The organism is Guyparkeria halopsychrophila (assembly GCF_044582135.1).
Lineage (GTDB): Bacteria > Pseudomonadota > Gammaproteobacteria > Halothiobacillales > Halothiobacillaceae > Guyparkeria.
Genome location: NZ_JBDODP010000003.1, coordinates 114,067 through 171,737, shown reverse-complemented (window position 1 = coordinate 171,737; position 57,671 = coordinate 114,067). Strand labels below are relative to the sequence as shown.

Here is a 57,671-nt window from a genome sequence, read left to right as displayed (position 1 = left end):
AAGCAACCCGCGTAGCCTTTCGCACCTTCCACTTCGCGGGGGAAGAAGGCTTCCACTTCCTCTTTGGTGCTCTTGGGATCAAACACCAGCATGGATGCCTGGTAGGCATTGAACCCGTAGGCCATCTCGATCAACTCGAACGCCTTGAAACCGGGTGGACGGTAGGCAACCTCGCCGAAGTACATTTCGCCGTCCGCCGTCACGAAGTACTCGGGGTGAATCAAGCCAAACTGGATATCGAAGGTCTTGATCAGCTTTTCAATCTGCTTGGTAATCGCGTTGCGCCAGCTCTCGAGTTCCTTGGTGGCCGGCACGAATACCGAGTAACCCAGCGTCACGTACTCGGAGATGTTGAGAAACTGGATCTTGCCATCGTGGATCCACGCCTCGACCGCAAACTCCCAGCCATCCAGGTGGCTCTCCATCAGCAGCGGATATTCTTCGGCCGGAATATTGTCAATTTCGTCCAACGAACGGATCATCCGATGGCCCAGGCAACCGGCCTTATCGAATGCCTTGACGTGGATCGGGTCGTCCGGGTCACCATCAAGCTTGAGCAGCGTCTGGTTAACGCGCTTCATGAAGCGCACGACATCCTCTTTCTCGTGCGCTTCCTCGAAGATACCGACACGGATGCCGCCAAGCTGGGCACGGCGCTTCATCAGCGCTTTGTCGCGGAACAGGATCGACTGCCCGAACATGCGGGGGTTGTTGAGAAGCACCGAGTTAATCGCCCCGGACCACTCAACGGTTTCCTCGAACAAAGGGATGGCGACATCGACGCCTTCCGCTTTCAACTTTTCGGCAATTTCCATCGAGCGGTCATTTAACCGAATAAAATCCCACGGGATATAGGGGATGTTGTTTGCGGTACAGAAATCCTCGGCCCATTCCGGGGCAACAACGACATAACGGCGATCGAACTTTTGCGCCGCCTTGATCGCGTTGACACTCCACCCAAGCAGGGCGATGTAACCCTTGTTCGGGTCCTTGGGGGTTTCGGTGCCCTTGACCGAGTCCATCTCCGGATCGCGCCAAGCCAATACTTCTTGAGACATTTTGGATTTTTGAGTAACCGACATTAAGTACTCTCCTTTAGTATTCGTGCAGGAAAACCCTAGCGGGGTTTGGTAAAAACATTCAAATCAAAGCCCTTGGGCCCCTCGGCGCAACCACCCGTGTACGAAGGCAAGCTTGCGACGGGTCGCCTCCGAAAGGACGAAGGGATAGAGGTCCGGCAGTCCCATGGAGCGGTTCACGTGGTTGATGCGCGTTGCGAGTGTGGCAGCGACATGAATCAACGCATGGGTATCTGGCTCCGAGTAGGGGTCCCAGTTGTACCTAGGCATTTCCGGCGAGGTCATGCCCGCTGCCACGAAGCTATCGGTGATATCCACCAAGTGCAGTAGATGCGCCGCTGTTTCGGCCCAGTCTTCGTGGGGGTGCGACGAGGCGTATGACGTCAGGTGAAACAGCTCCCAGTCCTGGGAGGGACCCTGCTCGTAATGCTGCCTGAGAGCCGCCGTGTAGTCGGCTCGCTCATCTCCGAACATTTCACGAAAGGCAAGCAAAAAATCCTCACGCAAGCTGAGCCGCCACCAGAGCATATGCGCAATCTCATGGCGCATGTGCCCGATCATGGTGCGGTAAGGTTCGCTCAGGGCCTCTCTACGGGTTTCCCGCACCACGGGGTCGGCCTCGGAGACGCTGATCGTGACAATGCCACCGCCATGCCCCATGGCAGCCAACTGATGGCCGTCCGCGAGCATGTGGAACGTGGGCCTTGTGCCGGGATCTTCCGGTCTGAACCAGTGCCAACGGCCCAGATTATCAAGCACCCAACGTTTGGCGGCCTCCGTTTCTGCCCAGTTGGGGATCGCGTTGGGAATGTCTGGATCCGGTGCCAGCGCGGTCATCGCGCAGGATCGGCAGAAGGCTCCTTCCTCGGGCGCAATCCAGTTGCAACCAATAATGTCGCGATTTGCACAGAATGGCGGCATCGGCAAAAAGGCCCGCGCCTGCGGATCGTAGGCCACGGGGGTGCCGTCTGCGGTGGACAGATTGTGAAACCACAAGGTGCCGGGACCAACCGGATTCGTAAAGGCCTTCATTTGTGGCGCGAACTCCTGTCGCTTTTCCGAATGCAGATAATAATCTTAACTCCAATTAAATATTAATTTTCTATCGAGTGTAGCATATATTGTATTCTTTGCACGATCGGCTACGCGCTTTCAAGAAAGGAGTGCATTTTTTCTATTATGCAAAAAGCCATTAAAGCCATTATTAAAAAAGCGAGTCCGATCGCCCTCCCGCTGATAAAGCACCACTCCTAAGTGTTTTATTGTCTTTCGGCGTGGAATTTCGCCTGGTCAACCACGAGACCGTTGAGAGAGACTTTGGCTTGACCAGGGTATCTAGGGTCAAGGCGGCGGGGTGTCCTTGCCTTTTGTGCCTTCCATTGGGCAAGCAATAGCAAGTGCCTCGAGCGTTGGCAACATGATCGACGCGTCGTTGCCAGCCATTCCAGCCGTCCGAAACCCATACCGGTTGGAGGAAAAGCCGCCCTGCTCCGCTTGTTCGCTAAGCCGAGATCGGCGCACGTGCCGACACCGCGACTCGCTTGCAGACCAGCTCCCACAGGGATTTGCAGCGCGTAGCGTGGGATCGATGAAATCAAGCCCGATATCGACGCACCACCAGCCTCTTGGTTGTCGGGCTTTTCAGCTCGACCGACGAGTTGAATGCCTGATCGGGGAAAGGCGTCAGAACGATTTATAGCGAGCCTGTTTATAGCGAGCCTGGGATTTCGCACGTATCCGACAGCGGTGATCTCATCCGTTGAACGTTACCGGGCCCACGAGACACCCCTCTTGCCTGACCAAGCCGGCCGTGCAAAAAAGAACGACACCCGCCTCGGGCCTACGGGCTTCTCTCCCGGCCGGGGCGATGAAAAATTGGCCAGCTGATGATTCGTTGCCAATGGGCTTTCACGCCTGAAGGCACGCCTGCGGTTTGGAAGGAACGATAGGAGCGCCTTCGGGCGCGATTGCCTGATGGCAATATTTGTAGGAAGCGCGCCGTTGGCGCGTTTCGCATGCGAGGCAAGTTTTTAAGGGAGTGCAGGTGCGATCGGACGTTACCGTCGTCGTGCAAACCGTGGCAATGAGCGTCAAGAACGATCACAACCCGTCCCAGTTTGAACCACCTGCCAGATAAACGGGCAAATTGGAGTGAGCGATCTACACTTTTGATGGCGGTAGACCGCTGGGTCTGCTACTGGGACATTCCTAAAGGACGGGAGAAACACCATGCTCTATACCATTGCAGTTATTCTGGTCATCCTCTGGCTGCTGGGCCTTGTCACCTCCTACACCATGGGGGGATTCGTCCACATCCTTCTGGTCATCGCGGTCATCGTGATCGTGATCCGTCTCCTTCAAGGACGGCGCTTATGACGATGCCGATGTAGCTCCATTTAGGGGCGCGGGTGGAGTGAACTGCCGGCGCCCCTCGCATTTGTACGATCACTCCTGCGCGGCCTAGGCCCGCGGGCTCAGGTTGGCGTGTGGCAGTTCCAACCAACCAACGAGCTATCTCACCACCAGACCCTCCGAATCTGGCACGCCAAGGTCCCCCGCCCCGGCCTATCAACCGGCCAAAGCGGGACTCGCGCCGACGGCGCGATCCGCCTTGGGGGGCAAGCTCCCTCAATCTGTCTGGTGAGCGTGAGCAGCGGCACTGGGTTTCGCCCCTTAAAAGCACTCCTACGATTGGCTTTCAAGTGCTGCGGTCATACGATTTAATCGCGGCAGTTCGTTGTGTCGATTGGCGAGGCCGCTCTGCTCCAACCGCCAAAATCCGCTAAGGTGACGAGCAGTCTCCACGAATCCATCAGCCGTCACGGACCGACTTCATGAACAAACTCCAGCTTCTCTACGGTCGCCTGCTGGGCGACGTCGGCGCGGTCTTCTATTTCTCGGTGGTGATCATCGCCGCGTTCGTCACGGTCGCCGCCCTTTACCCGACCGACGTCGAGCGAATCGCAAACCAGGTACTGGATTACACCGCCAACCGAATGGGCTGGATGTACCTGCTGGCGACCAGCGGGTTCGTGATCTTCATCCTGTTCCTGGGGTTCTCGAAGTTCGGTAACGTCCGGCTGGGGCCAGACGACGAGCCACCGGAGTTCAGCTACAAGAGCTGGCTTGCCATGATCTTCTCCGGCGGCATGGGCGTGGGCCTGGTCTTCTGGGGCGTGGCCGAGCCGATGATGCACTTCAACGAGCCACCGCTGGGGATCGCCGAGCCACGTTCGGTGGAAGCGGCTCAGACGGGCATGCGCTACGCCTTCTTCCACTGGGGGTTGCACCAGTGGGCGAACTTCGCACTGGTGGGGCTGGCGATTGCCTATATCCGCTTTCGCCACAATGCGCGCGGCCTGATCAGCGAAACCTTCCGCCCCATCCTGGGCAGCCGCGTCGACGGCGGCTGGGGCGTGGGGATCGATACCCTCGCGGTGGTCTCGACCATCTTCGGCGTAGCCACCACGCTCGGCCTGGGTGCCCTGCAAATCAACAGCGGCATCGCGCGCTTCGAGGGCGTGGAGTACGGCACCAACACGCAGATGATGATCATCGCCGGGCTGGGCGTGCTGTTCACGCTCTCGGCGATGACGCCGCTCAAATACGGCATCCGCTATCTCTCGAACCTGAACATGCTCCTGGCGATCGGCCTGTTCGCCTATGTGATCCTGTTCGGGCCGACGGCGTTCATCTTCCAGGAGTTCACCCAGACGATGGGCGAGTACCTGGGCAATATCGTGCAGATGAGTCTGGTAACCACCCCCTACTCCAGCGAGCACTGGGTGGAGCAATGGACGATGTTCTACTGGGCCTGGGGGCTCTCGTGGGCGCCGTTCGTCGGCTCGTTCATTGCGCGGATCTCGCGCGGGCGAACCATCCGCGAGTTCGTGCTGGGCGTGATGGTCGTGCCGGTGGGCCTGAGCATGCTGTGGTTTGCCGCCTTCGGCGGCAGCGCGATTTACATGGAGCTCTATGAAGCCGCCGGCATTGCCGATGCGGTCGCCCGCGAGGTGCCCGCCGGGCTTTACACCACGCTCGAGCAACTGCCCTGGGGCACTTACGCGGGGCTGCTGGCCATCACGCTGGTCAGCGTGTTCGTGATCACCTCGGCGGATTCGGCGACCTTCGTGCTGGGCATGTTTACCTCCAAGGGCATTCTCAACCCGACGCGCTTCGTGCGCGTGCTCTGGGGGATGCTGCAACTCTCGATGGCGGTGGTGCTGCTGTTGAGCGGCGGGCTGGAGGGTCTGCGGACGGTCTCGATCGTCGCCGCCTTCCCGTTCATGCTCCTGATGATATTGATGGCCTTCGCCCTGCACCGCGATCTGAACCAGGAGTTCTGGCAACACGAGGAGAAGGAGCGGCTGATTCGCCAACGGATCGAGGCCATGCTGATGCGCGACTCCGAACGCGAGGCCGAACGGGCCGCGGCCGAGGAGGTCCACCCGACGGCCCCCGACATGGTGCTCGAACCCGAAGCGCCCCGCAGTGCGGTCGTCGGCCAACGCATCGAGCCGCCCCAAGCCGAGGAACCCACCCAACCGAAGGCCGAGTGATACGGCCAGTCGCATCCATGGCGGATCGACACTAAAAAGCGGCCCGCGGGCCGCTTTTCCGGTTGGCGACCTCAGCCCCCACACAGGGCGCACAGTTCGATCCGCGCCCCCACCCACTCGCCCGGTTCCGCCCCGACCTCGTCTGCCCGGCTCACGGCGGTCTCCGCCTGCTCGAACCATACCCCCTTGCCACGCTCGCACTCGACCAAGCCAAACCCCGATACGCCTGGTTGCCCGGCCGCTCAACGATCCTCGTTGGCGGGCAACCAATTCTCGCGCCCCAGGTTTTTCAACATCTCGCTTGCGGGCATGGGCCGGGCCAGCAGGAACCCCTGGCCGAACTCGCATCCCTCCTGGGTAAGAAACGCCAGCTGTTCACGCGTCTCGATGCCCTCGGCGATGACCAGGAGATTCATGGAGTGGGCCAGCGAGATGATGGTTCTCACCACGTTGATCGCCGTCTCGTCACGCCCCAGGGCAGCGACGAACGATTGATCGATCTTGATCCCCAGGTCAGCGACGAACGACCGATCGATCTTGAGCACGTCCACCGGCAACCGGGCGAGTTGCGACATCGAGGAATAACCGGTGCCGAAGTCGTCGATCGCCAGGTTTACCCCCATTCCCCGGAGCGCGGCGAGATTCCGCCGCTCGAGCTCCGAATCCTGCATGGCCGCCGTCTCCGTAACCTCGATCTCCAGATCGGACGGCGCGCTCCCGGTCCGCTCCAGCAGCGCCGCCAACTGCTCCGGCAGCGCCGGATCTGCCATGCGCGCCCCGGAGAGGTTGATCGCCAGCATCCAGGTCGAGCCTTGGCCTTGATGAAGGCGACGCCACTCCGCCTGCATGCCCAGCGCGTGCTCAAGCACCCAGTTGTCGATGGCACGGATGAGCCCCACTTGCTCGGCCAGGGGAATGAATTCCTCCGGTGAGATGCGTCCGAGCTCCGGGTCGTCCCAGCGCAACAGGGCCTCCATGCTCCGCAGACGCCCGGTCGCCAATTCGATCTGCGGCTGGAAATAAAGCTCAAAGGCATCCTGCGCCAGTGCCTTGCGCAAGGCCCCCTCGAGCGAGATCTGGCGCATGGCTCGATCGCCGTAATCCGGGGCGTAGTAACGCAGGTTGCTCACCGGATCGCGCTTGGCGGCATCCAGCGCCGCATGGGCACAGGACAGGAGGTGATCGGCGCCGTGGGCGTCCGACGGGGCCCGGGCGACACCGATGTAATGCTGGACGACGATGGATTCGCCCGTTTCGAGCGTATAAGGCGCCTCGGTTGCGCTTTCCAGTTTTTCGATGACCCACGGCAGGTCCGATTCCCCCGCCATATCCGCAAACAGGACGGCGAAGGTATCTCCGCCCAGACGGGCGACCAGGTCCCCCTCGCGCACCACGCCCGGAAGACGGTCCGCCAGCGCCCTGAGTATCACGTCCCCCTGCTCCCGGCCCAGGGCCTCGTTGAGATGCGAAAACCCCCGCAAATCGACCAGGGCAAGCGCCACGGTTCTGTGCCCCCAGTCGATTCGCTCGAGACGATCGGCCAAGCCCTTGCGAAAGCCCAGGTCATTGGCCAGCCCGGTGAGCGGATCTTCCCGGGTGGCCCGGAAGAGTGCCTCCTCGGCATCGCGTTGCACGGTGATGTCGCGTGCGGTGACCACCACGTTCAACAACTCACCGGACGCGTCCATCAGGGGACTCAGCGTCTTGTCCCAGTAGAACATTTTGCCGTCGCGTCGGCGATTGACCTTCACGGTGCGGACCCTTTCCCCCCGGCGCAACTGCTTCCAGAGATCCAGGTAGAACTCACCGGACTGCCGTCCGGCGTCGAGTAGATCTTCAAGTGATTCACCGAGCGCCGCTTCGACCGAATAGCCGGTGATCTCGACAAACGCGGGGTTGGCATACTCTATCCGGCCGCCCGCATCCAGCACCAGAACGGCTTCGCCTGCCGCCTCGACAGCCTCCGAGAGCCGGCGCATACGTGCTTGCACGGCCCTCTCGGCGGTAATGTCCTGGGTCAGTTCCACGGCGCCCCAGCATTGCCCTTCATGGACGATCGGGACCGCCGAGATATTGAGGGTGTGTGCCTCGCCTGCCACGTTCTCGATCTCGAAGACCTGGTCGATGGAGGGATCGGACGGAGCCCCTCGGGCATGAGTTACCGGCCATTCGTTCTCCATCACCGGCTTCCCGGAGTCGGCCCAGCGAGCCCACTGGTAATATTCGCGGGCCTTCTGGCCCAACCGCGACGCGCCCCAGATGCGGCTATCCGCCGGGTTGCTGAGAACGATTTCCCCCTGCTCGTCGGCATAGGACACGCCGGCCGGCAGATTCTCGAGGATCAGCGAGAGCAATGCCTCGTTTCGTTCCAGCAAGCGTTGCATGGCCTTCTGCTCGGTGATGTCCTGGGCGACCACCACCGCCCCCTTCACGGGACCGCCCTTGTGCCGGATCGGCGCAGCCGATTGCAGGATGACCCGGCGCTGGCCGTCCAACGCGGCGATCTCGATCTCCTGGGGCTCGACCTCCTCACCCCGCAGGGCGCGCACCGCGCCCCAATCCTCGCCGGCCAGGGGACGTCCGCTTTCCAGATGCCAGCCTCGAAAGCTTTGGAGCCGCTTGTTGATATCCAGCTGCGACCAGTCCTCGACACCCCAGATCCGATTGCTCGCCGGGTTGTGAAGGGTAAACCGGCCCTGCCTGTCCAGCACCCAGACCCCGACCGGCAGGGTGTCGAGCACCGTTCGCAGCAACCGGCGTTCCCGGTCATGGGCCTGACGTTCCCGGTACTCGGGGGTGATGTCGGTCAACAGGGCCATCCGGCCCTCGTATTCGCCCCGCGGCCCGATCAGCGGCGAGGCGGAAATCCGCAATCGCACCTCCTCGTCGTCCCGGCGCAGGGTGTGCTCGTAGCGTCCGGTCTCGCCCGCTTCCCTGTCCGCTTTCACCTGCGCGATGAAGCGCCCCAGATCCGGGGGAATAAAATCATGGACGCTCTGCCCGATCACCACCTCGGCGGAGACACCGAAGATCTCGGCAGCCTTGGCGTTGACGATCTGGATGTGATCGTCGGCATCGAGCACGACAACCGCCTCGATGGACTGTTCGAGGAGCTGCGCATAGCGTGCCTCGCTGCGGCGCAGCCGATTGATCAGCGGATCGGTGGCCCGCCGGAACAGCAGCCCGCCGATCAGGATCAGCACCCCGCCGACCAGGGCGGCGATGGCAGCACTGCGAATGAAGGGGGCGCGAATCTCGGCGAGGTCCTTCTTGGCCACCAGCCCCCAGCCGAGGCTCTCCAGCGGCTGGTAGGCGGCCAGCACGGTCTTGTTGAGATAATCCTTGGCAATGACCGTCCCGGACCGCCCGGCGAGTGCCCGGCGCATCGGCTCACCGGCGATGTCGGTTTCGTTGATGTCGGTTTCGTTGATGTCGTGAGAGTAGATGTCCTGAGCGTGCTCCCATTGCGCGAATGCGGGGATACCGCTTTCCGGCAGGTCTTCGACCGGCATGGACTGGTGGTCATGCATCTCGGCACGCTGATGGAGAAAGATGACGACATCGCCATCCTTCTTCCGCCCCATCACCACATCGCCGGTCTCTCCCAGTCCGGGGGACGAAGCGAAGGCCACCTTGATCTGGCTGAGGGTGGCAGCTTGGGCACCGCGGGCGACGGCATCGGGATTATCGCCTCGCCACTCCGGGCTCGTCGTCCGATCGAAGGCGGCGACCGCCTCGATCAGAGCCGCTTGGGTAACAAGGGTGTCCCTAAGTGCCTTGCGCTCGGCCTCGAATGCCTGCTGGTAGAGCATAAAAGCGCCGAACACGATCGCGATCAGGGTCAGCGTCGTCAGCACTATCCCCCATTGAATCAGGCGTCTGATCTCGGACATGCCTCGCCTCCTTGCAAGCGAGCGGAGCCAGCATGCCCCGCGCCGCCTCGCTGGTAACCCGACCACCCTCCAACCCCGTGATGTTGGGGCGTATGCACGACCGCAATACCCTGCGGCTGATCAAGGGCCTCGGCAACACCCAACTTACACCTTTCGGGCAGTTCTTGGTCGAGTACTTGCCGAGGATGATCGATTGTCTTTAGCGAGCGAACCGTGTACTGGGCGGTAAAAGTTCTCATGAGATAGCGATCCTTGCTACTAATTCATGCCCTTTTCTAAAGGAGAGTCGTTGTCTTCTTGCGGTCTGCCCACTCGTGAGTGGCCGTTTTACCGCCCGCACGGCGACCAGCGAGGGCCCTGAGTCAGGTCTGTTGAGCCCACGCCCGAGGACGCCGAGCCGGGCATGCGCCCAGTGGCTTACTGGTAGCGCCAGGCGCGGTTACGACCACTCGCCTTGGCCTCGTACATGGCGCTGTCCGCCTGCTTGAGCAGCGTCTCATCGTCGACCTCGGCGTCCTGCGGGCAGAAGGTGTAGCCGATGCTCGCCGTGACCTGCAACGTTGCCCCATCGATATGTCGTTCACGAGCGGCGGCCTGGACGACTCGGGCAATGATCGGTTCGGCGTCCGATTCCTGTTCCAATCCGCCCAGGATGATTACGAACTCGTCACCACTGATGCGCGCCAGGGTGTCGGTTTCGCGTAGCTGGGCACCCAAGTCCGTTGCCACGTCGGCCAGCAGCTTGTCACCCATGTCATGGCCGTGTTGGTCGTTGACCGCCTTGAAGCCATCGAGATCGAGAAAGGCCAGCACCACCGTGCCGTGGTTGCGACGTACCGCCGCCATTGCCTGGCGCAATCGGTCGGCCATCAATACGCGGTTGGGCAGCCCCGTCAATGCGTCGTGGTTCGCGCGGTGCTCGAGTTCTTTCTGGTAATTCTTGACGTCGGTAATGTCCGAGGCCAGCGCAATGTAGTTGCCGGGCTGGCCCTCGGCATCGTGAACCAGGCTGATGGTCAGGCGCTCGGCGAACAGCTCGCCGTTCTTGTGCCGATTCCACAACTCGCCGCTCCAGTAGCCGGCCGAGCGCAGCCGCTCTCGCATCTGGCGATAGAACTCGCCGTCCTGGATGCCCGAATGCAGGAATTTGGGCGTATGCCCGATCACCTCGTCGCGCCGCCAGCCGGTCATCTCGGTGAAGGCGGCATTCACGTCGATGATGCGCGCGTCGAGATCGGTGATCAGGATTGCCTCGCGGGCATGCACGAACACCGAGGCGGCAAGCTGAAGGTCCTGTTCCATCTGCTTGCGGGCCGATATGTCCTGGTGCGTGCCCCACATGCGCAGGGGCTCCCCCTCCGCGTCCCACTCCAGGATTCGGCCGCGATCGAGCACCCAGATCCAGTGCCCATCACGATGCCGCATGCGCACCTCGACCTCTAAATAGTCTCGCTCTCGATTGAAGCAAGCCCGGAGCGCTTTCTCCGCCTGAGCCAGGTCCTTCGGATGCGCAAAACGCTTCCATGTCTCGATCGTGGTGGGTTCGAGTTCCGACAACTCGTAACCGAGGATCTCCGCCCATCGCCCGTTGAAGACGGTCTCGCCGGACTGGATGTTCCACTCCCAGGTACCGACGTTGGTGCCCTCGATCACGTTGCGCAACCGCTCGCGTTGGCGTTGCAGCGCCTTTTCGGCTTGGTCCCGCTCGGTAATGTCATGGACGATCACGAACATCCGCCCGGCCTGGCGATGATCGTCCATCGGCGTGACGTGCACCTCGACGCGTCGCGCCTCGCCCGAACGCAAGCGGTGGGTGTGCATATGGCAATGACCGCCCACCACCCCACTGCCGCAGAACTCGTCGGACTGCTCGCAACGATGTGCCCAGATCCGGTCGACCGGTTGATCGATCAATTCCTCACGCGACCAGCCGTAGAAACCCGCCGCGGCCTGGTTGGCATCGAGGATTTTGTGCGTATTGAAATCGATCAGCAGCAATACCGAGGCGTTGTCTTCGAAGAAATGTCGAAAACGCTCCTCGCTGCGGCGCACGGCCAGGTGACGAAACAGCAGCGCCAGCGACAGCAGGGCAATAAGCAACACGGAGACCCCCGCCACGATCGCGGCCGCCCGATACTGCTCCCAGATGTCGAGCATGGTGATTTCGGGGGGCGCATCGAAGGGTGGCAAACCGAGACGACGGCTCAACTCCTCGACCGGCGCATAATCACCCGGCGGGCCGAAACCGGCGACCTCCGAGAGCATCGCGGCCGGGTCGCTGGTGTCGAGCGAGAACAATGCCGCGCCGATGCGGCGTTCCAGATCGGCGCCCATGTGCTGCATGGTCACCATCGGCCACTCCGGGTACAGGCGCGTGGAGACCATGAACGGGTAGCTCCCCACCGACTGCGGGTTAACCAGGCGCAGGGCCTCGATATGCCGCGCACCGAGACTCTGCAGGGTCTCGAGCACGCCGGTGCGAATGAAGCCAACGTCAACCTTGCCGGTCAGCACCGCCTCGATCACCGCGTCATGCGTGCCCACGAACTTGAACGTCGCCTCCTCCCGGAGATCGACCCCGGCGTCGAAGGCCTCGTAGAGCGGCGCCCGGTAACCGCCCAGAAACGTGGTGCCCGGCGCGGCGATGGTCTTGCCGGCAAGATCCTGCAAGGTCTGGATGCGGGTCTCAGCCTTGCGGGTGATGATCACGCCGCCGAGGCTGCGCGTGGTGGCACCCTCGTGACGGGCCACCAACGTGGCCAGCACGCCCGAAAGGGTATTCTCCGAGCGCACCATGACGTAATGCGTCGGGTTCGTCAGCAGCAGGTCGACATGCTTGCGGCGAATGGCATCATCGAGTTGATCGGACGGCAGTATCTGGAGACGAAAGGTCACGCCCTCGACCGAGTCGTTGAGGTAGTCGACCAGGGGCTGGAAACGCTGCTCCATGATCGCGGCGGGGCGCATGCCGAATACGCCCACCAGCACCTCGTCGTCGTGAGTCACCGCCGGGGCCCCGCCAGTCCAGAGAAGCAGCGCAATCAGTGACGAGACCAGTGGGATGCGCCGCCTCACAGGCGCTCCTCCCGTGGCAGGTAGTCGGCCGAGACCCAGTCCTCGATGGCCGCGATCGAGGGAGGCTCTCCGCCGTTGGATAGTCGTGGGTAGAGGGCTCGGATGGCATCGAATAACCGCGAGTCGGGCGTCAGATAGCCGCGATTGGCCTCGAGTCGCGGCAACAGGACACCGGCGATCGACCGGGTCACCGCTTGTTCGTCGATCTGCTGGGCATCCGCTATGCGGTATAGGGAATCCTGTCGGTTCGTACGCAGGTGATGGAGCCCCCGGAAATGAGCACGGATGACGTCGGTGAGCACGCGGTTGACGCCATCGAGCCGATCGCGGCGGACGGCGAGCACGTCGAAGATCAGGTCGGGGAAGTCGCGGCTGTCGATCAACCGTTTGGCACCCGCGGCTCGCAACCGCGAAGCGATCGGCTCGTAGGTCACCACCACGTCCACCTCACCATCCTGCCAGGCGCTCAGGTGCTGATTGGCGGAACGGTCGACGATAGTGACGTCGTCCCAGCCCAGGCCGGCCCGGTCGAGCACGCGCTCGAGCAGCAGCTCGCCGACCCCGGTACGTTCGACACCGATGCGTTTGCCGGCCAAGTCATCGAGCGAGTCGATGCCCTCATCCACCAGCAGCGCGTCGCCACCCGAGGAAACGTTGAACACCATCACCACGACCAGATCCAGACCCCCGCGGCGCGCCCGGATCACCTCGTCCAGGGTCTGGGCGACAGCATCCACCTCGCCGCGCTGCAAGGCATCCAGCGAGAGGCTGGCCGAGCCCAGCCGGGACAGCGAGACCGTCGGCGGCAGCCAGTCGAACTGCGAGGCGAGCATCAGCGTCTCGTAGCCGATCCAGGGGTGGTAGGCAACGCGGATGGTCTGTTCGCGGGCGACACACCCGCCCAGGAGCGTGGCACCAGCCAGCGGGGCGAACATCAGAAAGCGGCGTCGTTGCATGCGCGTCGTGTACTTGCCATTCCGTTGAGGGTGACCCGGGGGGTGACCCGGGGTCGCCTTTATCCATCGTCAAGCACGCCGCATTTCTCGGCGTCGTCACTTGTCATGACCGTCAGGCCTAAGCTATCCAAAATCGGAGCAAAAGACCACACACAATGCAGGTTTTATCATGCTATGCGCCGAATTTTCGCTATGGGCTCTGGAAACAAAAACGACCGGCACAAGGCCGGTCGTCACTCGTCAATCATTGATGGCGAAAGCGGGGTCAGGAAGGATCGACCGTGGTCAGACCCAGTGTGTGCCACATCTGCATGCCGCCGCGGTACCAGTAGATCTTGTCGGCCGGATAACCCATGCTTACCAGCGCCTTGATGTTGGTCGGTGATTGACCGCACCAGGGGCCATTGCAGAACAGCACCAGCTTCTTGGCCTGGCGAAAATCGAACAGACCGTCCTCCTTTTTTACGCCGAATTCGTCGAGCAGCAGTGTCTCAACGACGAACGGATCGTAGGTGGAGGATCCCCCGTAGAGCTTGGTCCACGCGATGTTGACCGCGCTGGGAATGGTGCCCTTGTTGAACCAGTCGGGGGTACGCGAATCGATCAGCAGGAACTGATCCTCGCCCATCGCCCGATCGGCAAGCATTTCCAGCAGTTCGATCTCACCGATCGTATGCACCCCCGGCAGCAATTGCATGGGCTGGACACAGAACGGCGGGCACTCCCGGCTGGTCTTGGCGTAATCCTCGTGGATGCGGCTATCGGGATCCTGGTCGCGCTTGATCACGACCTCTTCGCCCTCGTGCATCACGGTGACCGATTCCAGATCCGTGGTGACCTTGACCTTCATTTCCTGCGCGCCCGCCACGCCGGCGGCAGCCAGCAGTGTCGCGCCGATCAACCAGACTGGTTGTTTCATGGCCTGCCTCCCTTTCGTTTGAACCTAGAGGGAGTCTAGGCCGCGTTTCCCGACCCTGCATGGCAGCAGCGCACCGTCTCGCCGCGACCAATGCCGTAATAGAGCCAGCCCGCGGCCTTCAGTCGCTCGGGATCGTAGAGATTGCGGCCATCGACGATCAGCGGTTCGGCGAGCGAGTCGCGCATCAGGTCGAAGTCCGGCGCACGGAAGGCCTTCCACTCGGTGCAGATCACCAGCGCATCCGCGCCCTTGAGCGCGGCATCGCGCGTGCCCACCAGGGACAGGTCGTCACGGTGGCCATAGATACGCTGGGTCTCTTCCATGGCTTCGGGATCGAAGGCCTGCACGCGCGCGCCGGCGGCCCACAGGGCCTCCATCAGGGTGCGCGACGGCGCCTCGCGCATGTCGTCGGTATTGGGCTTGAAGGCGAGCCCCCACAGGGCGAAGGTCTTGCCGGCAAGCGCCTCGACACTGCCGTAGTGCGCAACCAGCATCTCGAACGGACGATGCTTCTGTCGGCGATTGACCGCCTCGACGGCATCCAGCAGCAGCGGCTCGTGATCGACCGAATGGGCAATCCGCGAGAGTGCCTGCACGTCCTTGGGGAAACACGAGCCGCCGTACCCGCAGCCGGGATAGATGAAGTGATAACCGATACGCGGGTCCGAACCGATCCCGAGGCGCACGTTCTCGATGTCGGCCCCGAGTCGTTCGGCCAGGCTGGCCAGCTCGTTCATGAAGCTGATCTTGGTCGCCAGCATGGCGTTGGCGGCATACTTGGTCAGCTCGGCCGAGCGCAGGTCCATCACGATCACGCGGTCGTGGTTACGGTTGAACGGCGCGTAGAGCTCGCGCATCACCGCCTCGCTGTGCGGGTCACTGGTGCCGACGATGATGCGATCGGGCTTCATGAAGTCGTTGACCGCCGCCCCTTCCTTGAGGAATTCGGGGTTGGAGACCACGTCGAAGTCGAGCGATACGCCGCGTTGGGCGAGCGTCGCGGCGAGCACGTCGCGCACCTGGTCACCGGTGCCCACCGGCACGGTCGACTTGTTGATGACGATCTTGGCCGCGTCCATGTGCTCGGCGATGGTCGCCGCCACAGCCCGCACGTACTGGAGATCCGCCGAACCATCCTCGTCGGGCGGCGTGCCGACGGCGATGAACTGCAACTCGCCAAAGGCGACCCCCCGGGCCGCGTCGGTGGTGAAGTGCAGGCGACCCTGCTCGTGGTTCTCGCGCACGATCGGTTCGAGACCCGGCTCGTAGATCGGGATCACGCCGTCGTTGAGCCGCGCGATCTTGTCGGGATCGACGTCCACGCAGGTCACTTCGTGACCCACCTCGGCAAGACAGGCGCCCGTGACCAGGCCGACGTAGCCGGTACCGAAAATCGTGACCTTCATATGTTGCTCGTTCCTTCTTCGTTGATCTCGCCGACCGCCTCGATCACCGAACGCACCTCGAGGAACAAGGCGCGACTGGCCTTGCCGTACTCCTCACGCGCGGCTTCCGTACGCGCCCCGCGCTGGAGTTGCCGCAGGTGTTGCACGTCCACGGCCGCATAGGAGTCGATAAAGCGCGTGATCGCCTCGAGGTCCTCGATCAGCGCATCCCGCCAGGCCTCGGCCTGCATCTGCAGACGCTGGTTTTCCGGCGAGTGGGGGTCAAGGCGTTTGAGGGCGGCATCGATGGCCTCGACGTCCTCTTCGCGCATCAGGCGGCCAATGTACTGGCGCTGTCGTTTGGCCGCCCCCCGTGAACGCGTCGCCTTGAGCTGCTCGACGCCATCGCGCAGCCGGTCACTGATCGGCAGGTGATCCAGGGTATCGGCATCCAGTTCGGCCAGGCCCACGCCCAACGCCTGGGCGGCATGCGCCTCGCGCTTGACCTGGGACTTGCTCGGGCCGAACTCTTCCTCGTCGTGCGCCTCGGACGAATCGGGCGGCAAGTGGTGCTCGGACATGGTCGCTCCCGGCTATGGCCGACGGTGGCCGCGTATGGCCAACGATGGCTATCTGTGACTTGAGTGCCGGATTCTACCCAATTCCTCGCCTCAGGCGGCGCCAAATGGCCGACCGCCTCGGCAAAGCTGACTGGCGGTCAACCGTTACGCGGTGATGACTCGACCGGATTAAGCTTCCAGATCCGCGCATTGAGCATGGCGGCGAAGGCGACCCAGAACCAGTAGGGAATCAGGAGCGCGGCGGCGATCGCGCTCACCTGGGCGAACAGCACGATGGTGAGACTGAGCACCATCCACAGCAGCAGGATGTCCACCAGCCCCGCCACGATCCGACGCCGACCGAAGAACAACCACGACCAGGCCGCGTTGAACACCAGTTGCAGCACATAGAGGGTCAGCCCGGTGGTTCGGGCGGTCGAATCCTCGGCCATGAATACCCACCAGGCGGCGACCGCCATCATTAGGTAAAGCACCGCCCAGGCGATCGGGAACACCTTGTCCGGGGGCGTCCATGACGGCTTGGCCAGGGCTCGATACCAGCCATCGGGGCGAAAGATACCGCCCGTCACGGCGGTCAAGGCAACTAGGACGATCGATCCCATCAACACACCAATGGATTCCAGCATCGGAACACCCCCTCAAACGTAAATGAAGAATGAGGAGAGCGTAGCCCGTGCGGTCCCACCGTGCCGGCCGACAACAACGACCTCAGGCCGGCGGCTTTGGCGCGAACAACTCGGCCACCAGTTCGGTGGCGTAACTGCCCGGCGGCAGGGAAAAGGCCAGTTCGACCAGATTGCCCTCGATGCGATAGTCGAGATCGGGCACCCGGATGACCAGCGGTCGGCGGTCGGCGGCGACACGCCAGTCGGTGAGCCAGCGCCGCCAGGTGTCCTCGCCGAAGCGCGCCAGCATCTGGTCGGCCAGGGCCGTCTCGCGCTCGGCGACCGCGCCGTCCGCCTGGGAGCCCTCCTCGCCCCACAAGGGGCCGGTCGGGGTGACGTCACCCATCTCAAGGCGTTCCTGCAGGGTATTGAGCTCGTCTTGCTCGGCCAAAAACCGACTGCGCGACCCGGCCAGCTGCATCAGGTCACCGGGTTCGGCGCGCTCAATCGTGCCGGCAAGCATTCGCTCGGCGAGCACGTGATCGAAAATCGAGGAGCGCAGGGTGGAGAGCAGCCAGTTGCGGGCCTGGCGCTTGGGGCGCCCCGTCCGCACACCCTGCCCCCACTCGGCCAACCCGCGCAGGTTGCTGAACTGGCGACCGTAACGCTGTTCGCCGAAGTAGTTGGCCATGCCCCGCGAGGCCAGGCCCGGGGCGCGTTGGGCGAGATAGCCGGCCAGATCGGGGGCCGCAGCGGCGTTGAGGGGTTCGATGTGGTCAAGCTGCAAGCGAAAGCGGTTGGCGCGATGGGTGCCGCGGCGCAGCTTGCGGTCGTGGCGATCGATCTCGAGCAGGCCGATGCCTTCTTCCTGGCACGCCCGTTCGAATGCCTCGGGGTCGAAGGACTCGTGCGGAATGCTCAACCACTGCGTGGTGACCGCCTGTCGATCCTTGAGACCGGAAAAGCCGATGTCGCGGGCGCGCGTGCCGGTCACCTTCGCCATCCAGTCGACCAGTGCACCGGTGGTCATCTCGCGCTTTTCCAGTCGCAATAGCCAGTGATTGCCGGCACCGCTGGGCGCAAATCCCAGGTCCTCGTCGACCCGGAACGACTCGGGCGTCTGCTTGATCGTCGCCTGCCACAATGGTGCCCCCGATAGACGCGGGCGCGCCGATCCAGGCGCCCCCGCCCAGTCGAGTGGTGGCTGCAAAGGCATCTGGTGGCGTTCGTCGGCGTCACTCATCGAGCAAGGAGGCCGTCCACTCGATCGTCTCGCCACTCAAGAACGGCACCACCACGTCCCCGCCACAGTCGAACGGGTCCGGACCGGTCTGGGCCTTTCGCTGCAGGCGCAGGCGGCGTTCGTTGGCCGGCAACCCGTAGAAGCGCGGCCCGTTAAGGCTGGTGAAGGCCTCGAGCCGATCGAGTGCCCCGATCTGGTCGAATACCTGGGCGTAAAGCTCGGCGGCCACCGGCGCGGTGAAGGCCCCCGCACAACCGCAGGCGGATTCCTTGGCGCCCTTGGGGTGCGGGGCGCTGTCGGTACCCATGAAGAACTTGCCCGACGGGTCGACCGCCGCCTCCAGCAGCGCCTCGCGATGCTTTTCGCGCTTGAGGATCGGCAGGCAGTAGTAGTGCGGGCGAATCCCGCCGGCCAGCATCGCGTTGCGATTGAACATCAGGTGGTGTGCGGTGATGGTCGCCCCGAGGCGTTCGCCCTGGGAGCGCACGAAGGCGACCGCCTGGGCGGTGGTGATGTGCTCCATCACCACGCGCAGATTCGGGTAGCGCTCGAGCATCGGCGCGAGCACCCGCTCGATGAACACCGCCTCGCGATCGAAGATGTCCACCGCCGGGTCGACCACCTCGCCGTGCACGCACAGCGGCAGACCGGTGCGCTCAAGCGCGGCGAGCACCGACTCGATCGCCAGCGGATCGGTGACCCCGTTCTCGGAATTGGTGGTTGCCCCGGCCGGGTAGAGCTTGACGGCGTGGATGTGCGGATCGGCCGCGGCCTGCTCGATCTCGGTGGCCGTGGTGCGGTCGGTGAGGTAGAGCGTCATCAACGGCTCGAAACCACTGTCCGGCCCCACGGCGGCCAGGATGCGGTCCCGGTAGGCCCGGGCCTCGGCCACGCTGGTCACCGGCGGCACCAGGTTCGGCATGATGATCGCCCGAGCGCACTGGCGCGCCGAGAACTTGGCGACCGCCTCGAGCATGGCGCCGTCGCGCAGGTGCAGGTGCCAGTCGTCCGGCTGGCGAATGATCAGTTCATCCACAGACAATCCTTAATGGGATCAATGGGTTTCGATTGGTTATTCACACGTCACTCGAGGAATTCACCACGAGATGTAGGCGTAACCGTCTTCCTGGTATTCCATCAGGGCCGCGGCACCAACCTGCTCGATGCGGGCGAACTCCCGTATGTCGTCCGCGCTGTAGCCGACGGTATCCATGGTGTTACCGCAGGCGATCCACTCGACGTCGTAGTTCGTGGCAAATCCCTCGACGCGGGCGTAGATCTCCTCGTCGACCTCGCTCATGGGCTCCTTGGCAAGGAGATGAATGCCCTTGGCAAAGCAGGCTACGGCGATCTTCACGTTGCCGCCGTACTTGCCAATCATGGCGGTCATCGAGTTGAGCACGTGGGTCTGGTACTCCACGTCACCGTGATTGAGCTGGTAGATGACCTTGTGCGCCGGCTCGTCACCCGGGAAGAACAATTCCTCGTCCCCGCCACTAGCCCCGGCCTGCGCACGCCCCAGGCCGAACGCGGCGCCGGTACCGGCCAGGGCGGTCATGAAACGGCGTCGATTCTTGAGAAAATCCTGCATACCTTCACCTCTCTAACCAACAAGCCACGTCGAAGGACGCCAGGCCTGTCATCGTGGGTCTGACCGATCCGTTGATTGCGCTTCCATGGCCACCCATGACACCCCACGGCGACCTTTCTTCATGGTAGCGCATTAACGATTGGTCGGCGGGCCCTGCGTGTCGGGCGGACGCTCTGTGTCAGTCGCTGGCCCCGACCCGCATCAGGACATAGCCGCCCTTTGCGTACAACACCTCGCCCGGCGTGCGCTCGGCGCGCTCGGCACGGGTCAATAACAGGTCACCTTCCCGCACCTCGCGCCGCTCGACCACCTTTTGGGCGTATACACCGAAGCTCGGTGTGTTGATGTCCCGCATTACCAGCGGACCCGGCAGGTCACGTGCCATCACCCCCGCGTCGCGCACCGGCCCCTGCTGCATCTGGCCGACGGCGTTGAGCACCAGCGCATTGACCACCAGCGAACAGGACAGTGCCACCGGGATCATCACCTTGGGCAGCGACCACTGCCGCGCGAAACCGGCGGCTATCACCAGCAGCAACGTGCCGCCGACGATCAGGTACCACGAGATCCCGAAGAATCGATCGCGCTCGGCCAGCATGTCCTGCACGTAGGACGGCTTGATCTGGGCGAAATTGATCTCGACCAGCCACGGCAACAGTAGGACCAACAGCAGGAACAGCGCCGGTGGCACCAGGTGCAGCCAGCGATGACGGATGTGCGGCAGGTGCGAGGCCATCACCAGCATCAGCCCCACCAGGCCGTAATTGAGGTAATGCGGCAGCTTGGTGCCGGAAAACGAGAACAGCAGCAGCGTCAGGCCGAACCAGATCCAGCCGAACCGCCGCAGCGCCAGCGGCAACGAGGCGGGTTTGCCGTACGCCGCCCGCCAGTCACTGGGCAGGTAACGCAGCGCGGTCAGCACCGCGCCGGTGAACGGCAACAGGGCGATCAGGGTGACCGCCGGGTAGTACCAGAGCCCACCGGAATGGCCTTCCATCGGCTGGTCGAACCGGCTGACGTTGTTCTTGAGGAAAAACTCGTCGATGAAATGCTGGCCGTGTTCAATCCAGACGGCCACGTACCACGGCAGCGCCACCGCCAGGAAGATGACGATGCCCTGCCAGTCGAGTACCGCCCGCCACCAGTCGCGTCCGCGTGCCGTGACCAGGTAGAAACCAAAACTGGCCAGGACCGGAATCACTACCGCAACCGGGCCCTTGGTGAGAAAGCCCAGTCCCATTGCCAGGTAGGCCCAACGCACCCAACGACGCTCGCCGGTCACCCAGTGATTGAAGGTGGCGAATACCGCGGCGGTGAGAAAGAGCAGCAAGACGGCATCGGAAATCGCCGCCTTGCCGACCACGGTGGTCATCAACGAGGTGGCCGCGATCAACCCGGCGAAGAAGGCCGACCGCGCGCCCAGATAGCGATCGGCAAAGACGTAGATCAGGCCCACCCACGCCGCCGAGGCAAGGACCGATGGCAGGCGGAAGGCCCACTCGTGGAAGCCGAACAAGCCGACGGAGACCGCCTGCAGCCAGTAGATCAGCACCGGCTTGGCGAAACGCGGCTCCTCGTTCAGGTACGGCGTCAGGAAGTCGCCGCGCTCGAACATCGCCCAGGTCGCCCCGGTGAAGGCGCCTTCATCGAGATCGAACAGCGGCAGGCTGGCAATACCCCAGACGTAGCCGATCGCCACGGCCACGGCGAGGACGATCAGGTGAAAGCGGCGGGAGTCGAGCATGAGCAACTATCTCGTGGCGGGCGATTTGCCCCGGCAAGGCCGGGGAGCGCGGGTGGGCGAGTATATCAACCGGGGGCCGACTGCGAGGAGCGGGCCACCCGCCGCGACGGGAGCCAATGCCGTTACAATGGCGTTTCGCCATCCAATCGCCCTCAAATTGCGTGTGCCATGGACCTCTATACCCCGCTTCGCCCGTTATTGTTCCGACTCGACCCCGAGACCGCGCATCGCGTCACCCTCGGATTGCTCGACCTGGCCGCCCGCACGCCCTGGTGCGGGATGCAACGCCGCGGTGTACCGGACGATCCGACCACCGTCATGGGCCTGGCGTTTCCCAACCGCATCGGCCTGGCGGCCGGGCTGGACAAGAACGCCGCGCACATCGCCGGACTGTCCTGCCTGGGCTTCGGTTTCATCGAGGTCGGCACGCTGACCCCGCGCGCCCAGCCGGGCAATCCCGCGCCGCGCCTGTTCCGGTTGACGGATGCCGAGGCCCTGATCAACCGCATGGGCTTCAACAACGACGGCATCGAGTCGGCATTGGCGAACATCGCGGCCGCGCCGCGTTCGGTGCCGTTGGGGATCAACCTGGGCAAGAACTTCGATACGCCAATCGAGCATGCACTGGACGATTACCGCGCGGGTCTTGCCGCCGTCTACGCCACGGCCGACTACGTCACCATCAATATCTCCTCGCCCAACACCGCCAACCTGCGCAACCTGCAGGGCGGTGAGGCCTTTACCGCCCTGCTTGCCGGCCTCGTCGAGGAGCGCGAGCGCCTGCGTGAAGACAGTGGTCGACACGTGCCGCTGGCGATCAAGATCGCCCCGGACCTCGAAGACGAGGAAATCCCCGCGCTGGTCGATGCCCTGGTCGAACACGGGATCGACGCGGTGATCGCCACCAACACCACCGTCGGTCGCCCGTTGGTCTCGGGCCTGCCCCAGGCCGACGAGGCCGGCGGCTTGAGTGGCCGACCCGTGCGCGAGCGCTCGACCGAGGTAATCGCCGCCCTGCGCGAGCACCTGCCGGAGGACTTCCCCATCATCGGAGTCGGCGGTATCGACTCGGGTGAAGCGGCACTGGAGAAGATCCGTGCCGGGGCCAACCTGGTGCAGGTCTACACGGGGCTGATCTATCGCGGCCCCGCGTTGGTGGGTGAAATCGCACAGACCCTCGCGGAATCGACACACCCCCGGGGCTAGGGACACACCCCCGGGGCTAGGCCTTGCCGCGGGCATCTCCCGCCTTTCTCCCTGTATTTCCCGGCATAGTTTTCCTGCCTGACTATACTCAAGGGCAAGCCGCCTCGTTCACGAAGGCCGACATGGCCGGGAATTCGGTTCGACGAGACGGAGGATAGCCGCTGTCTGCCACCGGAGGGGCGTTTCGAAATCTGGTCGATTGTGGAGTTGGTGCTGTGAAAGTCGCCCAGGTGGCCCCGTTGCACGAAAGCGTTCCGCCCCGGACCTACGGGGGAACGGAACGTATCGTGCACTACCTCACCGAGGCGTTGGTCCGGGAAGGACACGAAGTGACCCTCTACGCCAGTGGAGATTCCCAAACCAGTGCGAGACTGCGTCCGGGGGTAGCCGAAGCCCTGAGGTTCTCGACGACATGCCGTGACCCCCTTGCCGTGCACGTCCTGCAACTTGCCCGGGTGGCCCGAGAAGCGGCGGATTACGACATCATCCATTTCCATACCGACTTCTTGCATTACCCGCTCTGGCGGCAGGTGTCGGTCCCCCAGCTGACCACGCTCCACGGGCGCCTGAATCTGCCGGATCTCCGTCCCCTCTACGAGGAGTTCAGCGACATCCAGGTGGTCTCCATCTCCGACAGCCAACGCGAGCCGCTGCGGGATGTGGCCCGATGGGCGGGGACCGTCTACAACGGCATCCCCGCCGATTCCTACACGTTCCGTCGCGAGCCGGGAAGCTACTTGGCCTTTCTCGGGCGGATATCGCCGGAGAAGGGGCCCGAGGCGGCCATCGAGATCGCGATTCGTACGGGCATTCCGCTGAAGATGGCCGCCAAGATCGACGCCTTCGACCAGGACTACTTCGATACACGCATCCGCCCCCACCTGACGCACCCCCTGGTCGAGTACGTGGGCGAGGTAGACGAGCACGGCAAGAACGAATTCCTGGGCGGGGCACTGGCCCTGGTGTTCCCGATCGACTGGCCGGAGCCGTTCGGGCTGGCGATGATCGAGGCCATGGCCTGCGGCACCCCGGTGATCGCCTACCCCGAGGGGGCCGTGCCCGAGGTCATGAGCGACGGCGTCAGCGGTTTCGTGGTCGCGTCGGTCGACGAGGCCGTCAGCGCCATCGGGCGGCTCGACCAGATCGATCGCGCCGGCTGCCGTGCCTACTTTGAGCAGCACTTCACCGCAGAACGTATGCTGCATGGGTATCTTGAGCTGTACCGGCAGCTTGCCCACCCGGCGTAAGCGCACTGTTTCTTTCGGACCGACCGATCAAGGGGTGACCGATGGACGACGCGATTCAGATCGACAACCGCTGGTATATCCCGGCGATGTCCGCCCGAGCCGACGACCGCAACCGCGTCCTGAAGTCCGGGGATGGATTCGTGGTTTTCAGCCGCCACGGGGAAATGGGCCACGCCGGCTTCGGCGACCAGGGGTTCTACTACCGGGGCACCCGGCATCTGTCCAACTGGAACCTGCAACTCGCGGGACGAGAACCAGTATTGCTGAATTCCATGGTCCACCTCGACAACAGCCGATTGGTGATCGACCAGACGTCGCCTGACCTGTTCATCGACGGCGCATGCTGGCTGCAAAAGGGTAGCCTGCACATGCGCCGGGAACTGGGCATCCACGATGGCGTCCTCACCGAGCTCCGGTCCCTGACAAACTACAACCAGCAAACGCGGGCCCTCGAGCTGACCTACCACTTCGGCGCGGACTTCTGCGATATCTTCGAAGTCCGAGGCAATACGCGACCCCGTCGCGGTGAGAATCAGGCAGCACAGGTCGAGGCCAACGCGGTGACACTCGGTTACCTGGGGCTCGACCACGTGACCCGGCGCACCCGTATCGGCTTTTCGCCCGCGCCAGACACGATCGGGCCAGACACGGCGAGCTTTGATATCGAGCTCGGCCCAGGCGAGAGCTTCCACATCGAGACGACGATTTCCTGCGACAAGGGCGAGACGGGATTCCATCTCCCGAGTCACGCTCAAACCATGCAGGCGATCGAGGCGGACGTGGCCGCCGATCGGGAATCCCGCACCGATGTGCTCACCGACAACGAGCAGTTCAACGACTGGATCAACCGCTCCGTGGCCGATCTCCAGATGTTGACCACAAGCACCCCCCATGGCCCCTATCCCTATGCCGGGGTGCCGTGGTTCTCGACTCCCTTCGGTCGCGACGGGATCATCACCGCGCTACAGACGCTCTGGGCGCAGCCGGAGATCGGTCGCGGCGTACTGGGTTTCCTGGCCGAAACCCAGGCCGACTGCGAGGATCCGGCGAACGAGGCCGAACCGGGCAAGATCATTCACGAAATGCGCGATGGCGAGATGGCGGCGCTCGGTGAGGTCCCCTTCCGACGCTACTACGGTTCGGTCGACGCCACGCCGCTGTTCGTGATGCTGGCGTACCGCTATTACCGTCGCACCGGCGATCGCGTATTCATTACGCGGATCTGGCCCAACATCACGCGGGCACTGGCATGGGTCACGGGACAGTTGGAACAACACGGCTTTCTCGTCTATGCGCGTCACGACGGCAACGGCCTGGTCCAGCAGGGCTGGAAGGATTCCGACGATGCCGTCTTTCATGCCGACGGACAGCCGCCCCGCCCACCGGTTGCGGTATGCGAGGTACAGGGGTACGCCTTCGATGCCCTGCGCCGGGGCGCCGAACTGGCCGACCTCCTCGACCACGACTCCCAGGCGAGCGACTGGCGCCGGAGGGCAGATGATCTGCAGGCGCATTTCGAGCAGCGCTTCTGGCTTGAGGAGATCGATACCTACGCCCTGGCGATCGACGGCGATGACCGGCCCTGCGCGGTACGCAGTTCCAACCCCGGCCATCTCCTCTATACCGGCATCGTTTCACCGGAGCGGGCGGCCCGGGTAAGTGCCGGGCTGATTTCACCGGCGGCATTCAACGGCTGGGGCGTGCGCACCATCTTCGAGAAGGAGTGCCGCTACAACCCGATGTCCTACCATAACGGGTCGGTCTGGCCGCACGACACGGCCCTGGCGGCAGCGGGCATGGCCCGCTACGGCCACAAGGACGAGGCCCTGGTGCTGACCGAGGGGCTGTTCAACGCCGCCATTCACTTCGACCTGCATCGCCTGCCGGAATTGTTCTGCGGATTCCAACGCATATTGGGACAGGCACCCACGCACTACCCGGTGGCCTGCTCACCCCAAGCCTGGGCCAGCGGCACCGTATTCATGCTTCTGGAATCGATACTCGGGTTGCGCTTTGATCCGGACGCGGCCCGCGTGTCCCTCGACCATCCGCGTCTACCCGATTACGTCAACTGGCTGCGCATACGACGTATTCGCCACCAAGGTGGTGAACTCGACCTGATCGTTCGCCGCCACGGCAAGGGCATCGCGGTCAATATCGAGCGGCGAGAGGGCCAAATCGAACTGAACGTGACGGTGTGATGGGGCCCGCGGCCCATGACCACTGGATGGGCGCCGCCCAGGCGAGGCTCGCTAGTCGTTGACCCGGCGAGCCGCACGGCGGGAGGCACAGACGGGACAGTCGGGGTCCTGGCGAAAGCGCACGGTGCGCCACTCGGCGTCGCGCAGATCGAACAGTGCCAACCGACCGACCAGCGGCCGCCCTGCTCCGGCGAGCACCTTGATCGCCTCGGAGGCCTGCAGGCTGCCGATCATGCCCACCAGCGGCGAGAGCACGCCGGTCTCGGCGCAGCGCAATTCGTCCTCGCCCTCTTCGCGGTACAGACAGCGATAACAGGGCGCGTCCGGATCGCGATGGTCGAACACCGTCACCTGCCCCGCCCACTGGATCGCCGCCCCGGACACCAACGGTACGCGGCGCTCGGCACAGGCGGCATTCAGGGCAAAGCGCAATTCGAAGTTGTCCGAGCAATCGACCACCAGGTCCACCCCGGCCACCGCGGCGTCCAGGCGCTCGCCCTCCAGGCGGGCCTCGATTGGCAGTAACCGGACCTCCGGGTTGATTTCGCGCAGGCGTGCACTGGCCGAGGCCACCTTGCTCTGCCCCACTCGTGCCTGGTCATGCACGACCTGGCGTTGCAGATTGGACAGGTCGACGTGATCGAAGTCAGCGAGGTGCAGTTCGCCCACCCCGCTCGCGGCGAGATACAACGCGACCGGGGAGCCGAGCCCGCCCAGCCCGACGATCAGCACGCGGGCATCCAGCAGGCGCTGCTGACCGTCGTAATCCAGTCCGTCGAGCATGATGTGGCGCCCGTAGCGCAGCAGTTGTTCGTCTTTCATGGTGCCCTAGTCTTTGGAAAATGCCGGTAACGCAAATGCCCGGCCTGTGGCCGGGCATTTGTGCCGAAGGGTGTGGTTCGCCTTCGGCTCGATCGCTAACGAAAGGCTTACAGGTAGTGCCGCGCTTACAGGTAGTGCCGCCAGGGATCGTCGGATCGGTCGCCTTGATCCTCGGCGTGGCGATCACGCGCAAGGACCGCCTCGCCGGTGGGCCGGTATTTTTGCGGTGGCAGGTTGCAACCGTCCAGGCCCAGGGCCTCGCGCTGATTCTGCTCGGTGTAGTCGACCAACGCGCACTTGAGCTTTTCCAGCAACGCGGCATCGAGATGAAAACCCGCTGTCTGCACCGCCTGGCGAATCACCTTCAGACAGATGGTAGAGAGGTCATATTCGACCTCCAGGCACAACGGCCCACGGCGCTTGGCGGCGATCACCCCCGGCAACCACCGGGCGAACGACTCCGCGGCTCGGGCCGGCTCCCCTTCCTGGTGAGGGCCACGAAACCAGATTTCGTGCATCTTGATCAGTTGTTTGTCTTCCATGCCGGCGCCTTGCCTTTCGCCCGTTACGCTTCAAGACTAGCGCAGTTGGCAGGGCGAACCAAGAACGGCGTTCCGCCCAACGGCGGAGGTCAAGCCGGCCGCTGCCCAGCGGTGCCACGGGGGTGGCCGCCGACGTCCGGCCGAGAATCGATCGACTCGAATCCCGCCTGTTCGAGCAGCCCGGCGACCGCCTCGGCCTGCTCGAAGCCGTGCTCCAGCAGCAGCCATCCCCCCGGCCGCAACACCGAGCGAGCCTGACCGATGATGTGTCGGTAATCGGCGAGGCCCGCCTCCTCGGCCACCAGGGCCTCGACCGGCTCGTACCGCAGATCGCCCTGGGCCAGGTGCGGATCGTTGGCGGCGATGTACGGCGGATTGCTCACGATCAGGTCGACCGAGGCCGGGGCAACCGCTTCGAGCCAGTCGCCCTGCCACAGGCCGAGCCTCACACAGGCGCCCTGCTCGGCGAGAAAGTCGCGATTGCGGGCCGCCAGCCGGATCGCCACCGCGCTGCGGTCGACGGCATGCACCTCGGCATCGGGCCGCTCGGCGGCGATCGACAACCCGATCGCCCCGCTGCCCGTGCCCAGATCCAGCACCCGACCGGGCCTGTCATTGGGGATCAGTGCGAGGGCCCACTCGACCAGGACCTCGGTATCCGGTCGGGGAATCAGCACGCCGGGCGCGGCCCGAAAGCGGTATCGCCAGAAGCCACGCTCACCGATCAGGTAGGCGACCGGCTCGCCCGCCGCGCGGCGGGCGCAGAGTGCGTCGAGTTGGCCGCGGACACCCGGTGCGGACGGGCGGTCGCCCTGCAGCATCAGCGCGGTGGTATCCAGACCGGTGACAAAGCCCGCCAACAGGCGGGCCTCGAACAGCGCCTCGGCCCGATCACAGCCCCGGCCAGACGCGATACTGTCACCGCAGCGGCGCAGCATGGCATCGATGCACTCGTCGCTGGACGACGGGTTCACGCCCGCGTTCACGCGCCGTCCTGGGCGAGGGCCTCGAGTTGCGCGGCCTGGTCGGCCTGGCGCAGCGGCACCACCACCTGGACGAGTTCGCCCGCGAGGATCTTGTCGAGCTGATGGACCGTCAGGTTGATGCGGTGGTCGGTCACGCGCCCCTGCGGGAAGTTGTAGGTGCGGATGCGATCCGAGCGATCGCCACTGCCGACCAGCGCCTTGCGGTTGGCCGCCGTCGCCTCGGCCTGCTCGCGGCGGGCCTCGTCGGCGAGTTTCGCCGCGAGCAGGTCCATGGCCCGGGCGCGGTTCTTGTGCTGCGAGCGCTCTTCCTGGCACTCGACCACCGTGCCGCTCGGCAGGTGGGTAATGCGGATCGCGGAATCGGTCTTGTTGACGTGCTGGCCGCCGGCCCCCGAGGCACGGAAGGTATCAACGCGCAGGTCGTTGGCGTTGATCTCCGGGGCGTCGGTCGCGGGGATGACCGGCATCACGGCCACCGTGGCCGCCGAGGTGTGGATGCGCCCCTGGGTCTCGGTCACCGGCACCCGCTGGACGCGGTGGGCACCGGACTCGAATTTGAGCCAGGCGTACACGCCATCGCCGCTGACCCGGGAAATCAGCTCACGGTAGCCGCCGTGCTCCCCTTCCGAGGCCGACAGCACCTCGACCTTCCAGCCACGCATCTCGGCAAACCGGCCGTACATGCGAAACAGGTCGCCGGCGAATATCGCCGCCTCGTCGCCGCCCGCGCCGGCCCGAATCTCGAGAAACACGTCGCCCTCGTCGTTCGGATCTTCGGGCAGCAACTGGCGCTCGATCTCGGCGTCCAGGTCGGCGTACCGCGCCTCCAGATCGGCCAATTCCTCGCGGGCCATCTCGGCCATATCGGAGTCATCGCCCTCGACCAGGGTGCGCGCCTCCTCGAGCTCACGCTCGGTGCGGCGGAAGGTCTCGACGTTCTTCACCAGCGCCTCAAGCCGCGCGTATTCGCGCGACAGGCGCTGGAAGCGCGCCTGATCGGCGATCACGTCGGGGTCGGCGAGCAGAGCGGTGATTTCCTCGAAACGTTCGACCAGGCTGTCGAGCCGGGCGACCAGGGCGTTATGCATAAACAGGGATTCGGATGCGAAAAGTGAGGGGAGCGATCAGGGGGTAGAGCACCTGCCCGGCAAGATGGCGGGCGAAGGCAATCAGCTAGCGCTCGCGATCGTTGTTCGGGTTGCGATTGCCCCACTGGCCAACCGGCAAGGCGCGCTGGGCGAGCGTTTCGGCGTCCTCGTCGAGACCCACCACGTGGGAGACGCTCTGCACCGTGGCGAGATCACCACTGACGCAAGCCTGACGCAAGACGACGGTCGGCTGGTGAATCAGGCGGTTGGTCAGGGTGCGCGCGAGGTAATCGAGCGCCTCCTGCGGGTCGCGGCCGGATTCGATCATCGAGCGCGCCCGGGCCAACGTCTCGTCGCGCATATCCTCCGCGCGCCGGCGGTAATTGCGGATCAACTCCGCGCCGGTCTGCAACTGCACCCATTGGAGGAAATGCTCGACCTGGACGTCGATGATCTCCTCGGCCTGCTCGGCTGCCTCGCGCCGGCTGCGCTGGCCTTCATCGATGACCGTCTTGAGGTCATCGACCGTGTAGAGATACACGTCCTGGAGATTGCCGACCTGCGGCTCGATGTCGCGCGGCACGGCAATGTCGACCATGAAGATCGGGCGGCGCTTGCGCTCACGGATCGCCTGCTCGACCGCGCCCTTGCCGAGTACCGGCAGGGAGCTCGCGGTCGAGGAGATAACAATATCGGCCCGGTGCAGGTGGGCCGGGATGTCGCCCAGCCCGATCGCACTGCCATCGTACTGCTCGGCGAGCATATGGGCCCGCTCGATCGAGCGGTTGGCGACGATCACCCGGGTCAACCCGGCCGACTGCAGGTGGCGCGCGCACAGCTCGATGGTTTCCCCGGCCCCGATCAGCAGCGCCGTCTTCTCCTCGAGCGAACCGAAGATCTGCCGGGCCAGGCTGACCGCGGCAAAGGCGACCGATACGGGGGAGGCACCAATCTGCGTGTCGGTGCGCACCTGCTTGGCCACCGCGAAGGTGTTCTGGAACAGGCGACCGAGGATCGGGCCCAGCGCGTTGGCGTCCTGCGCCAGCGTGAAGGCGTCCTTGATCTGACCGAGGATCTGCGGCTCGCCCAGCACCATCGAGTCGAGCCCGCAGGCCACCCGCATCAGGTGACGGATCGCCGACTCGTCGGTGTGCGCATAGATGTAAGGACGCAACGCCTCCGGCGACATCTGGTGAAACGTCGCCAGCCACTCGACCAGTTCGTCGGTGACGCATTCGGCGTGGGTGTAGATCTCGGTGCGGTTGCAGGTCGAGACGATCGCCGCCTCGCGCGCCCCGCCATCACCAAGCAACTCCTTGAGGGCGTTGTGCACGCGATCGGGACCGAACGCGATGCGCTCGCGCACGTCCACCGGTGCGGTCTTGTGGTTAACCCCGAAGGCGATCAGTGACATAACGGAATTATAGCCTCGCACACCCGGTTTTGACGATCCCCGCGATGGCCATTAACGCCCACGCGAGCCCAATCCACCCAATCGACGATCCAGTGAGCGGCTCATCCGGCCCGGCCAGTAACGCAGCGTGCCGACAAACAGGGCGAGGACACCGATCAGTGCGACCATCCAGTTGGCCCAGACACCCTGCGGATAACCGACGTCGACCCACGGTGCCCCCAGGGCACAGACCGCGCAGACAAACACCGCCACCGGTACCGGCCAGCGGGCATGACGGGCCGCCGGCCAGCGACCCACCAGCCAGACGGCCGCCGCCACCGATCCCAGACCGATGATCGCCCCGGCCAGCACGTCGGTCGGCCAGTGCACACCGGCTACCATGCGCGAGATGCCCATCAGCGAGGCGAGCGCCAGCAGCAGCGCCACCCAGGGCCAGCGCGGTCGCAACCCCAGGATCAACAACCCAGCGAAGGTGAACGCGGTCACCGTATGCCCGGAGGGAAAGGCCTTGGAGCTGACCGAGTGACCGATCAGGTGGAAGGCGTCCGCCTCCAACACACCGGGGGGACGGAGCACATCGAGAAGCGGCTTGAGGCTATGCGTGATGGCGGTGGCAATGATCGCGGTGAACAGCAGCAGGATCGCCAATCGGGGCCGCCAGAGCACGAACGGCAAAAACAAACCCAGCGTCAACCAGGTGTCGGCCAGGGCATTGACCCCGGCCCAGAACGGCCAGGTCGACTCGACGCCGCCCAACGCGTTGAAGACATGGAACAGGGACTCGCGCGCCCCCGGCCAGGCAAACACACCGACCAGCAGCACGGCCGCGGTCAGCACGAAGGCCAGCACCAGCTGGCTGGCCGGGGCCGGATCACGACGAAAGGCGGGCTGGACGGTCATGCCTGGTCCTCCTCGGCGGATGCCACACCGCCGGCATCGCTGCGCGATCCGGCCCGCGGCATGTGAAAGGCATCGTTTTCACCGGCCAGATCAAAGCGTGCCGGCAAGTGGTAGGTGCGTACATCGCGCGACTCGTAGTAGGTCCGGGAAAGCATCTCGGAGAGCACGCCGGTGGTCAGCATCTGCACGCCGATGAGGATAAACAGGATCGAGACCAGCAACAGGGGCCGGTCGCCGATGTCATGGCCCAGCATCTTTTCGACCAGCAGGTAGAACATGCCCAGCCCGCCGAGCAGACCGAAGCCCGAGCCCAGCAGCCCGAAAAAATGGGCCGGACGGGCCGAAAAGCGCATGAAGAAGTAGACGCTGATCAGGTCGATGATCACCCGGAAGGTGCGCGACAAGCCGTACTTGGAGGTGCCCGCGGTGCGCGGATGATGCGTGACCGCCTCCTCGGCGATCCGGCTGGGAGCGGTCTGCGTGGCGAGCCAAGCCGGGATGAACCGGTGCATCTCGCCGTAGAGGCGCACGCCCTTGATTACATCGGCACGAAAGACCTTCAGGCTGCAGCCGTAGTCATGCAGATTGACACCCGTCAACCGGCGGATCAGGCGGTTGGCCAGCCACGAGGGCACCTTGCGCCCCCAGAGGTTGTCCTTGCGATCCCGCCGCCAGCCGGCCACCAGGTCGAGGTCCTCGCGCAGCAACCGGTCGACCATGCGCGGGATGTCGATCGGGTCGTTCTGCAGATCGCCGTCCATGGTCACGATCACCTCGCCGCGCGCCAGATCGATACCGGCCTGCATGGCGGCGGTCTGGCCGAAGTTGCGGGTCAGCGGTATTGGCCGGACGTGCGAACCGAAGGCCTCGCGCGCCTCGCGGACCCGGGCGACCGTGGCGTCCGACGACCCGTCGTCGACCAGCAACAGCTCCCAGGCCCCGGTATAATCGACCAACGCCTCGTGGACCCGTTCGACCAACGGCGAGACGTTCTCCTGTTCATTGAACATCGGCACGACGATGGAAAGTGGCGCGGCGAGATGGGTTGTCATGGTGTGGGGGACCCCGTGGTAGCGCGTGACGGTTTGCAACGCGCGGCATGACGAGCGCGTCATCACCCGGATGGCCGATCGACCCGGAAGCCGGCCAGGATGGCAGCCGGTGGTCATCGGATCGACATGGGAATCCGGTAGCGATAAAACGCGGGCAGTGTACGGCAGGAACACCGGCGACCGCCACCACGGAGCGGAGCCATTCCCGGGCACGCCCGCTGCCGCTGCGACCGATGACGAAGACTGACGGCCCTCGAAGGGCGAAATCCACCGAGCTTGACCCCAACCCGTCACGCCTTGATCCTCTATCCCCCATGAGCCACCCCCAACCCAGCCCTCGAATGGCACCTTCGCCCCGGCCGATCTCGTTGTCGACGAGACGATCCGGGTGGCATTCGATGTGCCCACGCGCGGCGAGCACTCGCCGCCGACGGACCCTCCCATGACACCCGAGCGACTGGAGGCCATGGCCCGTTCGCTGGTCGATCGGCTGCCTCGTGACGAGGCGATCGCCGTCCTGCTCGAGACGATTGCCGCCTGTTACCCCCCCCTATCGCGCAGCGCGGTATTCCTGAGCGAGGAAGGCCGCCTGCTGGCGGCGAGCAGCGATTTCGATCGCGCCCTGCTGCCGGAAACGGATACGGGCAGCGATCCGGCCGGTGCGATCGAAACCACCGAGGAACGTCTTTTTTTACAGGCGCTCGGACCGGAGGACGGCACGCCCGGCTACTGGGCCATCGAAATCATCGAGCCCCTCCCCGACGAGGCGATGCTGTCGAGCCTACGCACGAGCATTGACCATGCCTTTACCAGCACGCGGCCGGATGCCGCCCTGCTCAAGGAACATCAGCGTCAGCGGATCGAACGGCTGGAACGCGACCAGGCACTGATGCAGTCGCTGCTCGCCCAGATCGACACCCTGATCCTGGCCGATGACGAACAGCGCATGCTGGAGGTCGTCTGTACGCAATTGCTGGAGACCGGCCTGTTCCTCGGCGCCTGGGTCTCCCCGGCCGACCACGGTATTACCCCGATTGCCATCGGTGGCGACAGCGAGATCATCGAGCGGCCGAGCGGGGAGGTAAAACGCACCCTTGAGGACGGCATCCGCTGCGCCCACGCACTGGTCGATGCCGGCCGGCGCATGGTGATCGACGAGCGTATCGCCGCGCCCTTCGCGCAGTTGAACTGGTTCGACACCCCACCGCTTGCCGCGCTCGTGCCGCTATCGCGAGGCGGTCGACTCTGGGCCTTTCTGGTGGTGATCGCCGCCGCCGAATCGGACCTCGATCAGCAAGTCACCGAGGTGCTGGTGCACCTGGGCGAACTGGTCAATCGCAGCCTGGAACAGCTCGACCTGCGCGATCGGCTCGACGAGGAACAGCAACGCAACACCTATCTCGCCTATCACGACCCGTTGACCAATCTGGCCAATCGCCGCGCCGTCGACACCGAATTGCCCAAGGCGCTGGCGCGAGCCGAACGCCATGAGCAGATGCTGGCCGTGGCCCTGCTGGATCTCGACGATTTCAAGCCAATCAACGATCGATTCGGTCACGCCGCCGGCGACGAGATGCTGATGACGCTCGCCGCCCGACTCAAGGGGGCGATTCGTGACACCGACATGGCCGCCCGGCTGGGTGGCGACGAGTTCCTGCTGATCCTGGAGGATATCGATGACGACGCGGGCCTGGCGCGGGTCCTCGATCGCGTGTCCACCACCATCCGTCGGCCCATCACCCTGGAACACGGAGTCGAGATCCACGCCAACGGCTCGATCGGGGTCACCCGCTATCCGCTTGACGATAGCCCCCCGGAGCAGCTGATCCGCAACGCCGATGCCGCGCTGTACGCTGCCAAGAACAGCAAGGCGATCCGTCAGCAGGACTGGGTGATCTGGGAGCAGGAAACCACCCAGCGGAGCGAGGATCTACCCGAGATACCCGAGATACCCGAGGCCATACCGGCCTACGGCCCCGCCGCGAGGATGCTTCTCGAACGGATTCAGCCGGACGTCGGTGACCTGAGCGACGATTTCGTCGAGCGTTTCTACGCCGAGATTTCCCGGCTGGAGTCGATACGCAACGTACTCGCCCACCTGTCGCCCCGGGAATTCCAGGCGGTCAGGACCCAGCAGGCCGAGCACCTCGCCTTCCTGCTCGACCCCGATCTGAGCGAAGAAGCGCATATCAATCGCGCCCGCCAAATCGGTCACGTGCACGCGCTGACCGGTGTGTCGCCCAGTGACCTCGTCCGCGCGATCACCGTGTACATGCACGAGTTCAACGAGACCTTCAATCGCGCCCACGTCAATCAGCGGCACCAGAACCGGCTCGAACGCGTCTTTACCGAACGGCTGAGCATGGAGCTTTCCCACCAGCTCGACGCGGGCCAGGCCGTCGATGACGAGTTCCAGGCCGCCCTGGTGGCAATCGATGATCGCCGACGCAGCGAGCACAACTGGCCGGATTTCAACGAGCATCTGCTGAACACGCTGACCGGCCTGCCCGGCATTAATGGGGTCGCGATCCTGTCGCCCAATGCCGACGGCCGTTTCGTCGCCAACTACGCCGAGGGCAACGACCTCTTCACCCAGCCGACCGGTGAGCCCGATGGGCACGCCACGCTCGATCTCAAACGCCCGGAGTCGGCGCATCCGGTCTCGGTCGCCTACCGGCATGTCCGTGTCGTCACCATGGTGAACACCCTGAACGACCCCGCCGGCGCGCCTTGGGCCGCTCAGGCCGAGTCGCTTGGCATCCGCAGTTCCGTGGCGATCCCCATCCTCGACAACCGTGACCAGCCCATCGCCGTGATCTGCCTGCATGGACGCATCCCCGGGATGTTCACCAGCTCGACGTTGCAGGGCTTTACCGGCCAATTGATGGCGCTGGTCAGCCAGGCCTGGCGGCAGATTCGCAGTCCGGCGTCACTGTTGTATGCCAAGGGCGATCACGATCGCTGGCGGCAGGCCTTCTACGACGAAGGGTTGGAGATGGTCTACCAGCCGGTGATCGATGTGCAGACGGGCCGGCTAACCACGCTCGAGGCCCTGGCACGCCTGAATCTGCCCAGTGGCGAGGTCATCCTGCCGAACATGTTCATCCCCTGGCTCAACGACGGCCAGGTAATGCGCCTGTTCGAACTGGGTCTCGACCAGTCCCTGGCCTGCCTGCGGGAGATCGAGGCCCCCCACGGCCCGGCACTCTCGGTGGCCATCAACCTGCCGGTGAGTGTGCTGATGGACCCGGCCACTCCGGGACATGTGCGCGCGGCGCTCGACCGCCACGCGGTGAGTCCGCACCGGATCACGCTCGAGCTGCTCGAGCAGGGCGACACCGGCTTCGAGCCGGGCGATCTGGCCGGTCCCATGCAGCGCATCGGCGAGCTGGGGGTCAGCCTGGCAATGGACGACCTCGGCTCGGGCTACAACAACCTGTTGCGGCTGCGCAGCCTGCCCTTCAACACGGTCAAGATCGATCAGGGCATGGTGCGCGCGGCCCAGCACGAACCCGGCCGGGTCCTGACCTTCATCGCCTCGATGATCCAGATGGCCCTGGCCCTGGAATTGCACACGGTGGTCGAGGGCCTGGAAACGCCTGACCTGATCGAGGCCACCGCCCTGCTCGGCGGGCAACTCGGTCAGGGCTACGCCATCGCCCGGCCGATGCGGGCACCCGCCCTGGCCGACTGGATGGCCGACTTCGATTTCGCGATCAACCCGGCCAGGCCGCGCACCGCACTCGGCGCCATGGCCGCCCTCTGGGGGCTGCGTTCACTGGGACGGGCCCACCTGGAGCAATCCGAACGCCACCACCAACTGCGCGCCGCGGTGGCCTGGTGGGCGACCGAGAACCTTGACCGGCATCGCCACCTGGCCACCGGCATCCTGTCGCTGTTGCAGGAATTCCACGACGGGGCCGTGCCGGCCGCCACTTTCGAGGCACGGCTGCAGGGTTACATGGGCACGCTCGATCAGCTGATCCGCCATGCGGCGGCCGATGAGGTCAACGCGGGGACGGACGACGAATGAACAGCGCCAACGCCGCGGCCAGCAGCGCGGTGCCCAGCACGAACAGGTGCAAGTTGACCGCCGCGGCCAGCACGGTGCGCGGCTCGTCGACCAAGGGGGCGAGCAGCAGGGCCACCCCGGCCTCGTAGGTACCAAACCCGCCCGGGGCATGCACGGGCAGCACCGTGGTCAGATCCCCGCCGATCGCGCCGAGCACCCCGGCGGCGAAACCGACCGGGGCCAGGGCGGCCAAGACCCAGCCCAGCGCGGCCAACTTGACCAGCCAGTTCGCCCAGGTCCAGAACAGCGTGCCCAGCAATCGCGTTGGCCGATCGGGCAGGCTTTCGAGCATCGTCACGCCCTTCTGCGCCAGCCGGCCATCCTGCCGGCACAGCACCCCGTGCAACCAATGCCGCAGACCGTAGGCAAGAACCGGGGCGAGCAGCAGCAAGGCAAAGAGCAGGCCCAAAACCCCATCGGAAAGGCCGAGCAGATGCCCTCCGGCGACCAGGCCGATCAGCAGAATCGCCTGCAGGTCGAGCAGGCGGAACCAGAACAGCACCGGTACGCTCTCCAGCGGAGACAACCGATAGTAGCGCTGCATCAACACCGGGAAGGCCAACTCACCGGAACGCATCGGCAGCAGGTTGTTCATCAGGTTGTGCCAGCTCGACAGGCGGAAGGCCGACCAGAAATGACCGGCAAGCCGGTCCGGGAAATAGCGGGTAATACGCAAGGTGCGGATGAGATAACTGGCCACCATCAGCGCCAGCGCCACCAGCAGGGCCATTGGGTCGATCGACCGCCACGGCGCGACCAGACGCTCCGGCCCCACCCAGGCAATCGCCACCCCCAGCACTAGTAGCACGGCGGCCCAACTAACAATCGCCAGCAGACGTGGCTTGATCAACGTCACGATTCCCTCGCAAAGCCGTTGAAATATCGGGGCGCGATAACGCTCCGGCCGGCCATCGCCAAGCCGTTTTCTGGGCCGATCGCCTTGGGCGACATGGGGTAATTGGGCATAATGCTCGCTTGCTCCGTGGCGTGACCGTCGGCGGCCCCGGTTACCAGTATCCGACAGGCAGCATACCGACGGATCGCCCGCGTCGCAGCACCCCGCAACCCGGACATCAACCACGCCCGAAGGCCCCAATGAGCGAGATTGTATTCCACCTGATCGACGACCCGGCCGAGGATGCCTTCTGGTACTTCGCCGCCGAACTCTGCGCCGAGCAGGCCGAGGCACAGCGCCCCACCTACGTGGTCTGCGCCGGTCTCGCCCACGTGGAAGGCTTTGACGACTACCTCTGGTCGTACCGTGACGACCGCTTCGTACCGCACACCGCCGACCCGGAAGACGCGGACCACGCGCCGATCTTCATCGGCTGTGACCCGGAGGCCGGCGGCTTTGCCCGGGTGATCAATCTCACCGGTGCCCCGATCCCGCGCCCCACCGATCGCGAGCATATCGACGAGGTCATCCCCGCCGACGAGCAATCCCGCGCGGATGCCCGTGCTCGTTGGCGGCAATACAAGAGCGCGGGGGCGACCATTGACCACCATCGTGTCGAGTCGGTCCGATCCCGCGACGAGTAAGCCCGACATCCTCTCCGGCGGCCCCGCCCCGACCTTCCGACCCGACGACAAGCGAACCTGAATAACGGCATGGACAAGACTTACGACCCCCGACAGATCGAACAGGACTGCTACCAGCGCTGGATGGAAGGCGACCAGTTCACGCCCGACATGCAGGCCGAGGGCGCCTACTGCATCATGCTGCCACCGCCGAACGTCACCGGCCGCCTGCACATGGGCCATGCCTTTCAGGACACCCTGATGGACACGCTGACCCGCTGGCATCGCATGCGCGGCGAGGCCACGCTCTGGCAACCGGGCACCGACCACGCCGGCATCGCCACGCAGATGGTGGTCGAGCGCCGACTGGAATCCGAAGGGGTCTCGCGCCACGACATCGGCCGGACGAAGTTCCTGGAAAAGGTCTGGGAATGGAAGGAGCAGTCCGGCGGCTTTATCACCGAGCAGATGAAGCGCCTGGGGGCTTCTTGTGACTGGTCGCGTGAACGCTTCACCATGGACGACGGCCTGTCCGAGGCGGTCCGCGAGGTGTTCGTCCGCCTATTTGAGGACGGCCTGATCTACCGCGGCAAGCGGCTGGTCAACTGGGACCCGGTGCTGCGCACCGCCGTCTCCGATCTCGAGGTGGTCAGCGAGGAGGAGAAGGGGCACCTATGGCACATGCGCTATCCGCTGACCAATGGCGAGGGGCACCTGGTGGTCGCGACCACCCGTCCCGAGACCATGCTCGGCGACACCGCCGTGGCCGTGCACCCGGAAGACGAGCGCTACAAGCACCTGATCGGCGAGACCATCACCCTGCCGCTGGTGGGTCGGCGCATTCCGATCATCAGTGACGACTACGTCGACCCCGAGTTCGGCTCGGGTTGCGTCAAGATCACCCCGGCGCACGACTTCAACGACTACGCCATCGGCCAGCGCCACGACCTGCCGATGCTCAACGTGCTCACCGAGACCGCCACCATCCGCGAGGCCGCCGAATGCGTCGGTGACGCGGCGCGTGACGCCGACCCGCACCTGCCGGAGCGCTACCGCGGGCTGGATCGCTTCGAGGCCCGTCGCCAGATCATCAGTGATCTCGAGGCCGAGGGGCTGCTGGTCCAGATCGACGACCACAAGCTGATGGTGCCGCGTGGTGACCGCAGCGGCACGGTGATCGAGCCGCTGCTGACCGACCAGTGGTTCGTCGATCTCACCCGCGACGAGACGACCACCGGCAAGCCGGGCGGCAAAAAGGCGATCACGGAACCGGCCATCGATGCCGTGCGCTCGGGTGACATCCGCTTCGTGCCCGGCAACTGGGAGAACACCTACTTCCAGTGGCTGGAGAACATCCAGGACTGGTGCATCAGCCGGCAACTGTGGTGGGGCCATCGGATCCCGGCGTGGTTCGACCGTGATGGCAATATCTTCGTTGGCCGCGACGAAGCCGAGGTACGCGCCAAGTACGAGATCGGCGCGGACGAGGAACTGACCCAGGACGAGGACGTGCTCGACACCTGGTTCTCCTCGGCGCTGTGGCCCTTCTCGACGCTGGGCTGGCCGGAACAGACCGCGGAACTCGAACGCTTCTACCCCACCAGCGTGCTGGTGACCGGCTTCGACATCATCTTCTTCTGGGTCGCCCGGATGGTGATGATGGGCAAGTACTTCGGCAAGGACGTCCCGTTCCGCGAGGTCTACGTGCATGGCCTGGTACGCGATGCCCACGGGCAGAAGATGTCGAAGTCCAAGGGCAACGTGCTCGACCCGATCGACATCATCGACGGCATCGATCTGGAATCGCTGGTGGAAAAGCGCACCACCGGCCTGATGCAGCCGAAGAAGGCACGGCTGATCGAGAAGCAGACCCGCGAGGAATTCCCCGACGGCATCGAGGAGCACGGCACCGACGCGCTGCGCTTTACCTTCGCCGCGCAGGCGACTACCGGCCGCGACATCAGCTTCGACCTGGAGCGGGTCAAGGGCTACCGCAACTTCTGCAACAAACTCTGGAACGCCAGCCGTTTTGTCCTGATGCAATGCGAGGACGAGGACACGGGACTCGGCGATGAGCCGGTAACGCTGGGCACTGCCGAACGCTGGATCATCGGTGAATTACAGGCCTGCGAGGCCACGGTCACCAAACACCTGGAGACCTACCGTTTCGATCTTGCTGCCCAGACGCTGTACGACTTCACCTGGAGCACCTACTGCGACTGGTATCTCGAGCTGACCAAGCCGGCGCTCAAGCACGGCGACGAGGCCGCCCAACGCGGCACCCGTCGCACACTGGTGCGCGTGCTCGAGACACTGCTGCGGCTGCTGCACCCGTTCATCCCGTTCATCACCGAGACCATCTGGCAACGGGTCGCGCCGCTCGCCGGCACCAAGCACTCGGATGACGACACCATCATGACCGCCCCCTTTCCGGTCGCCGACGAGTCGAAGCACGACCCCGAGGCGCGCGAGGCGATCGACTGGCTACAGGGCTTCATTCTCGGCGTGCGCCGCATCCGTGCGGAGATGGACATCGCGCCGGGCAAGCCGTTGCCGGTGCTGGTCACCGAGGCCAGTGAACGTGACCGGGCGCGCATCACGGAACTCGAACCGCTGCTGACGACGGTCGCGCGGATCGAGTCGATCGAGGAACTCGACGGCGAGTTGCCGGAATCGGCGATGGCCCTGGTGGGCAAGATGCAGGTGCACATCCCGCTGGCCGGTCTGATCGACGTCGCCGCGGAATTCGAGCGCCTGAACAAGGCCGTCGAGGGGATCGAAAAGCAGATCGAGAAGGCGCGCGGCAAGTTGTCGAACGCCAACTTCGTCGAGCGCGCGCCCCAGGCGGTGGTCAACCAGGAACGTGAGCGATTGGCCGGCTTCGAGGCCGAGCTCGAGGAGCTGGCCGCCCAGCGCGAGCGCATCCGCCGCCTAGCCGACTAACCTGGCCGACCAACCTGGCGGACTGATCCGGGCCCTCGGGTTTAGCCGGACCGTCCGCCGCGTCGGGCCGCCTTGCGCGCGGCACGCTCGTCGAAGCGTTGCGGGCGCAGGCCGTCGGCGAGATCCCTGGGCAATGGCGACGGGGTGTCCTCGATTTGCGCGGCGAGGTACTCGGCAAGCCATGCCGACCAGGTCAGGCCGCGCGCCCCGTGTCCGGTCGATACCCACAGCCCGTCGGCAATCCGGCCCACGATCGGCAGGCGATCCGGCGTGGTCGCACGCAACGAGGCACGCCCCTGCAGGCGATCGGCAGACAGCCCTGCATCGAGTGACGGCGCGATGGCGGCGAGTCGATGCCGGTTCTCCTCGTGCTCGACGTCCCGGACCTCAAGCTCGGTATCGCCGGGCAGGAAACTCGCCCCGAACAGGCGTTCGCCACTGGGCAGGTCGAGCGCATAACCCTCGCGCATCACGGGAAGACCGCTCGCCGGAACATCGCCAGACGGGTCGCTCCCGTGCGACGCCCAGCTGACCTGCCCCCGACACGGCTCGATCCACGGTCCCAGTGTCTCGATCAGGGCCCCGCTTGACGGGCCGGCCGCCACGATCACCTCGGCAAATGGTCCATGCGTCAGCCCGTCGGCCGTCTGCACTCGCCACACCCCCGCCTCTCCAAGCAGTTGCTGCACCGGCCGATCCAGTCGTGTCTCGATACCGGGTGTGGCCAGCCAGTGGGCAATGACCGCCCGCGGGCGCAGCCAGCCGGCCGTCGGGAAGTACCACCCGGAGGAATCGATATCGGCCACCCCCGTCAATGCGCGCAGGGACTTAGCTTCACACCATTGGGCAAAGGCCGGATCGGGTTGCAGCTGGGCCGCAATACCAACCTGCTTCGCCACGTGCCGCTCGCTGCGCGCGAGCTTGATCACGCCATCGAACGCGGCGGTCTCCCCATCGACCAGCTCACCCAGTTCCGCACGCATGAAACCCATGCCGGTCGCGGTCAGTTGCGACAGGCGGTTCCAATCGCGACTGATCACGGGGGCGACCAGCCCGGCCGGGTTGCCCGATCCCCCACCGGCAGGCTGGGAACCGGCCTCGAACACCACGACCTCGCGTCCCCGTCGGCTGAGCGCTCGGGCCGCCGTGGTCCCGGCCATCCCGGCGCCCAGGACGGCAATGGGGCCCTCGGCCGGGCTCGGGGTCACGGCGTTGTTGCCCTGCCCGTCATCGCGGCGGGCGATGAGCATGTCGTCGTTGGGGGCGAAACCTGGGCGGAAACCTGGGCGCTGCTGGGTAACAAATCCTGCCGCGGCCAGCGCCTCACGTACCCATGGGGCGGTACGAGCCGTGACGGCCGTCGCCCCTGGTGCCGACCGCTGACCCATCTGCAGAATGAGCGGCTCCTGCCACGGCTCGGGATTGCGATCGGGGCCGAGCCCATCGAGGTAAAAGGCATCGAACCGGCCGTCGATACGCGGGAACTGGATACCGGGGTCGCCCCAGATCATCGTCAGGCGAATACGCCCACCCGCGAACAGACGCCGATGAAATCCGGGCACGGGGTCGGGCCACTGGGCGTGCAGTGCCGATTGCAGGCCAACGAAACGGTCGAGGGCCCCCGCCGAGAACCGCGGATGACCCGTAAGCCACTGCTTCGCCGCGCGTTGCTGAGCGACCGCCAGGAGAGAAAGATCATCCGCCGCGACGGGATGCGGTTCGAGGCTGACGAAATCGAGGGTGGCCCCCGGCGGCGCCAGTTGCAGGAACAGCAACGCGGTGGTTAGGAAATGGCCCCCCGTGCCGAAACCGGTCGCGAGGATGCGGTTGCCCCGGCCCTCGGCGAAGCGCGCATGCAGCTCGTTGCCAGCGAGAAAGACATGGTCACTCTTGGCAAAATCGTCCCCGCGGGAAAAGCCGAGACCAGCGCCTGCCTCGCTGCCGTCGTCACGCCTGGACAGATCGGCCAGCACCAGCGGCCAGCCACCGGCAATCGGATTCATTGCCGCTCGGGTAGTTGGGTGATCACGATGCGGCGCCGATGCGTGTGGGCCCGATGCTCCCAAAGGAAGACGCCCTGCCAGGTGCCGAGCATCAGACGGCCATCGGTCATGGGCAGCGAGAGCTCGTGCCCCGCCAACAGTGTGCGAAAGTGGGCCGCCATGTCGTCCGGCCCTTCGTCGTCGTGACGATAGGCGGGATCGCCGTCCGGGGCCGCGCGGCCGATCAGCGTCTCGAGGTCCGTCCGCACCTCTGGCGAGGCATTTTCGGTCAGGATCAGCGAGGCACTGGTGTGCTGCAGGAACAGATGGCACAGGCCACTGCCGGACAACCCGGCCTGCACCTGGCTGGTGATGTTGATAAAGCCCCGTCCGGGGGTGCGGATCTCGATCACTTTTGGCATGGTGATTATTCTACCAGCCCATCGAACAGGTACAGCCACCAACTCGAGCCCCGACCGTAGCGCTTGAGGCCCGAAGACAGTATGCTTACTGTCACTTGCGGCTCAGTGCAACCTAGACGGTCAGGAGCAGTACAACGGAATGATCACGCAACGCCGCTTCGCCCGTGTCGAGATCCCGCTCCCGGTCCGCATCCGCTGCCCGAAGGAAACGCTGCGGGGCACCATTCTCGACGTTTCGCTCAAGGGCATCCTCATCGAGCTGGAAACCGCCGGCAGCCTGACCGACGACTGCGTGGCCGAATCGCTGAACATCCAGATTCTTTCCGATCCGGACCGTACCGTCCTGGTGGAGCTCACCGCGCGCATCGTTCGCGAGTCGAACCGAACCCTCGCCCTGGCTTGGTCCAGTATCGAGATTGATGCCCTGACCCATTTGCGCGAGTTATTGCAGGCCAACGGCGTGGAAGAACACCAACTCTCACGCGAATTGTCCGAGCTTCTCTACGACTGACACATATCGCCGCATCGATGTATTGCGGCGAGCCCGACTTGATTAAGCCAATTCACGTCGCCGGATGCGACGTAAAGAACCTGGAACGTCACATGTTCGATTACACCAACGACCGCAGCCAGGCCAGCGAGATCATGCGGATGGTACTCTCGCAGCTCGCCGAGCTGGGGCTGCCGCCGACTCCCGTCTACATCACCCTGTTCTACGAACGTGCCCTCAAGCGCGACGCCAGCCTCACCAAGGACATGGACGACGCGATCAACAGTAGCAAGGGCCTGACCCAAGACGTCGCCCAGGACCTGTTCGACACGCATGTGCTCAACGGGGCGATCAAGCAGATGAGCCGCGCCCAGGACATCATGCTGCGCGTGATGCGAAACATGATGTTGCAGATGCTCAACACCGGCAACGAATTCTCCAATTTCGCCTCAACCCTGGGCGACTTCGTCCGACAGATCGATCGCAGTGAATCCGTCGAGGCCCTGCGCGCGTTGACCGAAGAGGTCATGGAGGACACGCGCTATATCGAGAAGAGTGCGCTGGAATCATCTGACCAGATGAACAGCGCCGGTGACCAGATAGCCAAGCTGCGCAAGGAACTCGAAAGCGCCCGCCGCGATGCCCGTACCGATCCGCTCACCGGGCTACCGAATCGACGCGGTCTCAATGACATGCTGCAAAAGCAGATCACGGCCGCGCTGTCGGCCAGCGAGCCGGGCGCGTTCCTGCTGGCGGACATCGATCACTTCAAGCAGATCAACGACAACTACGGCCATCTGGTCGGTGACAAGATCCTGCGCTTTATCGCCCGCACTCTCAAGGAGCACGTCAAGGGTCAGGACCAGGTATTGCGCTACGGGGGGGAGGAATTCGCGATCGTGCTACCCGACACCCCGACCGACGGCGCGATGGCCGTCGCCAACAAGCTGCGCAATATCATCTCGCAGTCAAAGCTGCGCCTGGCCGAGAGCGGCCGGGAGCTGGGCGAGCTGACCATCTCGATCGGCCTGACCAACATAATCGATCACGACATCCCCGATAGCGTCATTCAGCGCGCCGACGACGGCCTGCTGGCGGCCAAGCGCAAGGGGCGGAACCGGGTCATTCACAACCCCGCCGACCCCAACGCGCACGGGCCAGACACCGTGATCGACGGGCAGAGCAACACCAAGATCTGACGCCCCTGGTCAGCTTGGGCAAGCCCTAGTAGCAAGGGGATGAAGGCCGGCGGCTTTTCAGCATGCGGACTTCGACGTCCGCCTTGCCGCAGAATTCCTCGCGCGCGATCCGCGCGATCACCGTCCGTCCCCTGCTCAAGGCGATACAGCACCAGACAGTCGGTCTGGGTGACCAACTGCGTGAAAAAATACCCTCTTGCCGAATCAGCACCCCGAGGTACTCCCCGGTCGCGCAGCGCCGGCAAGGCAAACCGGCGGCTGATCGAACTGATTCGTCAGTTCCTACGCCGGGAACGGATCACCCACGTGTGGGGCGGAATCCGTGGACTCCCGCGCGATCGCGCTTCAAGCCAGCCCCAACGTGGCAGCCAGGCAGCTGCGGCGATAGGATGGTGAGCTCGAGCAACCTGGCGATGTCTGCCCTTTGGACAAGAGCATCCGACACTAGGGTGCTGATGGCGATTGGCGCTAGTTACAACTCTATGATTCGGCTTCCCGACGGCCCTTGAGCGCCAGACTCAAGGTGCTGGCATCGATGTACTCGAGTTCGCCGCCCATTGGCACGCCCTGCGCTAGACGCGTGACGCGCAAGCCCCGCGAGCGGGCCAACTCGGTGACGTAGCCGGCGGTCGCCTCGCCCTCGATCGTCGCACTGGTGGCAAGGATCACCTCTTCGATCCCCGCCTGGTCGAGGCGTGCGGCCAACTGGTCGAGTTTCAGCTCGTCCGGGCCAATCCCGTCCAGTGGCGACAGCCGCCCCAGCAACAGGAAATAACGCCCCTGATAGGCACCGGAGGACTCGATCGCGATCCAGTCGGCCGGTGATTCGACCACGCACAACAGCCGATCATCGCGCTGATCGTCGGCACAGATCGGGCAGATCTCGCCCTCGGTGAACACCCGGCAGGAGCGACAATGCCCGAGTTTTTCCAAGGCTTCGCCAATGGCCTCGGCCAAGTGCCCTGCCCCGGCGCGATCCCGTTCAAGCAGATGCAGCGCCATCCGCTGAGCCGTCTTCTGTCCGACGGTCGGCAGGCAGCGCAGGGCATCGATCAATTGCTGGAAACTGGGCGAGAATTGCACGTTTCACGTCTCCTGAACGAGAAACGCCCGACCCAAAACGGATCGGGCGATAAGACCAGGCAAGGCCGGTTTAGAACGGCATCTTGAAGCCCGGCGGCAGGTTCATGCCGCCAGTCATGCCCGCCATCTTTTCCTGCTGCTCCTGCTCGATACGCCGCGCGGCGTCGTTGATTGCCGCGGCAATCAGATCCTCGAGCATGTCCTTGTCGTCTTCCAGCAGGCTCGGATCAATCGAGACACGCCGTGCCTCGTGCTTGCCGGTCATGGTTACCTTGACCAGGCCGCCACCGGACTGGCCTTCGACTTCCATCTTGGCGACTTCTTCCTGCATGCGCTGCATGTTTTCCTGCATCGCCTGCGCCTGCTTCATCAGGTTGCCCATTCCACCTTTCATTTGCCGATGTCTCCTGCTGGCTAACGTTCGTTGACTACACCGTGATCGTCGATGGAACGCACGGATTCTCGAATCAGTTCGGCCCCGGCGCGCTCTGCGATGACGCGAGCGGCCGGATGATCGCGTAACGATTGCTCACGCGCCGCGGCGTCCGCTTGCTCGTTGCGTTCCCGGATTTGCGCCGGGGTTTCCACCGGAGCGGCCGGTGGCGTTGACGACTCGGGCGGTGCCCCGGTTGACCCGGTTGGCCCGGTTGCCTCGACTGCGTCGACCGGCTTAGTTCGCACCGGCGGTGCCGCGGCCGACGTGTCACCGACCTCGAAACGCACCGGCTGATGCACACCCAGTCGTTTCAGTTGCGCGACCAGCCGTTCCTGCGTGGCCTTCGAGGCCATCGAGAGGAACCCGGGGTCAATCACCAACACGGCCGCGCCGTCGTCGTTGATCGCGTGACAGCGCTCGGCGAGGCTACGGGCCGGCATGGACAGTTGTGCGACGATCTCAAACCAGTTTTCCGGCGTAATCGTTTGGCCACGACTCGCCGAACTCGCGCCCGCATCGGGTGCCTCGACAGCCCCTACGTCGGCGACAGTGCCCTGCCCTTCCTCAGCCGGGGCGATCGTCGGTACCGCCTCGCCTGGGACGGCCCCGTCGGCACGATAATCGACAGGCTCCCGATCGGCGACACCGGCCGGCGCCTGGGGTGTTTCTCGAGGGGCCGCTGGGGTGGCCTCCTGCCTCGACGGCGCTTGCCCTGAAACAGCGGACACTGTCTGATGTGACGACGGCGCCTTGACTCCCCGGTCCGTACCTGGCACGAAGGCCAGCATCCGCAGCAAAGTCATCTCCAGGCCCACGCGCGGCGAGGGCGCCCAGCCAAGATCACGGCGACCGGACAAGGCAATCTGGTACCAGAGCTGCAGGGTGGCGGCATCCGCGTTCAGTGCCGGTGCATCGGTCGGCAGCCATTGTGCCAGCGCCGCCTGGTGGACAGTCTCGGCGAGTTCTGCCAACAGACGCGCCGGGTCCACCGATCGCTCCAGCGCCTGATCCACCAGGGAAAACACCCCGTCGGCATCGCCGGCGGCCAGCCGCTCGAGCAACCCATGTAACAGACGGCGATCGGTCACGCCGAGCATGTCGGCGATCGCGTCGGTCTCAAGCCGGCCATCGCAAAAGCCGATCGCCTGATCGACCAGGCTCAGGGCATCGCGCATCGAGCCGCCGGCGGCATCCGCGACCAGTCGCAGGGCTTCCGAATCGGCCTCGATACCCTCGCGACCGAGAATGTCGGCGAGATAGGTCTGGATATGTGCTTGGGGGAGCGCGCGCAGGTTGAACTGCAGGCAGCGGGAGAGCACCGTCACCGGCAGCTTCTGCGGATCGGTGGTCGCCAGCAGGAACTTGACGTGCTCGGGCGGCTCTTCCAGCGTCTTCAACAGGGCGTTGAAGCTCGCCTGGGAGAACATGTGCACTTCGTCGATCAGGTAGATCTTGAAGCGGCCCTTGACCGGCAGGTAGACGACGTTTTCCAGCAGGTCGCGGGTGTCGTCGACCTTGGTGCGCGAGGCGGCGTCGACCTCGATCAGGTCGACAAATCGACCCGAGTCGATCTCAAGGCAGGCCCCGCATTCGCCGCAAGGGTGACTGGAGACGCCCTGCTCGCAGTTGAGTGCCTTGGCGAAGATGCGGGCAACCGTCGTCTTGCCCACCCCGCGAGTCCCGGTGAACAGATACGCGTGGTGGAGACGATCGCGATCCAGCGCGTTAGTGAGTGCCTGGAGCACGTGACTCTGGCCGACCATGTCGTCGAAACGCCGGGGTCGCCACTTGCGTGCCAGTACCAGATAACTCATAGCGCGGGATCCAATTGGGTGGCACCCTGCATCCGCCGATCTCCGGCGCCCGGATCGACCGCTACCGTTGCTCCCTTCCGGGCCTGGCGGAATTCACGGCGATCCGTCGCGAAGGGACGAACACAGGGCACCATTGGGTGGCGTCGAGGCCGGCCCGTTGCTGGCCAGAACGCGAGCGAAGAATAACACGCAGGCCGAACCGAAAACAGGCCGCAAGGGATATCTGCACGAATACCCCAGGCACATCAGCCCTCGGCGAGGATCTCGTCAAGGGCCGCAAGCAGGGTCGCGTTCTGCCCCTCGTTACCGATGGTGATCCGCAGGTGATCGCCGATCCGGGCGCGATCGAAGTGGCGCACGATCACCCGCCGGTCCCGCAGCCCCGCAGCAAGCGTCGCGCCGGCACAGGTCGCGTGACGGGCCAGCACGAAATTGGCCGCCGACGGCACCACCTCGAAGCCCCGCGCCTCCAGATCGGCGCCGAGTTGGTCGCGCATGGCAATAATTGCGCGCCGCGTCTGTTCGAAGTACGCGTCGTCCTCGTAGGCGGCAATGGCGCCGGCGCTGGCCAGGCGGTCGACGGGGTAGGAATTGAAGCTGTCCTTGACCCGCGCAAGCCCGTCAATCAACCCGGCATCGCCGATGGCAAACCCCAGCCGCAAGCCGGCAAGCGAACGCGACTTGGACAGCGTCTGCGTGACCAGCAAGTTGGGGTAGCTGTCGACCAGCCCGATCGCCGACTCGCTGCCGAAATCGACATAGGCCTCGTCGATCACGACCGCGCAGTCGCCGAAGTGCGCCGCCAGTCGTTCGACCTGGTCGATCGCCAGCAGCCGACCGGTGGGCGCGTTCGGGTTGGGCAGGATCACCCCGCCCACGCTCGACGGATCGATCGCACACATCGCCTGGACGTCCACGGCCAGTTCCTCGTCCAGGGCGACCGTGCGCGGCTCGATGCCGAACAACCGGCAGTAGACCGGGTAGAACGAGTAGGTGATGTCAGGGAACACCACCGGCCGGCCGCGCTGGAATAACGCCCGGAACAGGAAACCCAGCACCTCGTCCGAGCCGTTGCCGACGAAGACCTGCTCGGCCGTGACGCCGTGGTAATCGGCAAGACATTCGCGCAACGCCTGACTGGTCGGATCCGGGTAGAGTCGCAGGCCATCGTCGGCGGCGGCGCGAACCGCCTCGATCACCCGCGGCGACGGGCCGAAGGGGTTTTCGTTGGTGTTGAGCTTGACCAGGTCGTCGATCTTCGGCTGCTCACCCGGCACGTAGGGCGATAGATTGCCAAGGTCATCCGACCAGAAACGGTTTGGCGCGTCGGCGGCCATCGTTCAACCCTCGGCCTCGACCCGATAGCGAGCCGACTGCGCGTGTGCCTCGAGCCCTTCGGCCCGAGCGAGACGGTCAGCGATGCGGCCCAGTTCCGCGGCACCGGCCGGGGAACAGTGGATGATGCTGGAGCGCTTCTGAAAGTCGTAGACCCCCAGCGGCGAGGAAAAGCGCGCCGTGCCCGAGGTGGGCAGCACGTGATTGGGACCCGCGCAGTAATCGCCCAGGGCCTCGGCGGTGTAACGACCGACGAAGATTGCCCCGGCATTGCGGATCTCGCCCAGACGCTTCTCGGCGCCCTCGAACGACAGCTCCAGGTGCTCGGGGGCGATCCGGTTGATCAGTTCGATGGCGTGATCGATGTCGGTGACCTCGATCAGCGCGCCACGGGTCTCCAGCGCCTTGGCGATGATCTCGGCACGCGGCTGATCGGGCAACAGACGCTCGATCGAGGCGGCAACCGTATCGAGGAAATCGGGGTCGTGGGCGAGCAGGATCGATTGCGCCTGCTCGTCGTGTTCGGCCTGTGAGAACAGGTCCATCGCGATCCAGTCGGGGTCGGTGTGACCGTCGCAGACGATCAGGATCTCGGACGGCCCGGCGATCATGTCGATGCCCACCCGGCCGAAGACCTCGCGCTTGGCGGCGGCGACAAAGATATTGCCCGGGCCGACGATCTTGTCCACCGCGGGGATCGTCTCGGTACCGAAGGCCAACGCGCCGATCGCCTGCGCTCCGCCGACGGTGAACACGCGATCCACCCCGGCGATACGCGCCGCGGCGAGTACGGTGTCGTTCTGTACGCCGTCGGGAGTTGGCACCACCATGATCACCTGCTCGACCCCGGCAACCTTGGCCGGGATCGCGTTCATCAGCACGGACGACGGGTAGGCCGCCTTGCCGCCGGGGACGTAGAGCCCCGCCCGGTCGAGCGGTGTCACCTGCTGGCCAAGGACGTTGCCGTTGGCCTCCGTGTACGTCCAGCTCTCGCCCTTCTGCCGCTCCGCGTAGGCCCGCAGGCGTTCGGCGGCCAGTTCGAGCGCCTCGCGCACATCGTCCGGAATCGCTTCGAGGGCGGCATCGAGTCGCTCGGCAGACAGTTCCAGTTCGGCCGCCGAGGTTACCTCGAGTCGGTCGAGACGGCGGGTGTGCTCGACCACGGCAGCATCGCCGCGCTTGCGCACGTCGGACAGTATCTCGCGGACGATGCCCTCCACCCGCTCGTCCGCCATGCCGGACCAGTCCAGAAGCTCGTCGAGCTGGCTATCGAAACCCGCGGCGCGGGCATTCATGCGACGGATCATCACTTGCCCTCCAGGTACTGCTCCACCCGATCGACGAAATCGCTTACCCGCGCGTGCTTGAGCTTCTGCGCTGCGCGATTGACGATCAGGCGCGAGGAAATCTCGGCGATGTGCTCGAGCGGCTCCAGGCCGTTGGCGCGTAGCGTGTTACCGGTATCGACCACGTCGACGATGCAGTCGCCCAGATCGACCAGCGGGGCGAGTTCCATCGAGCCGTACAACTTGATCAGCTCGATCTGACGACCGCGATCGGCAAAGTACGATTCGGCGGCGCGGGTGTACTTGGTCGCCACCCGGATACGGCCGGACCGGTCGAGCGCCCCCGGCTTGCCCGCCACCATCAGCTTGCACTGCGCGATCTTGAGATCGACCAGTTCGAACAGGCCATCGCCGCCGTGTTCGAACAGCACGTCCTTGCCCGCGACACCGATATCGGCGGCTCCGTGCTGGACGTAGGTCGGCACGTCCGAGGCACGCAGGATCAACAGGCGCACGCTCGGGTCGCTGGTCTCGAGGATCAGCTTGCGGCTCTTGTCCGGGTCCTCGAGCGGCTCGATGCCCACGGAGGCCAGCAGCGGCAGGGTTTCCTGGAAGATGCGCCCCTTGGAGAGCGCGACGACGATCTGGTCAGATTGGGACATGGTGATCAGTTCGTGATCCGTTGGATATTGGCGCCGAGGCGGGAGAGCTTCTCTTCGATGGACTCGTAGCCCCGGTCGATGTGATAGATGCGATTGACGACGGTTTCGCCGCTGGCGACCAGCCCCGCCAGCACCAGGCTGGCCGAGGCACGCAGGTCGGTCGCCATGATGGGCGCCCCCGAAAGGAATTCCACGCCACGGATGACCGCGGTGTTGCCCTCGATGTGGATGTCCGCGCCCATGCGCTGGATTTCCTGGACGTGCATGAAGCGGTTCTCGAAGATGGTCTCGACCACCGTGGAGGTCCCTTCGGCCACCGCGTTCATCGCCACGAACTGCGCCTGCATGTCGGTGGGGAAGCCCGGGTGCGGTGCGGTACGGATATTGACCGCCTTGGGCCGACGCCCGTGCATGTCGAGGCGAATCCAGTCCTCGCCCAGCTCGATCTCCGCGCCGGCCTGTTCCAGTTTGGCCAGCACAGCGTCGAGGAGCTCGGGACGGGTGTCGCGCACCAGGATGCGCCCGCGCGTCATCGCCGCGGCGACGAGATAGGTGCCGGTCTCGATCCGATCCGGCAGCACGCGATAGCGCACGCCGTGCAGGCGCTCGACGCCGTGAATGCGAATCACGTCGCTGCCGGCGCCTCGCACGTCGGCCCCCATGGCGTTGAGGAAGTTGGCCAGGTCGACCACCTCGGGCTCGCGTGCGGCGTTCTCGAGCACGGTTTCGCCCTGGGCGAAGACCGCCGCCATCATCAGGTTCTCGGTGCCGGTGACCGTGACCTGGTCGAGCACGATGCGCGCGCCGACCAGCTGCTCGGCGGATGTCTCGATGTAGCCACCCTCGACGCGCACGTCGGCGCCCAGCGCCTCGAGCCCCTTGAGGTGGATGTCCACCGGACGGGTGCCGATCGCGCAGCCACCCGGTAGGGAGACGCGTGCCTGCTTGAACCGAGCGAGCATCGGGCCGAGCGTGAGGATGGAGGCGCGCATGGTGCGCACCAGGTCGTAGGGCGCCTCGAGGGTATCGACCGTCGTCGTGTCGACCTCGACGCTCATGTGGTCGCCCACCGTCAGGGTTGCGCCCATCCGGCCCAGCAGCTCCATGGTGGTGGTCACGTCCTGCAGGTGCGGGACGTTCTCGATGGTCACCGGCGAGTCGGCGAGAAGCGAGGCGGCCATCATCGGCAGTACCGCGTTCTTGGCGCCGGAAATGCGAATCTCGCCGTCGAGCGGCGTGCCGCCGCGGATCAGGAGCTTATTCATGAAATTGGATCGGGTCTCGGGCCGTGGGCGAATCGGGCTCATCCAGGCCGGTTTCGAGAGGCATCAGGCCTTCGAGACCGTAGACCGCCAGCATCTGGCGCATGGCCTGGGGCGCGTGAGTGTATCGCAGACGGATGCCTTTTGCCTCGGCGTGGGCCTGAATGGCGGCCAGCCAGGCCAGTCCAGCGGTGTCGATGCGCTCGACCTGGCCGAGGTGGACATCGACCTGTGGACCGACCACGTTTTCGGGGAGATCGGCCGGTTGGCGATCGAGACCCGCACGCAGCAGGGATCCACTCAGCCGGATCAACCCCGGTTCGACGCGCAGGTCCCAGCCGCGTTCAGCCCCAGACGTCTTCATTCTGCTCCCGCAGGGTTCGGATCAGCCCGTCGATGCCATCGCGCTGGATCTTCTGCGCGAAGCTGCCGCGATAGTTGTTGACCAGGCTGATGCCATCGACCATGACATCGTAGGACTTCCACGCGCCGTCGACCGGCGCCATGCGGTAGGCCACCGGCACGGTGCCCAGATCACCACCGGAAACCTCGGACTCGACCACCAACTCGTCGTCCGCGCCGCCCGGCTTGGTACCGATGATGCGGATTTCCTGGTCGCCCAACTCGGACAGGGGACCGGCGTAGGTACGCACCAGCAATCGCTGGAATTCCTCGGTGAACTGCTCGCGCTCGGCGGCGCTGGCCTGCCGGTAATAACGCCCCAGCACCAATCGGGTCATGCGCTCGGAGTCGACATGCGGCAGCAGCAGACGGTCGACAATCTCGAGCAGCGTCTTCGGTTCGGCCTCCACGGCGTCCCGATTGTCGCGAATCTCGGCAATCACCGCCTTGGCGGTCGATTCCACCAGTTCACAGGCATCCGCCTCGCTGGGCTCGGCACGCGCCGTCATGGCAAGACTGGTCAGCAACAACCCGATGACGGCAAGGCCGGGCCAACCGGCACCAGAGCGACGGGAAAACAGGGACATGGCAAAACTCATGGGAATCTCACTGATGGGATGACAGGGGTGCCGCGCAAACAGGCCGATCCGGGCTTGGCGGCGCGCGGGCTTACTGGGGGTAATCCCCCGTCGCGATCGCCAGCCTGGCGACACTCATGTTGTAGTCGTTGATGGTACGGAAGTACTCGGCCTGCACCTCGGTGTTGGCCTTGACCGCATCGGCCAGGTCCCCGCCCTCGGCGAGGCCCGCCTGATAATCCATGAAGGTCGACACCATCCACTTGCGGGTATTGCCCTTGGCCGCGTCCAGCGCCCGGATCTGTTGCTTCAGGCCGCGTGCTTGATGATAGGCCTCCGCGACCTGGAACGGGATGCCCTGACGGGCCAGTTTGGCCTTGGCCACCACGCCCTGGAGCTGGGCCTCGGCATCGCTGACGTTCGCGCGCATCACGCCCGGGTTGAACTCCCACTGCAAGCCAACCACCGGCGCGGCGTAGGCCTGGTTGAGCGGCTGGTTGATGTACGGGTTGTTCAGCCGATCGCGACCCGGTGTATAGGTCGCCCCGGCGATCAGCCCGGCATAGAGGTTCGGGTAGCGCTCGCTCTTGCGCGCGGCGACGTAATTGCGCATCGCCGCCTGGCCATTCTCCGCCATGGCCATCTCCGGGCGCTGGGCCAGGGCGCGATCGGCCAGTTCCCCAACCTCACCGTCAGGCAGGGCAACCGGCTTGATGCCGGAGTCGGCCAACTCGAGATTCGCATCGATCGGCACGCCGATGATGGTCTTGAGTCCGTCGATCGCGATCGATTCGACACTGCTCGCCTCGGCCAGGTAGCGCTCGAGCTGGGACACGCCGCTTTCCAGCGCGTACAACTGGCGCATCGGCACCTCGCCGGCCTCGGCATCCTTGCGCATGTCGTCACGCGTGCGATCCACCTGCTGCTTGACCCCTTCGAGCATCTGGCGCGTGTCACGGGCGGCCAGATAGCCCCAGTAGGCCCGACGCACGGTCAGCCAGGTCTCGCCACGGGCCAACGCCACTTCGGATGCCTTTACGTCACGGTTCAGGCGGGCCGCGTCGCCGTAATTCTCCAGCTTGCCGAAGGTATACAGCGGCTGAATAATCGAGACGGTCAGGCCACTGCTGACGCTGAAACCCTGGTCGAGTTCGTTGCCATCATCTCGCAGCGTGCAGGATTCGCCGGCCGGACAGGTATTGCTGCCGTTGGTGAAGATGCCGTCGCCAGCCTTCGGCGCCAGCCCCACGAACAGGTTGGCCGAGACCCGCGGCCCGCCCTCGCCTTTGACGCGCTCGATCGCCACCTGGGCGCGCGCAACGTTGGCGCGCTGCTCCTCGATGCGCGGATCGGTGTGCAGCGCCATCTCGGTGGCCTGCTCCAGGGTAATCGGCGCAGCCGGAACCCCCTCGGCCCGAACCGTACCGCCTGCCAGGGCAACCAAAGCCGCCATCACGACCAGCGATCCGCCCCGCTCAATGATTCCGTCTCGATTCTTCATTCTTTTGCCTTGTCGAACAAAAACTTGGAAACCATGCTTTCGAGAATGATCGCGGATTGGGTCATCGTGATCCGGTCGCCATCCTCGAGCGACTCCAGTGCACCACCGGGTGAGATCTCGACGTATTGAGACCCCAGCAGGCCAGACGTGTAGATGTTGGCGAAGGAGTCCGTCGGCAGGTTGTCGTACTGATCATCGATCACCATGCGCACCTCCGCCTGGAACGTCTCCGCATGAATCTCGATCGAGTCCACCCGGCCGATGGTCAGACCGGCCAGCTTGACCGGTGATTTCACCGTCAGCCCGCCGACGTTGTCAAACCGGGCCGTGACTTCATAGCCCGCCACGCGACTGCTGCCGAAGTTGCTCCACTGAAGCGCCATCACCATCAGAGCGGCGATCCCGGCGAGCACGAACAGCCCCACCACCAGCTCGACTCCGCGTTGCACATTCATTCCATCACGCCCCAAACATGAAAGCCGTCATTACAAAATCCAGTCCCAGCACGGCAAGCGAGCTCAGGACCACGGTCTGCGTCGTCGCGCGCGCCATGCCACTGGCGGTCGGTTCGGCCCGGTAACCCTCGTAAACCGAGATCAGAGCGATCACCGCGCCAAAGGCCAGCGACTTGATGGCACCGCCGCCGACATCGTCCCAGGCCTCCATCTGCTCGTGGATCTGGCCCCAGTACGACGACCCGTCGACACCGAGCACCACGACCCCGATCAGGTAGCCACCAACGATGCCGACCAGCGAAAACATCGCCGCCAGCAACGGCACCGAGATCATCGCGCCCCAGAAGCGTGGACCGATCACCCGCCGCATCGGATCGACCGCCATCATCTCCAGCGCGGCGAGTTGCTCGGTGGTCTTCATCAGGGCGATCTCGGCGGTGATCGCCGACCCGGCCCGCCCCGCAAACAGCAGCGCCGCCACTACCGGCCCCAGTTCGCGGACCAGGGACAGGGCCACCATCACACCGAGCGATTCAGTGGCATTGAAGTTCGACAGGATATTGTAGCCCTGCAACCCCAGCACCAGCCCGACGAACCCACCGGCGACGAGAATGATTACCAGCGAGAGCACGCCGGCGGCGTAGACCTGCTGCAGAATGTCCCGCGGGCGCGACCAGGTCGGAATCAGCACCCAGGCCAACTCGATCGCAAACAGTGCCATGGAGCCGGCGTGCTGCGCCCCGTCGAGGACCGACCGGCCAAGCCGGGCAATCGAATTCAGGACCGCATTCATTGCCCGCCTCCCAGGCCGAGGTCGACCGACAGCGGGGCCTCGTCTTCAGCCGCGTTGAGCGGCCCATCGGCAGCCCCGTCGAGAAATTGCGCCAGGGCCGGTTCCTGCTCGCGCTGCGCACGCACCTCGTCAGGGGTGCCTTGGCCGATGACCCGGCCGCCCGCGATGACGATCACCTGATCGGCGATGCTCATCGCCTCCTTGACGTCGTGGGTCACCACGATGCTGGTCAGGCCCAGGGCGTCGTTGAGCCGACGGATCAACCGCAACAGCACGCCCATGCTGACCGGGTCCTGGCCCGCGAAGGGCTCGTCATAAAGCATGATCTCCGGGTCGAGCGCCATCGCTCG

General features: G+C 64.8%; 46 protein-coding genes and 1 other RNA gene (2 of these 47 only partly in view). 10 read left to right on the top strand and 37 right to left on the bottom strand.

The annotated features are described in order from the left end of the window. Positions 1 to 1,082, bottom strand: partial view of an ATP-grasp domain-containing protein gene (locus ABGV18_RS02735; RefSeq protein ID WP_449728475.1) — the 5' portion only. The gene continues 226 nt to the left of window position 1, outside the view; the window shows 1,082 of its 1,308 coding nt (coding positions 1-1,082); its start codon is at positions 1,080 to 1,082; the stop codon falls past the left edge of the window. A gap of 63 nt (positions 1,083 to 1,145) precedes the next feature. After that, complete coding sequence (locus ABGV18_RS02730; RefSeq protein WP_396581539.1) at positions 1,146 to 2,111, bottom strand: zinc-binding metallopeptidase family protein; 966 nt, start codon at positions 2,109 to 2,111, stop codon at positions 1,146 to 1,148. A 1,197-nt stretch (positions 2,112 to 3,308) separates the two neighbouring features. Here ABGV18_RS02730 and ABGV18_RS02725 point away from each other — a divergent pair. Beyond that, the gene (locus ABGV18_RS02725; RefSeq protein ID WP_396584705.1) at positions 3,309 to 3,455 is read left to right on the top strand and encodes a lmo0937 family membrane protein; all 147 of its coding nucleotides are present in this window, start codon (positions 3,309 to 3,311) and stop codon (positions 3,453 to 3,455) included. Positions 3,456 to 3,913: 458 nt separating this feature from the next. Further along, entirely contained in the window at positions 3,914 to 5,638 is a 1,725-nt protein-coding gene (locus ABGV18_RS02720) for a BCCT family transporter (protein WP_396584704.1), read from the top strand. 242 nt (positions 5,639 to 5,880) lie between these two features. On the opposite strand, the gene ABGV18_RS02715 is transcribed toward ABGV18_RS02720, so the two are convergent. From ABGV18_RS02715 to ABGV18_RS02665, 11 genes are all read right to left on the bottom strand, one after another. Next, the gene (locus ABGV18_RS02715; protein WP_396584703.1) at positions 5,881 to 9,531 is read right to left on the bottom strand and encodes an EAL domain-containing protein; all 3,651 of its coding nucleotides are present in this window, start codon (positions 9,529 to 9,531) and stop codon (positions 5,881 to 5,883) included. A gap of 417 nt (positions 9,532 to 9,948) precedes the next feature. Then, positions 9,949 to 12,606, bottom strand: coding sequence for a PAS domain S-box protein (locus ABGV18_RS02710; protein WP_396584702.1), 2,658 nt, complete (start codon positions 12,604 to 12,606; stop codon positions 9,949 to 9,951). Beyond that, positions 12,603 to 13,562: an ABC transporter substrate-binding protein gene (locus tag ABGV18_RS02705; protein ID WP_396584701.1), complete on the bottom strand. Its 960-nt coding sequence runs from the start codon at positions 13,560 to 13,562 to the stop codon at positions 12,603 to 12,605. Before ABGV18_RS02705 ends, ABGV18_RS02710 begins: the two co-directional genes overlap by 4 nt. A gap of 265 nt (positions 13,563 to 13,827) precedes the next feature. Next, the gene (locus tag ABGV18_RS02700) at positions 13,828 to 14,481 is read right to left on the bottom strand and encodes a rhodanese-like domain-containing protein (protein ID WP_396584700.1); all 654 of its coding nucleotides are present in this window, start codon (positions 14,479 to 14,481) and stop codon (positions 13,828 to 13,830) included. A gap of 35 nt (positions 14,482 to 14,516) precedes the next feature. Beyond that, a complete protein-coding gene (locus tag ABGV18_RS02695; RefSeq protein ID WP_396584699.1) occupies positions 14,517 to 15,887 on the bottom strand; it encodes a nucleotide sugar dehydrogenase in 1,371 nt (456 codons plus the stop codon). Next, positions 15,884 to 16,447, bottom strand: a complete 564-nt coding sequence (gene yjgA, locus ABGV18_RS02690; RefSeq protein ID WP_396584698.1) for a ribosome biogenesis factor YjgA — start codon at positions 16,445 to 16,447, stop codon at positions 15,884 to 15,886. The genes ABGV18_RS02695 and yjgA overlap by 4 nt, the downstream gene beginning before the upstream one ends. Before the next feature lie 137 nt (positions 16,448 to 16,584). Next, positions 16,585 to 17,073 carry a tryptophan-rich sensory protein gene (locus tag ABGV18_RS02685; protein ID WP_396584697.1) on the bottom strand — a complete coding sequence of 163 codons (489 nt, stop codon included), beginning with the start codon at positions 17,071 to 17,073 and terminating at the stop codon, positions 16,585 to 16,587. Between the two features lie 82 nt (positions 17,074 to 17,155). Further along, the gene (gene truD / locus ABGV18_RS02680; RefSeq protein WP_396584696.1) at positions 17,156 to 18,295 is read right to left on the bottom strand and encodes a tRNA pseudouridine(13) synthase TruD; all 1,140 of its coding nucleotides are present in this window, start codon (positions 18,293 to 18,295) and stop codon (positions 17,156 to 17,158) included. Then, the gene (gene pyrC / locus ABGV18_RS02675; RefSeq protein WP_396584695.1) at positions 18,288 to 19,331 is read right to left on the bottom strand and encodes a dihydroorotase; all 1,044 of its coding nucleotides are present in this window, start codon (positions 19,329 to 19,331) and stop codon (positions 18,288 to 18,290) included. Before pyrC ends, truD begins: the two co-directional genes overlap by 8 nt. 60 nt (positions 19,332 to 19,391) lie before the next feature. Beyond that, on the bottom strand, positions 19,392 to 19,886 hold the full coding sequence (locus ABGV18_RS02670; RefSeq protein WP_396584694.1) for a DsrE family protein: 495 nt from the start codon (positions 19,884 to 19,886) through the stop codon (positions 19,392 to 19,394). 178 nt (positions 19,887 to 20,064) lie between these two features. Then, positions 20,065 to 21,630 carry a glycosyltransferase family 39 protein gene (locus ABGV18_RS02665; RefSeq protein WP_396584693.1) on the bottom strand — a complete coding sequence of 522 codons (1,566 nt, stop codon included), beginning with the start codon at positions 21,628 to 21,630 and terminating at the stop codon, positions 20,065 to 20,067. A gap of 168 nt (positions 21,631 to 21,798) precedes the next feature. On the opposite strand from ABGV18_RS02665, the gene ABGV18_RS02660 reads away from it, so the two are divergent. From ABGV18_RS02660 to ABGV18_RS02650, 3 genes are all read left to right on the top strand, one after another. Continuing rightward, positions 21,799 to 22,836 (top strand): quinone-dependent dihydroorotate dehydrogenase, encoded by a 1,038-nt coding sequence (locus tag ABGV18_RS02660; protein ID WP_396584692.1) that lies wholly within the window; start codon positions 21,799 to 21,801, stop codon positions 22,834 to 22,836. A 215-nt stretch (positions 22,837 to 23,051) separates the two neighbouring features. After that, entirely contained in the window at positions 23,052 to 24,083 is a 1,032-nt protein-coding gene (locus ABGV18_RS02655; RefSeq protein WP_396584691.1) for a glycosyltransferase, read from the top strand. A 41-nt stretch (positions 24,084 to 24,124) separates the two neighbouring features. After that, entirely contained in the window at positions 24,125 to 26,284 is a 2,160-nt protein-coding gene (locus tag ABGV18_RS02650; protein WP_396584690.1) for an amylo-alpha-1,6-glucosidase, read from the top strand. A 51-nt stretch (positions 26,285 to 26,335) separates the two neighbouring features. Here the strand turns inward: ABGV18_RS02650 and ABGV18_RS02645 are convergent, their stop codons facing one another. From ABGV18_RS02645 to ABGV18_RS02615, 7 genes are all read right to left on the bottom strand, one after another. Next, on the bottom strand, positions 26,336 to 27,106 hold the full coding sequence (locus ABGV18_RS02645) for a molybdopterin-synthase adenylyltransferase MoeB (protein WP_396584689.1): 771 nt from the start codon (positions 27,104 to 27,106) through the stop codon (positions 26,336 to 26,338). Between the two features lie 125 nt (positions 27,107 to 27,231). Next, positions 27,232 to 27,648: a hypothetical protein gene (locus ABGV18_RS02640; RefSeq protein WP_396584688.1), complete on the bottom strand. Its 417-nt coding sequence runs from the start codon at positions 27,646 to 27,648 to the stop codon at positions 27,232 to 27,234. A gap of 89 nt (positions 27,649 to 27,737) precedes the next feature. Next, complete coding sequence (gene prmC, locus ABGV18_RS02635; protein ID WP_396584687.1) at positions 27,738 to 28,634, bottom strand: peptide chain release factor N(5)-glutamine methyltransferase; 897 nt, start codon at positions 28,632 to 28,634, stop codon at positions 27,738 to 27,740. Then, positions 28,631 to 29,722: a peptide chain release factor 1 gene (gene prfA / locus ABGV18_RS02630; RefSeq protein ID WP_396584686.1), complete on the bottom strand. Its 1,092-nt coding sequence runs from the start codon at positions 29,720 to 29,722 to the stop codon at positions 28,631 to 28,633. The genes prmC and prfA overlap by 4 nt, the downstream gene beginning before the upstream one ends. An 85-nt stretch (positions 29,723 to 29,807) precedes the next feature. Then, positions 29,808 to 31,136 (bottom strand): glutamyl-tRNA reductase, encoded by a 1,329-nt coding sequence (gene hemA, locus ABGV18_RS02625; protein ID WP_396584685.1) that lies wholly within the window; start codon positions 31,134 to 31,136, stop codon positions 29,808 to 29,810. 51 nt (positions 31,137 to 31,187) lie between these two features. Next, entirely contained in the window at positions 31,188 to 32,036 is an 849-nt protein-coding gene (locus tag ABGV18_RS02620; protein ID WP_396584684.1) for a phosphatase PAP2 family protein, read from the bottom strand. After that, the gene (locus ABGV18_RS02615) at positions 32,033 to 33,088 is read right to left on the bottom strand and encodes a glycosyltransferase (RefSeq protein ID WP_396584683.1); all 1,056 of its coding nucleotides are present in this window, start codon (positions 33,086 to 33,088) and stop codon (positions 32,033 to 32,035) included. The genes ABGV18_RS02620 and ABGV18_RS02615 overlap by 4 nt, the downstream gene beginning before the upstream one ends. Before the next feature lie 442 nt (positions 33,089 to 33,530). Here ABGV18_RS02615 and ABGV18_RS02610 point away from each other — a divergent pair, with 442 nt between their 5' ends. Further along, positions 33,531 to 37,121: a diguanylate cyclase domain-containing protein gene (locus tag ABGV18_RS02610; RefSeq protein ID WP_396584682.1), complete on the top strand. Its 3,591-nt coding sequence runs from the start codon at positions 33,531 to 33,533 to the stop codon at positions 37,119 to 37,121. Here ABGV18_RS02610 and ABGV18_RS02605 read toward each other — a convergent pair. After that, on the bottom strand, positions 37,096 to 38,016 hold the full coding sequence (locus ABGV18_RS02605; RefSeq protein ID WP_396584681.1) for a lysylphosphatidylglycerol synthase domain-containing protein: 921 nt from the start codon (positions 38,014 to 38,016) through the stop codon (positions 37,096 to 37,098). The genes ABGV18_RS02610 and ABGV18_RS02605 overlap by 26 nt on opposite strands. 239 nt (positions 38,017 to 38,255) lie before the next feature. Here ABGV18_RS02605 and ABGV18_RS02600 point away from each other — a divergent pair, with 239 nt between their 5' ends. Beyond that, positions 38,256 to 38,699: a DNA polymerase III subunit chi gene (locus ABGV18_RS02600; RefSeq protein ID WP_396584680.1), complete on the top strand. Its 444-nt coding sequence runs from the start codon at positions 38,256 to 38,258 to the stop codon at positions 38,697 to 38,699. 69 nt (positions 38,700 to 38,768) lie between these two features. Beyond that, the gene (locus tag ABGV18_RS02595; protein WP_396584679.1) at positions 38,769 to 41,621 is read left to right on the top strand and encodes a valine--tRNA ligase; all 2,853 of its coding nucleotides are present in this window, start codon (positions 38,769 to 38,771) and stop codon (positions 41,619 to 41,621) included. 41 nt (positions 41,622 to 41,662) lie between these two features. On the opposite strand, the gene mnmC is transcribed toward ABGV18_RS02595, so the two are convergent. Both mnmC and ABGV18_RS02585 read right to left on the bottom strand, forming a co-directional pair. After that, the gene (mnmC, locus tag ABGV18_RS02590; RefSeq protein WP_396584678.1) at positions 41,663 to 43,624 is read right to left on the bottom strand and encodes an FAD-dependent 5-carboxymethylaminomethyl-2-thiouridine(34) oxidoreductase MnmC; all 1,962 of its coding nucleotides are present in this window, start codon (positions 43,622 to 43,624) and stop codon (positions 41,663 to 41,665) included. Then, the gene (locus tag ABGV18_RS02585; protein ID WP_396584677.1) at positions 43,621 to 44,025 is read right to left on the bottom strand and encodes a secondary thiamine-phosphate synthase enzyme YjbQ; all 405 of its coding nucleotides are present in this window, start codon (positions 44,023 to 44,025) and stop codon (positions 43,621 to 43,623) included. The genes mnmC and ABGV18_RS02585 overlap by 4 nt, the downstream gene beginning before the upstream one ends. Before the next feature lie 139 nt (positions 44,026 to 44,164). Here ABGV18_RS02585 and ABGV18_RS02580 point away from each other — a divergent pair, with 139 nt between their 5' ends. Continuing rightward, a complete protein-coding gene (locus ABGV18_RS02580; protein WP_396584676.1) occupies positions 44,165 to 44,536 on the top strand; it encodes a PilZ domain-containing protein in 372 nt (123 codons plus the stop codon). 92 nt (positions 44,537 to 44,628) lie between these two features. Then, positions 44,629 to 45,714, top strand: coding sequence for a diguanylate cyclase (locus tag ABGV18_RS02575; RefSeq protein ID WP_396584675.1), 1,086 nt, complete (start codon positions 44,629 to 44,631; stop codon positions 45,712 to 45,714). Between the two features lie 480 nt (positions 45,715 to 46,194). On the opposite strand, the gene recR is transcribed toward ABGV18_RS02575, so the two are convergent. The 14 genes from recR to ABGV18_RS02505 form a co-directional block, all read right to left on the bottom strand. Continuing rightward, on the bottom strand, positions 46,195 to 46,797 hold the full coding sequence (recR, locus tag ABGV18_RS02570; protein ID WP_396584674.1) for a recombination mediator RecR: 603 nt from the start codon (positions 46,795 to 46,797) through the stop codon (positions 46,195 to 46,197). A 70-nt stretch (positions 46,798 to 46,867) separates the two neighbouring features. Then, positions 46,868 to 47,191: a YbaB/EbfC family nucleoid-associated protein gene (locus ABGV18_RS02565; RefSeq protein WP_396584673.1), complete on the bottom strand. Its 324-nt coding sequence runs from the start codon at positions 47,189 to 47,191 to the stop codon at positions 46,868 to 46,870. Positions 47,192 to 47,211: 20 nt separating this feature from the next. Continuing rightward, the gene (gene dnaX / locus ABGV18_RS02560; protein WP_396584672.1) at positions 47,212 to 49,047 is read right to left on the bottom strand and encodes a DNA polymerase III subunit gamma/tau; all 1,836 of its coding nucleotides are present in this window, start codon (positions 49,045 to 49,047) and stop codon (positions 47,212 to 47,214) included. A 26-nt stretch (positions 49,048 to 49,073) separates the two neighbouring features. Continuing rightward, an RNA gene (gene ffs, locus ABGV18_RS02555) (signal recognition particle sRNA small type) lies at positions 49,074 to 49,170 on the bottom strand. Positions 49,171 to 49,292: 122 nt separating this feature from the next. After that, positions 49,293 to 50,384: a histidinol-phosphate transaminase gene (hisC, locus tag ABGV18_RS02550; RefSeq protein ID WP_396584671.1), complete on the bottom strand. Its 1,092-nt coding sequence runs from the start codon at positions 50,382 to 50,384 to the stop codon at positions 49,293 to 49,295. 3 nt (positions 50,385 to 50,387) lie between these two features. Continuing rightward, positions 50,388 to 51,689 (bottom strand): histidinol dehydrogenase, encoded by a 1,302-nt coding sequence (gene hisD / locus ABGV18_RS02545; RefSeq protein ID WP_396584670.1) that lies wholly within the window; start codon positions 51,687 to 51,689, stop codon positions 50,388 to 50,390. After that, the gene (gene hisG / locus ABGV18_RS02540; protein WP_396584669.1) at positions 51,689 to 52,330 is read right to left on the bottom strand and encodes an ATP phosphoribosyltransferase; all 642 of its coding nucleotides are present in this window, start codon (positions 52,328 to 52,330) and stop codon (positions 51,689 to 51,691) included. The genes hisD and hisG overlap by 1 nt, the downstream gene beginning before the upstream one ends. Before the next feature lie 5 nt (positions 52,331 to 52,335). Further along, positions 52,336 to 53,595: a UDP-N-acetylglucosamine 1-carboxyvinyltransferase gene (gene murA, locus ABGV18_RS02535; protein WP_396584668.1), complete on the bottom strand. Its 1,260-nt coding sequence runs from the start codon at positions 53,593 to 53,595 to the stop codon at positions 52,336 to 52,338. Beyond that, complete coding sequence (locus tag ABGV18_RS02530; protein ID WP_396584667.1) at positions 53,588 to 53,956, bottom strand: STAS domain-containing protein; 369 nt, start codon at positions 53,954 to 53,956, stop codon at positions 53,588 to 53,590. The genes murA and ABGV18_RS02530 overlap by 8 nt, the downstream gene beginning before the upstream one ends. Then, the gene (locus ABGV18_RS02525) at positions 53,937 to 54,581 is read right to left on the bottom strand and encodes an ABC transporter substrate-binding protein (protein WP_396584666.1); all 645 of its coding nucleotides are present in this window, start codon (positions 54,579 to 54,581) and stop codon (positions 53,937 to 53,939) included. Before ABGV18_RS02525 ends, ABGV18_RS02530 begins: the two co-directional genes overlap by 20 nt. 82 nt (positions 54,582 to 54,663) lie before the next feature. After that, entirely contained in the window at positions 54,664 to 56,073 is a 1,410-nt protein-coding gene (locus tag ABGV18_RS02520; protein WP_396584665.1) for a TolC family protein, read from the bottom strand. Beyond that, positions 56,070 to 56,528, bottom strand: coding sequence for an outer membrane lipid asymmetry maintenance protein MlaD (gene mlaD, locus ABGV18_RS02515; RefSeq protein ID WP_396584664.1), 459 nt, complete (start codon positions 56,526 to 56,528; stop codon positions 56,070 to 56,072). Before mlaD ends, ABGV18_RS02520 begins: the two co-directional genes overlap by 4 nt. Positions 56,529 to 56,532: 4 nt before the next feature. Then, entirely contained in the window at positions 56,533 to 57,321 is a 789-nt protein-coding gene (gene mlaE / locus ABGV18_RS02510) for a lipid asymmetry maintenance ABC transporter permease subunit MlaE (RefSeq protein WP_396584663.1), read from the bottom strand. Continuing rightward, positions 57,318 to 57,671, bottom strand: partial view of an ATP-binding cassette domain-containing protein gene (locus tag ABGV18_RS02505; RefSeq protein ID WP_396584662.1) — the end only. Its footprint extends 474 nt past the window's final position; the window shows 354 of its 828 coding nt (coding positions 475-828); its start codon lies off the right edge, out of view — the gene reads right to left on this strand; the stop codon is at positions 57,318 to 57,320. Before ABGV18_RS02505 ends, mlaE begins: the two co-directional genes overlap by 4 nt.

Coding starts and splice junctions, on each gene's coding strand:
- ABGV18_RS02575 (WP_396584675.1), top strand. CDS start 44,629: ATGTTCGATTACACCAACGACCGCAGCCAGGCCAGCGAGATCATGCGG.
- hisG (WP_396584669.1), bottom strand. CDS start 52,330: ATGTCCCAATCTGACCAGATCGTCGTCGCGCTCTCCAAGGGGCGCATC.
- ABGV18_RS02720 (WP_396584704.1), top strand. CDS start 3,914: ATGAACAAACTCCAGCTTCTCTACGGTCGCCTGCTGGGCGACGTCGGC.
- prfA (WP_396584686.1), bottom strand. CDS start 29,722: ATGCATAACGCCCTGGTCGCCCGGCTCGACAGCCTGGTCGAACGTTTC.
- yjgA (WP_396584698.1), bottom strand. CDS start 16,447: ATGTCCGAGCACCACTTGCCGCCCGATTCGTCCGAGGCGCACGACGAG.
- ABGV18_RS02645 (WP_396584689.1), bottom strand. CDS start 27,106: ATGAAAGACGAACAACTGCTGCGCTACGGGCGCCACATCATGCTCGAC.
- ABGV18_RS02670 (WP_396584694.1), bottom strand. CDS start 19,886: ATGCAGGATTTTCTCAAGAATCGACGCCGTTTCATGACCGCCCTGGCC.
- truD (WP_396584696.1), bottom strand. CDS start 18,295: ATGAGTGACGCCGACGAACGCCACCAGATGCCTTTGCAGCCACCACTC.
- ABGV18_RS02650 (WP_396584690.1), top strand. CDS start 24,125: ATGGACGACGCGATTCAGATCGACAACCGCTGGTATATCCCGGCGATG.
- ABGV18_RS02565 (WP_396584673.1), bottom strand. CDS start 47,191: ATGAAAGGTGGAATGGGCAACCTGATGAAGCAGGCGCAGGCGATGCAG.
- ABGV18_RS02665 (WP_396584693.1), bottom strand. CDS start 21,630: ATGCTCGACTCCCGCCGCTTTCACCTGATCGTCCTCGCCGTGGCCGTG.
- ABGV18_RS02520 (WP_396584665.1), bottom strand. CDS start 56,073: ATGAAGAATCGAGACGGAATCATTGAGCGGGGCGGATCGCTGGTCGTG.
- ABGV18_RS02530 (WP_396584667.1), bottom strand. CDS start 53,956: ATGAAGACGTCTGGGGCTGAACGCGGCTGGGACCTGCGCGTCGAACCG.
- ABGV18_RS02695 (WP_396584699.1), bottom strand. CDS start 15,887: ATGAAGGTCACGATTTTCGGTACCGGCTACGTCGGCCTGGTCACGGGC.
- ABGV18_RS02610 (WP_396584682.1), top strand. CDS start 33,531: ATGACACCCGAGCGACTGGAGGCCATGGCCCGTTCGCTGGTCGATCGG.
- ABGV18_RS02730 (WP_396581539.1), bottom strand. CDS start 2,111: ATGAAGGCCTTTACGAATCCGGTTGGTCCCGGCACCTTGTGGTTTCAC.
- ABGV18_RS02725 (WP_396584705.1), top strand. CDS start 3,309: ATGCTCTATACCATTGCAGTTATTCTGGTCATCCTCTGGCTGCTGGGC.
- hisD (WP_396584670.1), bottom strand. CDS start 51,689: ATGATCCGTCGCATGAATGCCCGCGCCGCGGGTTTCGATAGCCAGCTC.
- dnaX (WP_396584672.1), bottom strand. CDS start 49,047: ATGAGTTATCTGGTACTGGCACGCAAGTGGCGACCCCGGCGTTTCGAC.
- mlaE (WP_396584663.1), bottom strand. CDS start 57,321: ATGAATGCGGTCCTGAATTCGATTGCCCGGCTTGGCCGGTCGGTCCTC.
- mlaD (WP_396584664.1), bottom strand. CDS start 56,528: ATGAATGTGCAACGCGGAGTCGAGCTGGTGGTGGGGCTGTTCGTGCTC.
- ABGV18_RS02660 (WP_396584692.1), top strand. CDS start 21,799: ATGGACCTCTATACCCCGCTTCGCCCGTTATTGTTCCGACTCGACCCC.
- ABGV18_RS02640 (WP_396584688.1), bottom strand. CDS start 27,648: ATGGAAGACAAACAACTGATCAAGATGCACGAAATCTGGTTTCGTGGC.
- ABGV18_RS02525 (WP_396584666.1), bottom strand. CDS start 54,581: ATGTCCCTGTTTTCCCGTCGCTCTGGTGCCGGTTGGCCCGGCCTTGCC.
- ABGV18_RS02685 (WP_396584697.1), bottom strand. CDS start 17,073: ATGCTGGAATCCATTGGTGTGTTGATGGGATCGATCGTCCTAGTTGCC.
- ABGV18_RS02595 (WP_396584679.1), top strand. CDS start 38,769: ATGGACAAGACTTACGACCCCCGACAGATCGAACAGGACTGCTACCAG.
- murA (WP_396584668.1), bottom strand. CDS start 53,595: ATGAATAAGCTCCTGATCCGCGGCGGCACGCCGCTCGACGGCGAGATT.
- mnmC (WP_396584678.1), bottom strand. CDS start 43,624: ATGAATCCGATTGCCGGTGGCTGGCCGCTGGTGCTGGCCGATCTGTCC.
- ABGV18_RS02615 (WP_396584683.1), bottom strand. CDS start 33,088: ATGACAACCCATCTCGCCGCGCCACTTTCCATCGTCGTGCCGATGTTC.
- ABGV18_RS02600 (WP_396584680.1), top strand. CDS start 38,256: ATGAGCGAGATTGTATTCCACCTGATCGACGACCCGGCCGAGGATGCC.
- ABGV18_RS02580 (WP_396584676.1), top strand. CDS start 44,165: ATGATCACGCAACGCCGCTTCGCCCGTGTCGAGATCCCGCTCCCGGTC.
- ABGV18_RS02705 (WP_396584701.1), bottom strand. CDS start 13,562: ATGCAACGACGCCGCTTTCTGATGTTCGCCCCGCTGGCTGGTGCCACG.
- ABGV18_RS02715 (WP_396584703.1), bottom strand. CDS start 9,531: ATGTCCGAGATCAGACGCCTGATTCAATGGGGGATAGTGCTGACGACG.
- ABGV18_RS02585 (WP_396584677.1), bottom strand. CDS start 44,025: ATGCCAAAAGTGATCGAGATCCGCACCCCCGGACGGGGCTTTATCAAC.
- ABGV18_RS02620 (WP_396584684.1), bottom strand. CDS start 32,036: ATGACCGTCCAGCCCGCCTTTCGTCGTGATCCGGCCCCGGCCAGCCAG.
- hisC (WP_396584671.1), bottom strand. CDS start 50,384: ATGGCCGCCGACGCGCCAAACCGTTTCTGGTCGGATGACCTTGGCAAT.
- hemA (WP_396584685.1), bottom strand. CDS start 31,136: ATGTCACTGATCGCCTTCGGGGTTAACCACAAGACCGCACCGGTGGAC.
- ABGV18_RS02700 (WP_396584700.1), bottom strand. CDS start 14,481: ATGAAACAACCAGTCTGGTTGATCGGCGCGACACTGCTGGCTGCCGCC.